This is a genomic window from Chryseobacterium aquifrigidense (assembly GCF_006716485.1).
GTDB classification, from domain to species: domain Bacteria; phylum Bacteroidota; class Bacteroidia; order Flavobacteriales; family Weeksellaceae; genus Chryseobacterium; species Chryseobacterium vietnamense.
The window spans coordinates 57,672-115,342 of record NZ_VFPD01000005.1; the positions used below are offsets into that span (position 1 = coordinate 57,672).

60 protein-coding genes and 1 tRNA gene (2 of these 61 cut by a window edge) are annotated in these 57,671 nt (G+C 35.5%); 46 read left to right on the forward strand and 15 right to left on the reverse strand.

Annotated features, from left to right (window positions below; translation table 11 throughout):
• From FB551_RS22235 to clpB, 3 genes are all read right to left on the reverse strand, one after another.
• A protein-coding gene (locus FB551_RS22235) for a hypothetical protein (RefSeq protein WP_047429148.1) crosses the window boundary here: on the reverse strand, positions 1-377 show its 5' portion. The gene continues 166 nt to the left of window position 1, outside the view; 377 of the gene's 543 nt are visible here — the first part of the coding sequence; its start codon is at positions 375-377; its stop codon lies beyond the left edge, outside the window.
• Between the two features lie 200 nt (positions 378-577).
• Positions 578-730, reverse strand: a complete 153-nt coding sequence (locus FB551_RS23425) for a hypothetical protein (RefSeq protein ID WP_156121378.1) — start codon at positions 728-730, stop codon at positions 578-580.
• Positions 731-868: 138 nt separating this feature from the next.
• Positions 869-3,463, reverse strand: coding sequence for an ATP-dependent chaperone ClpB (gene clpB / locus FB551_RS22240; protein ID WP_047429150.1), 2,595 nt, complete (start codon positions 3,461-3,463; stop codon positions 869-871).
• A gap of 372 nt (positions 3,464-3,835) precedes the next feature.
• On the opposite strand from clpB, the gene FB551_RS22245 reads away from it, so the two are divergent.
• From FB551_RS22245 to FB551_RS23430, 20 genes are all read left to right on the forward strand, one after another.
• Positions 3,836-4,414, forward strand: a complete 579-nt coding sequence (locus FB551_RS22245) for a TetR/AcrR family transcriptional regulator (RefSeq protein ID WP_047429151.1) — start codon at positions 3,836-3,838, stop codon at positions 4,412-4,414.
• A gap of 236 nt (positions 4,415-4,650) precedes the next feature.
• Positions 4,651-5,967, forward strand: coding sequence for a phenylacetate--CoA ligase family protein (locus tag FB551_RS22250; RefSeq protein WP_142018969.1), 1,317 nt, complete (start codon positions 4,651-4,653; stop codon positions 5,965-5,967).
• Positions 5,967-7,052 carry a 2Fe-2S iron-sulfur cluster-binding protein gene (locus FB551_RS22255; RefSeq protein WP_142018970.1) on the forward strand — a complete coding sequence of 362 codons (1,086 nt, stop codon included), beginning with the start codon at positions 5,967-5,969 and terminating at the stop codon, positions 7,050-7,052. Before FB551_RS22250 ends, FB551_RS22255 begins: the two co-directional genes overlap by 1 nt.
• Positions 7,053-7,165: 113 nt before the next feature.
• Positions 7,166-8,104, forward strand: a complete 939-nt coding sequence (gene paaA / locus FB551_RS22260) for a 1,2-phenylacetyl-CoA epoxidase subunit PaaA (RefSeq protein WP_034695794.1) — start codon at positions 7,166-7,168, stop codon at positions 8,102-8,104.
• A gap of 111 nt (positions 8,105-8,215) precedes the next feature.
• The gene (paaB, locus tag FB551_RS22265) at positions 8,216-8,497 is read left to right on the forward strand and encodes a 1,2-phenylacetyl-CoA epoxidase subunit PaaB (RefSeq protein ID WP_002981782.1); all 282 of its coding nucleotides are present in this window, start codon (positions 8,216-8,218) and stop codon (positions 8,495-8,497) included.
• 101 nt (positions 8,498-8,598) lie between these two features.
• Positions 8,599-9,348, forward strand: a complete 750-nt coding sequence (paaC, locus tag FB551_RS22270) for a 1,2-phenylacetyl-CoA epoxidase subunit PaaC (protein ID WP_047429158.1) — start codon at positions 8,599-8,601, stop codon at positions 9,346-9,348.
• A gap of 10 nt (positions 9,349-9,358) precedes the next feature.
• The gene (locus FB551_RS22275; protein WP_142018971.1) at positions 9,359-10,039 is read left to right on the forward strand and encodes a hypothetical protein; all 681 of its coding nucleotides are present in this window, start codon (positions 9,359-9,361) and stop codon (positions 10,037-10,039) included.
• Positions 10,036-10,500 (forward strand): 1,2-phenylacetyl-CoA epoxidase subunit PaaD, encoded by a 465-nt coding sequence (gene paaD, locus FB551_RS22280; protein WP_185150229.1) that lies wholly within the window; start codon positions 10,036-10,038, stop codon positions 10,498-10,500. Before FB551_RS22275 ends, paaD begins: the two co-directional genes overlap by 4 nt.
• A gap of 142 nt (positions 10,501-10,642) precedes the next feature.
• The gene (locus FB551_RS22285; RefSeq protein WP_047429165.1) at positions 10,643-11,443 is read left to right on the forward strand and encodes an enoyl-CoA hydratase/isomerase family protein; all 801 of its coding nucleotides are present in this window, start codon (positions 10,643-10,645) and stop codon (positions 11,441-11,443) included.
• 93 nt (positions 11,444-11,536) lie between these two features.
• A complete protein-coding gene (locus FB551_RS22290) occupies positions 11,537-12,667 on the forward strand; it encodes a 3-hydroxyacyl-CoA dehydrogenase NAD-binding domain-containing protein (protein WP_142018973.1) in 1,131 nt (376 codons plus the stop codon).
• Between the two features lie 83 nt (positions 12,668-12,750).
• Positions 12,751-13,059, forward strand: coding sequence for a hypothetical protein (locus FB551_RS22295; protein WP_047429172.1), 309 nt, complete (start codon positions 12,751-12,753; stop codon positions 13,057-13,059).
• Positions 13,060-13,068: 9 nt separating this feature from the next.
• Positions 13,069-13,482, forward strand: a complete 414-nt coding sequence (locus FB551_RS22300) for a PaaI family thioesterase (RefSeq protein WP_047429174.1) — start codon at positions 13,069-13,071, stop codon at positions 13,480-13,482.
• Positions 13,483-13,527: 45 nt separating this feature from the next.
• Positions 13,528-14,733 (forward strand): 3-oxoadipyl-CoA thiolase, encoded by a 1,206-nt coding sequence (gene pcaF, locus FB551_RS22305; protein ID WP_142018974.1) that lies wholly within the window; start codon positions 13,528-13,530, stop codon positions 14,731-14,733.
• Positions 14,734-14,828: 95 nt separating this feature from the next.
• Positions 14,829-15,422, forward strand: a complete 594-nt coding sequence (locus tag FB551_RS22310) for an acyltransferase (RefSeq protein WP_047429267.1) — start codon at positions 14,829-14,831, stop codon at positions 15,420-15,422.
• 96 nt (positions 15,423-15,518) lie between these two features.
• Complete coding sequence (locus tag FB551_RS22315; RefSeq protein WP_226798769.1) at positions 15,519-16,037, forward strand: transposase; 519 nt, start codon at positions 15,519-15,521, stop codon at positions 16,035-16,037.
• A 117-nt stretch (positions 16,038-16,154) separates the two neighbouring features.
• Positions 16,155-16,982 (forward strand): alpha/beta hydrolase, encoded by an 828-nt coding sequence (locus FB551_RS22320; protein WP_142018975.1) that lies wholly within the window; start codon positions 16,155-16,157, stop codon positions 16,980-16,982.
• A gap of 11 nt (positions 16,983-16,993) precedes the next feature.
• Positions 16,994-17,269 (forward strand): hypothetical protein, encoded by a 276-nt coding sequence (locus FB551_RS22325; protein WP_142018976.1) that lies wholly within the window; start codon positions 16,994-16,996, stop codon positions 17,267-17,269.
• Positions 17,270-17,277: 8 nt separating this feature from the next.
• Positions 17,278-19,773, forward strand: a complete 2,496-nt coding sequence (paaZ, locus tag FB551_RS22330) for a phenylacetic acid degradation bifunctional protein PaaZ (RefSeq protein WP_142018977.1) — start codon at positions 17,278-17,280, stop codon at positions 19,771-19,773.
• Between the two features lie 95 nt (positions 19,774-19,868).
• Complete coding sequence (locus FB551_RS22335) at positions 19,869-20,582, forward strand: XAC2610-related protein (protein WP_142018978.1); 714 nt, start codon at positions 19,869-19,871, stop codon at positions 20,580-20,582.
• A gap of 138 nt (positions 20,583-20,720) precedes the next feature.
• Positions 20,721-20,882 (forward strand): bacteriocin-like protein, encoded by a 162-nt coding sequence (locus FB551_RS23430; protein ID WP_167497914.1) that lies wholly within the window; start codon positions 20,721-20,723, stop codon positions 20,880-20,882.
• A gap of 59 nt (positions 20,883-20,941) precedes the next feature.
• Here FB551_RS23430 and FB551_RS22340 read toward each other — a convergent pair whose 3' ends face one another.
• The gene (locus tag FB551_RS22340) at positions 20,942-21,619 is read right to left on the reverse strand and encodes a CPBP family intramembrane glutamic endopeptidase (protein WP_142018979.1); all 678 of its coding nucleotides are present in this window, start codon (positions 21,617-21,619) and stop codon (positions 20,942-20,944) included.
• A 234-nt stretch (positions 21,620-21,853) separates the two neighbouring features.
• Here FB551_RS22340 and FB551_RS22345 point away from each other — a divergent pair, with 234 nt between their 5' ends.
• Positions 21,854-22,624, forward strand: coding sequence for a DUF4241 domain-containing protein (locus FB551_RS22345; RefSeq protein WP_142018980.1), 771 nt, complete (start codon positions 21,854-21,856; stop codon positions 22,622-22,624).
• A gap of 2 nt (positions 22,625-22,626) precedes the next feature.
• Positions 22,627-23,313 (forward strand): SMUG2 DNA glycosylase family protein, encoded by a 687-nt coding sequence (locus FB551_RS22350; protein ID WP_142018981.1) that lies wholly within the window; start codon positions 22,627-22,629, stop codon positions 23,311-23,313.
• An 82-nt stretch (positions 23,314-23,395) separates the two neighbouring features.
• On the opposite strand, the gene FB551_RS22355 is transcribed toward FB551_RS22350, so the two are convergent.
• Both FB551_RS22355 and FB551_RS22360 read right to left on the reverse strand, forming a co-directional pair.
• Positions 23,396-24,217: a T9SS type A sorting domain-containing protein gene (locus FB551_RS22355; RefSeq protein ID WP_142018982.1), complete on the reverse strand. Its 822-nt coding sequence runs from the start codon at positions 24,215-24,217 to the stop codon at positions 23,396-23,398.
• A 36-nt stretch (positions 24,218-24,253) separates the two neighbouring features.
• Positions 24,254-24,805 carry a phage tail protein gene (locus FB551_RS22360; protein WP_047429188.1) on the reverse strand — a complete coding sequence of 184 codons (552 nt, stop codon included), beginning with the start codon at positions 24,803-24,805 and terminating at the stop codon, positions 24,254-24,256.
• Positions 24,806-25,061: 256 nt separating this feature from the next.
• On the opposite strand from FB551_RS22360, the gene FB551_RS22365 reads away from it, so the two are divergent.
• The 14 genes from FB551_RS22365 (at position 25,062) to FB551_RS22430 (ending at position 37,328) form a co-directional block, all read left to right on the forward strand.
• Positions 25,062-25,826: an enoyl-CoA hydratase/isomerase family protein gene (locus FB551_RS22365; protein ID WP_047429191.1), complete on the forward strand. Its 765-nt coding sequence runs from the start codon at positions 25,062-25,064 to the stop codon at positions 25,824-25,826.
• Positions 25,827-26,272: 446 nt separating this feature from the next.
• Positions 26,273-29,215: a SusC/RagA family TonB-linked outer membrane protein gene (locus tag FB551_RS22370; RefSeq protein ID WP_226798770.1), complete on the forward strand. Its 2,943-nt coding sequence runs from the start codon at positions 26,273-26,275 to the stop codon at positions 29,213-29,215.
• A gap of 11 nt (positions 29,216-29,226) precedes the next feature.
• Positions 29,227-30,732 (forward strand): RagB/SusD family nutrient uptake outer membrane protein, encoded by a 1,506-nt coding sequence (locus FB551_RS22375; protein ID WP_142018984.1) that lies wholly within the window; start codon positions 29,227-29,229, stop codon positions 30,730-30,732.
• 172 nt (positions 30,733-30,904) lie between these two features.
• On the forward strand, positions 30,905-31,522 hold the full coding sequence (locus FB551_RS22380; protein WP_047429199.1) for a hypothetical protein: 618 nt from the start codon (positions 30,905-30,907) through the stop codon (positions 31,520-31,522).
• Positions 31,522-32,142: a hypothetical protein gene (locus FB551_RS22385; RefSeq protein WP_142018985.1), complete on the forward strand. Its 621-nt coding sequence runs from the start codon at positions 31,522-31,524 to the stop codon at positions 32,140-32,142. The genes FB551_RS22380 and FB551_RS22385 overlap by 1 nt, the downstream gene beginning before the upstream one ends.
• 93 nt (positions 32,143-32,235) lie before the next feature.
• Positions 32,236-32,526 (forward strand): winged helix-turn-helix domain-containing protein, encoded by a 291-nt coding sequence (locus tag FB551_RS22390; protein WP_047429204.1) that lies wholly within the window; start codon positions 32,236-32,238, stop codon positions 32,524-32,526.
• 65 nt (positions 32,527-32,591) lie between these two features.
• Positions 32,592-32,882: a hypothetical protein gene (locus tag FB551_RS22395; RefSeq protein ID WP_142018986.1), complete on the forward strand. Its 291-nt coding sequence runs from the start codon at positions 32,592-32,594 to the stop codon at positions 32,880-32,882.
• A 30-nt stretch (positions 32,883-32,912) separates the two neighbouring features.
• Complete coding sequence (locus FB551_RS22400; protein ID WP_142018987.1) at positions 32,913-33,212, forward strand: hypothetical protein; 300 nt, start codon at positions 32,913-32,915, stop codon at positions 33,210-33,212.
• Between the two features lie 34 nt (positions 33,213-33,246).
• A complete protein-coding gene (locus FB551_RS22405) occupies positions 33,247-33,732 on the forward strand; it encodes a Coq4 family protein (RefSeq protein WP_047429206.1) in 486 nt (161 codons plus the stop codon).
• Between the two features lie 11 nt (positions 33,733-33,743).
• Positions 33,744-34,037: a hypothetical protein gene (locus FB551_RS22410; protein WP_167497915.1), complete on the forward strand. Its 294-nt coding sequence runs from the start codon at positions 33,744-33,746 to the stop codon at positions 34,035-34,037.
• Positions 34,038-34,079: 42 nt separating this feature from the next.
• A complete protein-coding gene (locus FB551_RS22415) occupies positions 34,080-35,450 on the forward strand; it encodes a DUF4153 domain-containing protein (RefSeq protein ID WP_142018989.1) in 1,371 nt (456 codons plus the stop codon).
• Positions 35,451-35,456: 6 nt separating this feature from the next.
• Entirely contained in the window at positions 35,457-36,161 is a 705-nt protein-coding gene (locus FB551_RS22420; RefSeq protein ID WP_142018990.1) for a DUF1361 domain-containing protein, read from the forward strand.
• A gap of 54 nt (positions 36,162-36,215) precedes the next feature.
• The gene (locus FB551_RS22425; RefSeq protein ID WP_142018991.1) at positions 36,216-36,755 is read left to right on the forward strand and encodes a hypothetical protein; all 540 of its coding nucleotides are present in this window, start codon (positions 36,216-36,218) and stop codon (positions 36,753-36,755) included.
• 60 nt (positions 36,756-36,815) lie between these two features.
• Entirely contained in the window at positions 36,816-37,328 is a 513-nt protein-coding gene (locus FB551_RS22430) for a hypothetical protein (protein WP_142018992.1), read from the forward strand.
• Positions 37,329-37,415: 87 nt separating this feature from the next.
• On the opposite strand, the gene FB551_RS22435 is transcribed toward FB551_RS22430, so the two are convergent.
• Together FB551_RS22435 and dtd are read right to left on the reverse strand one after the other, a co-directional pair.
• On the reverse strand, positions 37,416-39,074 hold the full coding sequence (locus FB551_RS22435; RefSeq protein ID WP_142018993.1) for a S8 family peptidase: 1,659 nt from the start codon (positions 39,072-39,074) through the stop codon (positions 37,416-37,418).
• A gap of 268 nt (positions 39,075-39,342) precedes the next feature.
• Positions 39,343-39,792: a D-aminoacyl-tRNA deacylase gene (gene dtd, locus FB551_RS22440; RefSeq protein WP_142018994.1), complete on the reverse strand. Its 450-nt coding sequence runs from the start codon at positions 39,790-39,792 to the stop codon at positions 39,343-39,345.
• 251 nt (positions 39,793-40,043) lie between these two features.
• Here dtd and FB551_RS22445 point away from each other — a divergent pair, with 251 nt between their 5' ends.
• The gene (locus tag FB551_RS22445; RefSeq protein WP_142018995.1) at positions 40,044-41,729 is read left to right on the forward strand and encodes a hypothetical protein; all 1,686 of its coding nucleotides are present in this window, start codon (positions 40,044-40,046) and stop codon (positions 41,727-41,729) included.
• On the forward strand, positions 41,717-42,112 hold the full coding sequence (locus FB551_RS22450) for a hypothetical protein (RefSeq protein WP_047429220.1): 396 nt from the start codon (positions 41,717-41,719) through the stop codon (positions 42,110-42,112). Before FB551_RS22445 ends, FB551_RS22450 begins: the two co-directional genes overlap by 13 nt.
• A 186-nt stretch (positions 42,113-42,298) precedes the next feature.
• Here the strand turns inward: FB551_RS22450 and FB551_RS22455 are convergent, their stop codons facing one another.
• Positions 42,299-42,754: a hypothetical protein gene (locus FB551_RS22455; protein ID WP_047429222.1), complete on the reverse strand. Its 456-nt coding sequence runs from the start codon at positions 42,752-42,754 to the stop codon at positions 42,299-42,301.
• Between the two features lie 109 nt (positions 42,755-42,863).
• On the opposite strand from FB551_RS22455, the gene greA reads away from it, so the two are divergent.
• The 7 genes from greA (at position 42,864) to FB551_RS22490 (ending at position 48,787) form a co-directional block, all read left to right on the forward strand.
• Positions 42,864-43,334 carry a transcription elongation factor GreA gene (gene greA / locus FB551_RS22460; RefSeq protein WP_047429224.1) on the forward strand — a complete coding sequence of 157 codons (471 nt, stop codon included), beginning with the start codon at positions 42,864-42,866 and terminating at the stop codon, positions 43,332-43,334.
• A 56-nt stretch (positions 43,335-43,390) separates the two neighbouring features.
• Positions 43,391-43,780, forward strand: coding sequence for an HIT family protein (locus FB551_RS22465; RefSeq protein ID WP_047429226.1), 390 nt, complete (start codon positions 43,391-43,393; stop codon positions 43,778-43,780).
• A gap of 66 nt (positions 43,781-43,846) precedes the next feature.
• On the forward strand, positions 43,847-45,034 hold the full coding sequence (gene clpX, locus FB551_RS22470; protein WP_047429227.1) for an ATP-dependent Clp protease ATP-binding subunit ClpX: 1,188 nt from the start codon (positions 43,847-43,849) through the stop codon (positions 45,032-45,034).
• A gap of 74 nt (positions 45,035-45,108) precedes the next feature.
• The gene (locus FB551_RS22475) at positions 45,109-47,088 is read left to right on the forward strand and encodes a T9SS type A sorting domain-containing protein (protein WP_047429229.1); all 1,980 of its coding nucleotides are present in this window, start codon (positions 45,109-45,111) and stop codon (positions 47,086-47,088) included.
• A gap of 29 nt (positions 47,089-47,117) precedes the next feature.
• Complete coding sequence (locus tag FB551_RS22480; protein ID WP_226798771.1) at positions 47,118-47,315, forward strand: signal peptidase; 198 nt, start codon at positions 47,118-47,120, stop codon at positions 47,313-47,315.
• A 61-nt stretch (positions 47,316-47,376) separates the two neighbouring features.
• A complete protein-coding gene (locus tag FB551_RS22485) occupies positions 47,377-48,669 on the forward strand; it encodes a TlpA family protein disulfide reductase (RefSeq protein WP_142018996.1) in 1,293 nt (430 codons plus the stop codon).
• A 44-nt stretch (positions 48,670-48,713) separates the two neighbouring features.
• Positions 48,714-48,787, forward strand: a tRNA-Met gene (locus FB551_RS22490).
• A gap of 98 nt (positions 48,788-48,885) precedes the next feature.
• Here the strand turns inward: FB551_RS22490 and FB551_RS22495 are convergent.
• Positions 48,886-49,665 (reverse strand): GLPGLI family protein, encoded by a 780-nt coding sequence (locus FB551_RS22495; protein WP_052186904.1) that lies wholly within the window; start codon positions 49,663-49,665, stop codon positions 48,886-48,888.
• Positions 49,666-49,732: 67 nt separating this feature from the next.
• Entirely contained in the window at positions 49,733-49,948 is a 216-nt protein-coding gene (locus FB551_RS22500; RefSeq protein WP_047429233.1) for a hypothetical protein, read from the reverse strand.
• A 234-nt stretch (positions 49,949-50,182) separates the two neighbouring features.
• On the opposite strand from FB551_RS22500, the gene FB551_RS22505 reads away from it, so the two are divergent.
• Positions 50,183-50,617 carry a hypothetical protein gene (locus tag FB551_RS22505; protein WP_047429235.1) on the forward strand — a complete coding sequence of 145 codons (435 nt, stop codon included), beginning with the start codon at positions 50,183-50,185 and terminating at the stop codon, positions 50,615-50,617.
• A gap of 357 nt (positions 50,618-50,974) precedes the next feature.
• Here the strand turns inward: FB551_RS22505 and FB551_RS22510 are convergent, their stop codons facing one another.
• The 4 genes from FB551_RS22510 to FB551_RS22525 form a co-directional block, all read right to left on the reverse strand.
• A complete protein-coding gene (locus tag FB551_RS22510) occupies positions 50,975-52,273 on the reverse strand; it encodes an HlyD family secretion protein (protein ID WP_185097532.1) in 1,299 nt (432 codons plus the stop codon).
• A gap of 170 nt (positions 52,274-52,443) precedes the next feature.
• Positions 52,444-54,639, reverse strand: a complete 2,196-nt coding sequence (locus tag FB551_RS22515) for a peptidase domain-containing ABC transporter (RefSeq protein WP_047429236.1) — start codon at positions 54,637-54,639, stop codon at positions 52,444-52,446.
• 190 nt (positions 54,640-54,829) lie between these two features.
• Positions 54,830-56,344 (reverse strand): vitamin K epoxide reductase family protein, encoded by a 1,515-nt coding sequence (locus tag FB551_RS22520; RefSeq protein WP_142018997.1) that lies wholly within the window; start codon positions 56,342-56,344, stop codon positions 54,830-54,832.
• Between the two features lie 757 nt (positions 56,345-57,101).
• On the reverse strand, positions 57,102-57,671 hold the 3' portion of the coding sequence (locus FB551_RS22525; protein WP_310022354.1) for a DUF3810 domain-containing protein. Its footprint extends 387 nt past the window's final position; only the last 570 of its 957 coding nucleotides appear in the window; its start codon lies beyond the right edge, outside the window; it ends in the stop codon at positions 57,102-57,104.

Genomic DNA, 57,671 nt, shown 5'->3' on the forward strand with positions numbered 1-57,671 from the left:
TCAATAAGTTCTCCTCCTTCATTGGCTTTTTTCAATGTCGGGATCATTACCAGAGTGTGTTTTTCTGCATATTCTGTCGGAACAGGGTGAGAGTCCATAATAGACCAGTTTTCCTGTTTCGGATAGGAAGCGTAATAAAATCTGATTCCCAGATCTTCATCAGAAGCAGAAGGATTTACTTTCGCTGCTTCTTCTTCAATCTTGGCAATGAAATTTTTTAACTTCGGAAGGTCAAACCAAATGGAATGAGCGTCTTGTATTCCTAAAGCGGTATTGATAGCACTTAAATGATTTTGACGATAATTGTCGATCAGAGCCTGAATAAGACTGTTTGACATGGTCCCAGGCTGTAATGGATTGTTTGATTCTGTATTCATAGCTTAGTGTTTTACGGTAAAACTCAATTAATATGCAAATCTCGTGAAAAATATCCTAGAAAATGTATTCACGAATTGGGAATTACACTGTTATTTTTACCGTGTTTTTACGGATTGTATGTAAAAAATAACAAATTAAGACCATGTAAACTCACATTGTTCTATAAAAAACGGAGAAAATAGATTTCCCCGTTTTTCTTTTAAATACATGGATACTTTCTCCAGTCCCTGCAAATGTATCCTGATGTGCAGCATAAATTGGTGGGGCAGTTCATATTTTCATCACACATAATGATAGGAGCAATAAGACCGCCATCGATTTTCTTTAAATCGTTTCTTTTTAGCTTTTTCATACTGATTCTGTTTTAGTTATTAGCATAGTAAAGATAAGTTTATTTCACTTAATCAGGATAAAAAATGAAAAAAAATAAGTGCTGCAGGTTATCCTGCAGCACTTATTCACAAAAATAATGTATATGAAAAAAACTATTTTATTGTTCGGTAGGTCTGAAGACCAAACCAGTTTCTACGAAATAATCTAATGTAATTCTGTCTCCGTCATTTACATTTCCGGCAAGAATCTCTTTAGACAGCTTGTTTAATACTTCCTGCTGAATTACTCTTTTCAACGGTCTTGCTCCGAAGGCAGGATCATATCCTTTGTCCATCAGATAATCTACTGCATCCTGCGTGAAAGTCATAATGATGTTTCGTTTAGATAACATTTCATTGAACCCTCTCAGCTGATACTGTACGATTTTTCCGATTTCTTTTTTCTTTAAAGGCTGGAAAAGGACAATTTCATCAATTCTGTTCAGGAATTCCGGACGCAGCGTTTGTTTTAAAAGATCAAAAACTTCGTCTTTGGTTTTGTCCACAATTTCATCCTGGTTTTCCTCGGTGAGATTTTCAAAATTCTCCTGAATCAGGTGTGATCCTAAATTCGAGGTCATGATGATGATAGAATTTTTGAAATTCACCACCCTTCCCTTATTATCTGTCAGACGTCCGTCATCCAGCACCTGAAGCAATGTGTTGAAAACATCCGGGTGTGCTTTTTCAATTTCGTCTAAAAGTACCACGGAGTAAGGTCTTCTTCTAACCGCTTCAGTCAATTGTCCACCTTCATCATATCCTACATATCCCGGAGGCGCACCTACCAATCTTGAAACACTGTGACGTTCCTGATATTCACTCATATCAATTCTCGTCATATTGTTTTCATCATCGAATAAGAATTCTGCCAGTGCTTTTGCCAGCTCGGTTTTACCCACTCCGGTTGTTCCCAGGAATAAGAAAGATCCGATAGGTTTTTTATCATCACTCAATCCGGCTCTGTTTCTACGGATCGCATCCGCAACTGCCTGAATCGCTTCGTCCTGCCCAACCACTCGGTGATGCAGTTCAGACTCAAGATTCAATAACTTTTCTCTTTCAGATTGAAGTAATTTTGTAACAGGAATACCTGTCCATTTAGCAATTACTTCGGAAATGTTTTCAGCAGTTACCTCTTCTTTGATCAGCTCATTCTGATGATTCTGCATTTCAAGTTCAACCTTGGCAAGCTCTTCCTCCTTTTCACGAAGTTTTCCGTATTGGATTTCCGCTACTTTTGCATAATCTCCAGCTCTGGAAGCTCTTTCTGCTTCATGTTTCAGAGATTCTATATCTTTTTTGATCTGGGTAAGATCTTCACTTTTCTGTTTTTCTTTCAGCCATTTGGCATTGATTTCATTTCTCTGTTCGGAAATTTTAGCAATATCTTCCTTCAGATGATCAATTTTGGTCTGGTTGCCTTCTCTTGAGATAGCTGCCAGCTCAATTTCCATCTGCATCAGTTTTCTGTCCAGAACATCCAGTTCTTCCGGCTTGGAATTGATTTCCATTCTCAGTTTTGCAGAAGCTTCATCAATAAGGTCAATGGCTTTATCCGGTAAAAAACGGTCTGAAATATATCTTTGAGACATTTCCACAGCAGCAATAATTGCTTCATCTTTGATTCTTACTTTGTGGTGAGCTTCATATTTATCTTTAATACCACGAAGGATAGAAATTGCAGATTCAGTATCCGGTTCTTCCACCATCACTTTCTGGAAACGTCTTTCCAACGCTTTATCTTTTTCAAAATATTTTTGATATTCGTTCAGCGTAGTCGCACCAATGGCTCTTAATTCTCCTCTTGCCAAAGCAGGTTTTAAGATGTTGGCTGCATCCATTGCTCCTTCACCTCCTCCGGCACCAACCAGAGTGTGAATTTCGTCAATGAAAAGAATAATCTGCCCGTCTGATTTGATGACTTCATTCACTACAGATTTTAAACGCTCTTCAAATTCACCTTTATATTTGGCTCCGGCAATCAAAGCTCCCATATCCAGTGAGAATAATGTTTTATCCATCAGGTTTTCGGGAACGTCACCACTGATAATTCTATGAGCAATTCCCTCTGCAATGGCTGTTTTACCTACACCCGGTTCCCCGATAAGAATAGGATTGTTTTTAGTTCTTCTGGAAAGGATCTGTAAAACCCTTCTGATTTCTTCATCACGCCCGATTACGGGATCCAGTTTACCTTCTGCTGCCAACTCGTTGAAGTTTTTAGCATATTTATTTAAGGACTGATACGTCTCCTCCGAACTCGCAGAAGTGGCTTTGCTTCCTTTTCTTAATTCTTTAATAGCACCTTCCAAAAGATTTTTGGTTACTCCCATATCTTTCAGCATCTTCGATACTTCTGAAGAAGTTTCCAACAGAGATAACCATAAGTGCTCAATCGTTACATATTCGTCACCCATTTTCTTAGCGATATTAGGAGCGTCCAGCAAGACTTTGTTGGCAGATTGTGAAAGATAAATGTTTCCTCCCTGTACTTTTGGAAGTTTTTCTAAATTTTCACGGTTGCGCTCTCTTACTAAATTAGAATCTGCTTCAGATTTTTTCAGTAAGAAAGGCGATATATTTTCATCCACCTGGAAGATTCCTTCCAGGAGATGTTGAGGTTCAATACTTTGGTTGCCCAGTTCCATAGCAATCTGTTGTGCTGCCTGGATGGCTTCCTGTGATTTTACAGTATATTGGTTTAAGTTCATATTTTTATATATTTTTGGTAATGGTTTGTTTAAAGTTTAGTTTTTTAAAAACATCAAGAAACCAAATTCTGAGGCTTAGTTTCTTAATGCCATCAATTATTTAATCATTTATTCGATGACTGTATCGCAAAAACTGTTCAATTATTAAATTTACAAAAAAATAGGACAAATTTTCCGGATATTGTATTTTTAACGGAAATTTAACTTGACAAAATTTCCGATTTCGTAATTATTTCTTTGAAATCCATGACCAAATAGTCATACTGTGAGAAGAAACTTCTACGGGGCAATATGAAAATAGGAGAATTTACTTGATGTAAGTGTTAAAATTCAGCTTTTTATTTTAGAATAATTACTTTTGCATTTTACCAGATGGAACTAAAAGAAAAACAGAGAAAAATATTAGACGTAGCAGTAGAACTTTTCAAAGAGAAAGGCTATATGGGGAGTTCAGTAAGAGACCTGGCTACGAAACTCAATATCAAGGCCGCATCACTGTACGCACACATCCGCTCAAAGGAAGAAATTCTGGAATGGATTTGCTTTGGCATTGCTCAGGAGTTTTTCGATGAACTTCAGGAAGTAAAAAATACAGCTATTGTCCCAAAAGAAAAGCTGAATCTCCTGTTGGATAAACATCTTTCAGTTGTTCTTAAAAACCGTGATGTAACCCACATTTATTCCAATGAATGGAGACACCTTGAAGAAAGGCTTCCCGAATTTGTAGAATTAAGAAAAAACTATCAGCAGGAAGTTGAAAAACTCATTTCCGAGATCTACGAAGCTGAAAACTGGGAGCTGAAATCACCATCATTTACCACAAGATTTATCCTGCATACTTTAAACAATTCTTATTTCTGGTTCAAAAGAAGCAGCGATTCTACTGATGAGATTACCGAAGAAATAAGAGAGAAAATTCTTTTTGGCCTGCTTGGGAACCAAAGAAAGTAACCACATTGCTTGTCATTGACTACATCGAATCTTCGATTTCTGACGAAGGAAGAATTTCTAACAGATGGTCAGATAAAAGATTCCTCTCTACACTTTGTTCCGATCAGAATGACATTTGACCTGACTTTAACTATATTTCTTATTTAGAATCATTCAAAATATGACAAAAGTCATAAAAATTTTGCCAGCTTCTAAAATCTTTTTAAATTTACACCTAACAAATGTTAGTTAGTTTTATGGATTTTTCAGTTGAATATCTGGAGCTGGGTCAGTTGAGACAGCTTCAATCCGACCGGTTGATCAGCCTGATCAGCTATTTGGGGGAGAAGTCGGAATTTTATAAAAAGAAATTTGATGCATTGCAAATATCTCCAAAGGATATAAGGTCGATTGAAGATATCGCTAAACTTCCTATTACTTACAAACAGGATTTAAGAGATAACTATCCGTTCGGATTATTTACGGTTCCTAAAAGTGAACTTCAGCGTATTCACTGCTCAAGCGGAACTACAGGAAAACCAACTGTGGTAGGATATACCAAAGAAGATGTGGATCTTTTCAGTGAAGTGGTGGCAAGATCTTTACATGCTGCTGGTGCAAGACCGGGAATGCAGCTGCATAACGCGTATGGATATGGGATTTTTACCGGAGGATTGGGTCTTCATTATGGAGCTGAAATGTTGGGTATGAGTGTTCTTCCCATTTCTGGTGGGATGACGGCAAGACAGGTAGATCTGATTGTGGATTTTAAGCCGGAAGTGATCTGCTGTTCTCCTTCATATGCGCTTACCATTGCGGATGAATTTGCCAGGAGAGGAATTACTGCAGAGGAGATCAGTTTAAAGTATGCTGTGTTGGGTTCGGAGCCGTGGACGGAGATTATCAGAGGTCATATTGAAGAAAGATTAGGCGTTCATGCAACCAATATCTATGGATTAAGTGAAATTATCGGTCCTGGAGTTTCTATGGAGGATTTCGAGGAGAAAGGAGGAGCTTATATCTGGGAAGATCATTTTTATCCTGAGATTTTAGATCCGATTACCAAACAGCCGGTTCCTTTTGGAGAAGAAGGGGTTTTGGTAATTACTACTTTAACCAAAAAAGCAATGCCGCTTTTACGTTACTGGACGAATGATATCACCAGTCTTTATTACGATGAAAATGCCAGAAGAACAATGGTGAAAATGAAACCAATCGTAGGGAGAGCAGATGATATGCTGATCGTAAGAGGAGTCAATGTTTATCCAAGCCAGATTGAAGATGCTTTTTCTTATGTAAAGGGTGTGGTTCCTAACTACTATTTAACCCCTGTGGAGAAAGAACATATGTGCATCGCTTTGGATATTGATGTTGAAATAGATGATGAATTGGTAAAGTCTCAGAAAATGGAAGCCAATACCGATGATTATTTTAATTTTGTCGGAAACTTTGGAAAAAACATAGAAAACGAAATAAAAAAGAGGGTAGGAATTACAACGAAAGTGAAAGTTCATGCCCAGGACAGCCTGCCGAAGTGTGAGGGTGGAAAAATTAATAGAATACTAAAAAAATAATGAATTCATTTTATAAACTTAAAACAGTTAAGGTTCAGAAAGATACTTCCGAAGCAGTAAATGTGGCGGTAGAAATCCCTGAAGAACTGAAAGACAAGTTCAGGTTCAAACAAGGGCAGTATCTTAATTTCCGAATGATAATCAACGGAAATGAAGAAAGACGTTCTTACTCTATCTGTAATGCTCCCAGCGAAAAAGGAAATACACTGGAAGTATTGGTGAAGTTGCTTGAAGGCGGAAAAGTTTCAGGGTATTTCAACGAACATCTTCATATGGATGAAGTGCTGGAAGTAATGCCTCCAATGGGTGGTTTCAATACTTCTTATCACCCGACAAACGTAAAAACTTATGTAGGTCTGGCGGCAGGAAGCGGAATTACTCCTGTATTATCCAATATCAAAGAAAGCCTTTATCAGGAGCCGAATTCAAATGCTTATCTGTTCTACAGCAACAGAAGCATGAATCATGTTTTAAGAAAAGCAGAGATCGATAAACTGGTTGAGCAGTTCAACGGAAGACTTAAAGTGGTTTATTTAGTAAGCCGTGAGAAGCATGAAGATCCTGTTTTTGAAGGAAGAATTTCATCAGAAAAATTAGAGCAGCTGTTTGAAAGATATACAGATATTGATGTAAAAGAAGCTACTTATTTTATATGTGGTCCATCAGAAATGATCAAAGGGATCGCAGATTATCTGAAAAAAGATAAAAAAGTACCTGCTATTCAGGTATTATTTGAATATTTCACTGCTCCGGATGAAGAAAATACGGAGGAAATGAGTGATGAATTCAAGGCAATTGCCAATATTGAAAGTATGGTAACGGTAATCATTGATGATGATGAATATTCGTTCCACCTTAATTCTAAAAAAGAGAGTATCTTAGATAAAGCATTGAAAGATCAGCTTCCGGTTCCTTTCGCATGTAAGGGAGGCGTTTGCTGTACGTGTAAGGCGCAGGTTCTGGAAGGAGAGGTTTTCATGGAGAAAAACTATGCACTTACCGAAGAAGAAGTAGCCAGAGGCTTCGTTCTTACCTGCCAGTGTCACCCGACAACGAATGTGGTGATGCTAAATTATGATGTTTAAGACAATTTGAAAATGAGAAGATATGCTGATTTGAAAATGTAACTATAGCAGATTAATTTCCAAATTCTCAAATTCTCAAATATCAAATTATTTAATTTTCAAATTCAAAAAAGATGGACTTAGAAAAATTTGTTCAATACGTTCACGAAGAAAATAAAGTAGAACCTAAAGATGTAATGCCGGATGATTACAGAAAACTGTTGGTTCGTCAGATTTCACAGCACGCGCATTCCGAAATTGTAGGAATGCTGCCGGAAGCCAACTGGATTTCCAGAGCGCCTTCATTGAGAAGAAAAATGGCTCTTTTAGCAAAAGTTCAGGATGAAGCAGGTCACGGCTTATACCTTTACTCTGCCACTGAAACATTAGGAGACGGAAGCATCAGAGCAGACAGAGATGCTACCTATGATGATATGCTGGAAGGAAAAGCAAAATATTCAAGTATTTTCAACTATCCTACCTTAAGCTGGGCAGATATCGGTGCCATTGGCTGGTTGGTAGACGGCGCTGCTATTATGAACCAGGTAATGCTGATGGGGAACTCTTACGGTCCTTATTCAAGAGCGATGGTGAAAATCTGTAAAGAAGAATCTTTCCACCAAAGACAAGGGTATGAAATTTTGATGGCATTATGCCGTGGAACAAAACAACAGAAAGAAATGGCTCAGGCTTCATTAAACCGTTTCTGGTGGCCGGCTCTGATGATGTTCGGGCCTAATGATGACAGTTCACCAAACTCTAAAATCTCTATGAACTACAGAGTAAAAAGAGAAAGTAATGACAGTCTTCGTCAGAGATTTATTGACGTTACCGTTTCTCAGGCTGAATTCTTAGGATTAACCATTCCGGACAAAGATCTGAAATGGAACGAGGAAAGACAACATTACGATTTCGGAGAACTTCCCTGGGATGAATTCATGGAAATCTTAAAAGGAAACGGACCTTGCAACAAAAAGCGTATCGAAACGAAACGTAAGGCGCAAAGAGAAAATTCATGGGTAAAAGAAGCTGCAGCAGCTTTTGCAGAAAAACAACAAAAAGAAGTAATATAATAATGTAACAATATACCAATGTAGAAATGTAACAATCATTGTCATGCTGAGCTTGTCGAAGCATCTCATTATTAAACTGGTACATTGATGCATTGTTAAATTAATTTGACTATGGCAAATTTAGATATGTGGGAAGTGTTTATTCAAACTAAACCGGGATTATCTCACAAACACGTTGGAATTGTACAGGCACCAACAGCAGAAATGGCTTTGCAGAACGCAAGAGACGTTTATACAAGAAGAAAAGAAGGAACTTCTGTTTGGGTAGTTCCAAGTAAATATATTGTGACTTCAGAAGGTGTGGATAAAGAAGCTTTCTTCGATCCGGCTGATGATAAATTATACCGTCACCCAACATTCTACGAGATTCCAAACGACGTAAAAAATATGTAATAAGACTTTTGAGATAATAGACAGATAGATAAAAGACCTTAAGGTTTACTTGTCTGTTTTCTATCCATCTATCATCTATCCGTCTTTAAATTGATTAAACAATGAATCCATTATATAATTATTTATTAAAACTAGCAGACGACAGTTTCATTATGGGGCAGCGTTTGTCTGCGTGGTGCGGTGAAGGTCCTTACCTGGAGGAAGATATTGCATTAACGAATATTGCGTTGGATGAACTCGGTCAGGCTAATAACTTTTACGTTTACGCTTCAAGAGTGATTGACAACGGAAAAAGTGAAGATGATATCGCATTTTTAAGATACGAGCACGAATACGTCAACGCCCATTGGGTAGAACTTCCCAACGAAGATTATGCGCAGACTATTCTTAAAGTATATGTATTGTCTGTTTATCAGAAACTGATGTATGAGGCTTTATCAAATTCTGCTAATGAAGAATTGGCTGCCATTGCTCAAAAATCATTGAAAGAAGTAAGATATCATTATACTCATGCTGCATCCTGGATGAAAATCTTCGCTCAGGGAACAGAAGAAAGTAAGTCCCGTTTGGTAAAAGCAATTGAAAATATCTGGGAATATACAAAAGGTCTTTTTGCAAAAACAGAAGGTGAAGATGATCTTGTTGCCTTGAATATTGCTCCCAATACAGACGTTCTTTATGAAGAATTTCTTGCCATTACAAAGAAAGATTTTGCAGACTTCGGTTTAGAATATCCGGAAAATGCTTTTATGCAGCCCAAATCAAGAACAGGATATCATACAGAATACTTTGGATTTATTCTTTGTGAACTTCAGTATATGCAGAGAGCGTATCCTGGGTGTACGTGGTAATAAGAAACCCATGAAGAAGGGTATAATTTTTTTATTATTCAGTTTAATGCTTATATCTTGTTCAAAGGAGCGGGAAAAAACGAAAGTAATTAAAAATATCTCAGGTTTAAATGAACTGTTTCATTTAAAAAACTATAAGACTCAGGTTAGACTGAAAGTTAATGATTCTACAGATCATATAACGGCTCAATGGCATAATTTCACTTTAGCGGGCGACTTCGATACTAAAATGAATAACAGAACAGGAATCTGGATTTTGAAAAATAAATTGAATTCGAAGGAAGTTTTGATCGATTATATCATTTTTAGTAAAGATAATGTTTTTAAAAATCAAATTATTTTTAAAGAACACAATAAGATTGATTCTTCTAAAAGTAAGTTTTATATAGCAAAAGAAAAATCCTTTAAACATATATTATTAAAGTTTTTCTCACCTAAAATAGAAGAGGAGGTTTCAAAAGAAGCAAAGATTGGATATAGAATATTAAGGGGCTCAAAAGTTCTGAAAGATGATTCTTTAACTTATAAAAACAATAGGGAGGGAATTTATCTGACTAATATAAAATTTGACTTTCAAAAAGGAGATAAACTTGCAGGTGCTTTTAGTGAATTTGTAATGGCAAAAGATCCCAGAAGTAAGGATAGTCTTATAATGGGAAATAATTCAATATATTTTATAGAAAGATTTTGAAAGACCTTTTAGATTTATTAAAAACAATTCCCGATCCGGAAATTCCCGTGATTGATATCGTGGAATTAGGAATCGTAAGAGATGCACAGGTCACAGGTGAAAATACTTGTGAAGTGATCATTACGCCTACTTATTCTGCCTGTCCTGCAATGTTTACCATTGAAGAGGATATTATCAAAATGATGAAAGAAAACGGATGGGATGCAAAAGTAGTCACCAAGATGTTTCCGATCTGGACAACTGACTGGCTGACTGATGAAGCGAGAGAAAAACTTCGTGTTTATGGAATCACTCCTCCCGAAAAAGGAGCAGACGAACATCATATCGGTAAACCGAAAAAATGTCCGCGCTGTGGTTCTGAGCATACCAAGCAGATCAGCAGATTTGGGTCTACGCTGTGTAAGGCCTCTTATCAGTGTTTAGACTGCCTGGAGCCCTTTGATTATTTTAAATGTCATTGATGAGTGATCTGGCAATCTGCAATAAATTTTACGGCTATGCAAAGCATAACGAAGGAATTGTTAGATTGTTAAATTATTAGACGGTTACATTAATTTATATTGTTAAATTAGTGCGTTGTTAAATAATAAATTAATAAAAACTATGTATACACAACTTGATATTGAAACGCATTTTGACGGGAAGCTTAAAATTGCATATCTTAATCAACCGGAAACAATGAATGCTCTTACCAAGCCGGCTTTAGCAGATCTTAGGGATTTTGTTAAAGAATGCAGCGAAGATGAAACCGTAAGATGTGTGGCTATTTCCGGAAGAGGGAGAGCATTTTGCTCAGGTCAGAATCTGGATGAAGCTTTCGTGGTAGGCAAAGAACACCATGATCACGACATTATCAGAAAAATTGTGGTAGATTATTATAACCCTTTAGTGTTAGAGGTTACCCGTTGCAAAAAACCTGTTATTGCTTTAGTAAACGGTCCTGCAGTAGGAGCCGGAGCTATGCTGGCTTTAATCTCTGACTTCGTTTTAGCAAACGAGAAAGCATATTTTGCCCAAGCATTTTCAAATATCGGTTTGATTCCTGATACTGGAGGTACTTACTTCTTACCGAAACTTTTAGGTAGACAATTAGCCAATTATTTAGCATTCACCGGTAAAAAATTATCCGCAGAAGAATCTAAATCTTATGGTCTTGTAGCTGAAGTTTTCAGTGAAGAAGAATTCGTTCCAAAATCTATGGAAATTCTTGAAAGAATGGCAAACATGCCAACAGCAGCAATTAAGCTTACGAAAAAAGCATTCGCCAATTCTTATAACAACACATTGAAAGAACAGCTTGAGCTGGAAGGAGATCTTCAACAGGAAGCTGCAGGTACAGAAGACTTCATTGAAGGAGTAAATGCCTTTTTACAGAAAAGAAAACCTAATTATAAAGGAAGATAAATTTCGTATTAATGTATTCATGTAAAATGTATTAATGATTTTTAAAACGATTTACATGAATACATTTTACATTAATACATTGTACAAATAAAAATGAATATTGGAATTATCGGTGCCGGAACAATGGGAATCGGCATTGCACAAGTAGCCGCAACGAACGGATGCAAAGTATGGGTATATGATGCCAACGCAAAACAAGTAGAAACGGCAACGGTAGGTTTGGAAAAAACGCTCACCAGATTGGTGGATAAACAAAAAATTTCGGCAGAAAAAATGACTGAAATTTTAGCTAATATTTCCATTGCTACAGAATTGAAAGATTTCAAGGATTGTGAATTGATCATTGAAGCAATTGTTGAAAACAAAGACATTAAAACCAAGGTGTTTACAGAACTTGAAAATTATGTTTCAGAAAGCTGTATCATCAGTTCCAATACCTCATCTATTTCTATCACCTCTCTTGGTGCAGAACTAAAGAAGCCGGAGCGTTTCATCGGAATTCACTTTTTCAATCCCGCTCCATTGATGCCTTTAGTGGAAGTTATTCCATCCTTATTAACAGAAAAAACATTACCAGAAAAAATCTACAACCTCATGAAAGAATGGGGGAAAACTCCTGTTATTGCTAAAGATATTCCTGGATTTATTGTCAACAGAATTGCCAGACCTTACTATGGGGAAGGACTTAGACTTGTTGAAGAAAATATTGCTACCCCTGAACAGGTGGATGACGCCATGAAAACCCTGGGGAATTTCAAAATGGGCCCTTTCGAATTGATGGATCTTATCGGGGTTGATGTCAACTTTGCCGTAACAACAACAGTTTACAAAGATTATTTCTACGATCCGAAATATAAACCGTCTCTATTGCAGCAAAGAATGTCTGAAGCCAAACTTCACGGCAGAAAAACAGGAAAAGGCTTCTACGATTACAGCGAAGGAGCAGAAAATCCTGTAGCTCAGAAAGACGATGCTTTATACCAGCAGATCTTTTTAAGAATCATTTCAATGCTGATCAACGAAGCTGTTGAAGCTAAAAGATTGGGTGTTGCCAATGACGAAGATATTGAGCTGGCTATGCAGAAAGGAGTGAATTATCCGAAAGGATTATTAAGCTGGGGGAAAGAAATCGGATATGCAAAAATCTCCGAAACCTTGCAAAACCTTTACGAAGAATATCAGGAAGAAAGGTATAGACAAAGTCCTTTGCTGAGAAAACTATAAAAATATTTAAATCTGCTAGTGTATTGTCATGCTGAGCGAAGTCGAAGCATCTCTCAAGTAGATTATTATATCAAAAAAACTTCATGAATATAGATGAATTCAGGGCTGAGCTGGAAACCAGGCTTTTAATTGAGAAACAGTATTTATTGCAGGAAGCTTCCTCTGTCAATGCTGAGGAAAGGCTTGAGTTGTTAGGAAAGTTTAATGAGAAATATAAAGAAGTGATCAAAAGATTAGCTAACGAAAATGGAGTTGATTTAAATGAATCCTATCCCTCTGAAAACTCATCAGACTCTGAAAATCTTTCATACGAACAAATTATTCTGGGTAAAACAATGAGTGTTTACGACAGATTATCCGATGAGCTGTATGAAGAAATAACAAACATATAATTAATAGAAATGAATCCAAGACAAGTAGCAGATTATATGTTCAATCAGGATTATTTTTCCCAGTGGATGAATATCAAAATGATTGAAGTAAAAGAAAATTACTGTTTAATAGAAATGCCCATTAAGAAAGATATGATTAACGGGCTTAAAACAGTTCATGGTGGAGTTACCTTTGCTTTTGCAGACTCTGCGCTGGCATTTTCTTCCAACAATACAGGTGATGCTGCGGTCGCGCTGAACTGTATTATCAATTTTACCAAAGCCGGAAAGGAAGGAGATATTTTCAGAGCCGAAAGTATTTTGGTGAATGATACCAGAAAAACTGCGGTTTATGACATTCAGATTACCAATCAAAATCAGGAGTTGATTGCAAAGTTTGTAGGAACAGTTTACAAAATCGGAAAAAAAGTAACAGAATTATAAAGAGTTTTCAAATTCTCAAATTTGACTCATTTTCAAATTAAAATTATGAACAACGTATACATCATAGACTATGTCAGAACTCCCATCTCAAAATTACAGGGAGGATTATCAGAAGTAAGAGCAGATGATTTAGCCGCTATTGTGATCAAAGAAGTGGTTGCAAGAAATCCTGAAGTTCCTGTAGAGGAAATTGAAGACGTTATTTTCGGATGCGCTAACCAGGCAGGCGAAGATAACAGAAACGTTGCCAGAATGGGGCTTTTATTGGCTGGTCTTCCTTACAAAATTGGTGGAGAGACTGTCAACAGGCTATGTGCTTCAGGAATGTCTGCGGTAGCCAATGCATTCCGTTCTATTGCTGCAGGTGAAGGCGAAATTTATATTGCAGGAGGCGTTGAGCATATGACGCGTTCTCCTTATGTAATGTCAAAACCTAGCGCTGCTTTCGGAAGAGACAGCCAGATGTTTGATACTACTTTCGGATGGCGTTTCATTAACCCTAAAATGAAAGAATTATACGGGGTTGACGGAATGGGAGAAACTGCAGAAAATTTAGCAGATATCCACCAGATCAACAGAGAAGATCAGGATAAATTTGCCCTTTGGTCTCAGCAGAAAGCTACAAAAGCTCAGGAAAGCGGAAGACTGGCAGAAGAAATTGTAAAAGTGGAGATTCCTCAGAGAAAAGGCGATCCGATTGTTTTTGAAAAAGATGAATTCATTAAACCAACTTCCTCTATGGAAGGGTTGGCAAAACTTCGTCCTGCTTTCAGAAAAGAAGGAACGGTAACTGCAGGAAATGCTTCTGGAATGAATGACGGTGCCGCAGCTTTGATTTTAGCAAGCGAAGAAGCGGTGAAAAAATACGGTTTAAAACCAAAAGCGAAAATTCTGGGATCTTCCGTAGCCGGAGTAGAGCCAAGAATTATGGGAATCGGTCCGGTAGAAGCCACTCAAAAGCTATTGAAGAGATTAAATCTTTCTCTTGAAGATATGGACATCATTGAACTAAACGAAGCATTCGCGGCACAGGCACTTGCTGTGACAAGAAGTTTAGGATTAAAAGATGATGACTCAAGAATAAATCCTAATGGTGGTGCAATCGCAATTGGCCACCCACTGGGAGTTTCGGGAGCAAGAATCGTAGGTTCTGCAGCAATGGAACTTCAGAAACAGGATAAGAAATATGCATTGTGCACCCTTTGTATCGGCGTAGGACAAGGATATGCAATGGTAATCGAAAAAGTATAATTAATTTGAAAGTGAGTTGATTGGAGAATTTGAAAATGTCTAAAGACATTAGCAATTTTCAAATTAATTCATTCTCAGATTTTCAAATTAAAATTATGAACATCTACTCATACCATGGGATTCGTCCCATTATAAAGCCCTCTGCCTATATTCATCCGCAGGCAGTCATTATCGGGAATGTAGAAATAGGGGAGGAAGTATATATCGGTCCCAATGCGGTAATTCGTGGAGACTGGGGGAAAATTATCATTAAAGACGGAGCCAATGTACAGGAAAACTGTACCCTTCATGTTTTCCCGAATATAGAAACCATACTGGAAGAATCCGCACACATCGGACATGGCGCAATCATCCACTCAGGACACATCGGAAAAAACTGTCTGATCGGAATGAATTCCGTTGTGATGGACAAAGCATATATCGGTGACGAAAGTATTGTAGGAGCATTGGCTTTTGTACCGGCTAATTTCAGATGTGAACCAAGAAAGCTGGTTGTAGGAAGCCCTGCGAAAATTATCCGTGATGTTTCTGATGAAATGATTCACTGGAAAACAGAAGGAACAAAACTCTATCAGGAACTGGCAAGAGAAGGAAAAGAAGCTATTCTGCCTTGTGAGCCTTTTACAGAATATGTTCAGCAGATCCCAACAAAAATTGTGGATTACAGCATCTGGGATGATATAAAATAAAAGTATAACTTATTTTGAATAATTGCAGATAATTAAACGCAACGGGTTTTTAAAACCCGTTGCGTTTAACAAAATTAAATACCAGATTTAAAAAGAATGATTAATACAGAAAATTTTGAATTTGAAGGTACATATCACATTTTTTCTCATGTAAATGGGACTGAAGTTATTTTTCGTGAACCATCAAATTATCAGTTTTTTCTGGAAAAGATTGAAAAATATATTCTTCCGGTTGCTGATATTTATGCTTATTGTCTGTTACCTAATCATTTTCATTTGTTGTTAAGATTTAAGAATTTTGATGATGTGAATAGTGAAAATGAGCATCAGTTTTTAATGAAGCACTTTGGTAATTTATTGAATGCTTATGCTAAAGCTTACAACAAAAAATATAATAGAAATGGAGCTCTTTTTCTGAATGCGGTAAAACGAAAGAAAATGTCAGATGAAAAATATTTATTGAAAGTTTTACATTATATTCATAATAATCCGACTAATCACGGATTTGTAAATAAAATTGACCAATGGAAGCATTCTTCTTATAATTCATATTTAAATCCTGAAAAAGAAAGTAAATTGGATAGAAAGGGGATTATGCGGTATTTGTTTCGTTAGAAGTTTTTAGAAATTATCATCAATCTACTATTGAATATGATTTTTTAAATTTTGAATAATTGCTAATAATCAAACCTAACGGGTTTTTAAAACCCGTTAGGTTTAATAAAATTAAATATGATTAAAAAAATTGCACTTGCATGCAGCATAATGTTTGCGGTGGGCTGTACGCTATCAGCACAAACTGTTACAACAAAACCGCTTACAATCGGAGAAGTGAGGACCATTAAGTCCAAAACGTTAAATGAAGACAGAACGTTGAATATTTATCTTCCACAGGGCTATGATAAAACAAAATCATACCCGGTGATCTATCTGTTGGATGGAAGCATAAATGAAGATTTTATTCACGTTACAGGATTAGTACAATTCTTTAATCAAATGTATTCCATGCCGGAAACCATTGTGGTGGGAGTTGCTAATGTAGACAGGAAAAGGGATTTTACTTTTCATACGGATTTAAAAGACTTACAGAAAGATTATCCTACCACAGGACATTCTGATAAGTTTATTGCTTTCCTTGAAAAAGAATTAAAACCTTATGTTGAAAGTCAGTTTAAAACTACGGACAAATATTTGTTCGGGCAATCTTTGGGAGGTCTTCTGGCAGCAGAAATACTTCTGAAAAAGCCGGAGATGTTCAACAACTATTTTATTATCAGCCCAAGTTTGTGGTGGGATGATGAAAGCTTACTGAAACAGGCTGGAACATTACTTTCAAAATCTTCGGATACTAAAAAGTTTGTTTATGTTTCTGTAGGGAAAGGAGAACATCCGGTAATGGTAAAAGATGCCGAAGCTTTCTATGATGTTTTGAAAAAAGCAGGGAAGAAAAACTGGACATTAGAATATAAAATGATGGAAACAGACAATCATGCAACCATTCTTCACAGAAGTTTATATGAAGGACTGGTGAAAATGTTTCCCTATCAGGAACCGAAATAAATTACTTCCAAATGATGAATATTCTGAAGAAATACTGGATTGTAATATTGATATTTATAATCATTATGAATGTTCTAAGGCTTTATCTGGTAGAAGAATCAATAGGAATTTCAGATGCTTTGGAACATGTTGAATCAGATGAGCTAATTGCTAAGCTAGAGCGTAAAAATTATTTCTATGAGTTATTTGTTGAAATTGTCATCATTTTAAATGGCTGGCTGGCACTTTTTATCCCTTATTTGATTATTAGAAACTTTATCAAAAAGATTAATCTAAGCAAAAAGTAAAAAACTATATGGAAAAGTTAAAAAACTATATCTACGGACAATGGGTAGAAGGTACCGGAAACGGAGTTCCTTTGTATAATGCCGTTACAGGAGAGCAGGTGGCTGTTTCTGATACAGAAGGGCTTAATTTTGAACAGGCTCTTGACTACGGAAGAACCGTAGGATACAAAAACCTTTCTTCAATGACTTTCTACGACCGTGGAGAAATGTTGAAAAAAGTAGCCCTTTACCTGTTGGAAAGAAAGAAGAAATACTACGACTTATCATACAAAACGGGAGCTACGCACGTTGATTCTTGGGTGGATATTGAAGGAGGTTTCGGAACTTTCTTTACCTATTCCGGATTGGCAAAAAGAATGCTTCCCAATACTTCATTTTGGGTAGATGGAGATACTCAGAAGATTTCTGCTAACGGAACTTTCTTAGGAACCCATATTTTAACACCTAGTGAAGGAGTTTCTGTACAGATCAATGCTTATAACTTTCCGGTGTGGGGAATGTTGGAAAAACTATCCACTTCCTTATTGGCTGGAGTTCCTTCTATTGTAAAACCATCTCCTTTCGGATCTTACCTTACCAATGCGGTATTTCAGGATATGATTGAAAGTGGAGTGTTACCTGAAGGTGCCGTGCAGTTAGTATGTGGAGAGCCTGGAAATATTTTAGATTATGTACAGGATGGAGACTCTGTATTGTTTACTGGCTCTGCTCACACAGGTAGAAAGTTGAAATCTCTTCCTTCGGTTGCCGGAAATGCCGTTCGTTTCAATATGGAAGCAGATTCCCTGAACTGTTCTATCCTTGGATTGGAAGCAAAACCGGGAACTCCTGAATTTGATTTATTCATCAAAGAAGTTCGTAACGAAATGACGACAAAAGCAGGACAGAAATGTACAGCGATCAGAAGAATTATCGTTCCTGAACATTTGATCGGTGACGTTCAGAATGCTCTGTCTAAAGCTTTGGATCAGACTAAAATCGGAAACCCATTAAGCAGAGAAACTAAAATGGGATCTTTAGTGGGAAGACAGCAGTATGAAGAAGTTCTGAGAAAAGTAAACCTGTTAAAATCAGAAACAGAACTTGTTTATGACGGAAAACATGAACTTGTAGATGCCAACTATGAAAATGGTGCATTTATGAGTCCGAAATTATTCCTGAACGACAAGCCTTTCGAAAAAAATATATCTCACGATGTAGAAGCTTTCGGGCCAGTATCTACATTGATGCCGTATAAAGATGCTGAAGAAGCAGCTGCACTGGCAAAAAGAGGAAAAGGAAGTTTGGTAGGGTCTATCGTTTCTCGCGATGAGAACTTTATCGCAGAAACTTCATGGAAAATGGCTTCCCAGCACGGAAGAATCTTTGTATTAAACAGAGATAACGCTAAGGAAAGTACAGGTCATGGTTCACCGCTTCCTACATTAATGCACGGAGGTCCTGGTAGAGCAGGTGGCGGAGAGGAAATGGGCGGACTGAGCGGTCTTCATTTCTTCTTACAGAAAACAGCTATTCAGGGATCACCGGATGTATTGAAAGCAATTACCAAAATATATCAGCAGGGCGCAGAGAAAAAATTCTCGGACAAACATCCTTTTCAGAAATATTTTGAGGAAGTGGAAGTAGGAGACTCTTTAGAAACAGCAGGAAGAACGGTTACAGATGCTGATATCGTTAACTTTTCCAATGTTTCATGGGATCATTTCTATGCCCATACAGATGCTACAAGTTTAACAGGTACAATCTTTGATAAAACTGTTGCTCATGGATATTTCATTCTTTCAGCGGCAGCGGGATTGTTTGTTTCAGGCAAAAAAGGACCTGTAATTGCCAATTACGGATTGGAAGACTGCAGTTTCTTCAAACCTGTATATGCCGGAGATACGATCACTGTTTATCTGACAGCAAAAGAAAAAATAAACAGAGGAGTAAAAGGAAGAAACATTCCTTCAGGTGTTGTAAAATGGCTGGTTGAAGTTGTAAACCAAAGAGATGAGGTAGTTTGCGTGGCAACAATCTTAACATTGGTTGCAAAGCAATCCCCTTTCATTGATCTGAATGTAAAAAATATTCAGAAAATGTTGAATGGATTAACAGAAAGTACCCCTGCACTTTGGGGGAAAATGTCTCCACAGCAGATGTTAGAACATTTGGAACAGGCGGTATTGGTAAGTTTCGGAGAACCTGAAGCCGAAAAATGCTTCACTCCGGAAGAAAACCTTGAAAAATGGCAGGATTCTCTTTACAACCACAGAGCAATGCCAAAAGAATTTACAGCGCCATTCCTTCCACAGGACGGTTCGCTTCCGGAGCAAAAACACAAAAATTTGGAAGCTGCAAAACTGTCATTCATGAATAACCTGAAGAAATTTGTTATTTATTACAAAGAAAATCCACAGGCAGAACACATGAATTACGTTTTCGGAAAACTGAATAAAGAAATGTGGGAACTGATGCACAAAAAGCATTTTACGCACCATTTCCAGCAGTTTGGATTAATTTAATTCAAAATAATGATAAAATTTCCCCTTCAGAGTAGTACTGAAGGGGATTTTAATTTGGCGGAAAATACTTAAATTCATACATATTCTTTTAAATCATGAAATTTTTTAAAGTTTTCTTTTTAGCTCTACCATCTTTGCTCCTTTTTTCCTGTTCCAGAAATCCGAAACCTGATAAAGAAGGCTATTTTTCTGAAGAGAAATTTGTTGATAGCCTCAATGTGGGAAGAAAAGGTAAAACTAAAATTGAATTTGAAAAATTTAGGCATGGTAAGAATGGTGATGTATTTGTAACCTTGAATGTTTACGATCTAAAAGAGATCTGGGTGGAAACTAAAGGTTCAATATTTCATACCTGGGAATTAAAGAATAGTTTTAGATTTATCAAAGATGGAGTAACCGATTTAGATGTTCAGATAAGTGACTTTAATAATGATGGTTTCAACGATATCACTTATCAAAGTGGAATAGCCGGAAGAGGAGGAAATATAGTGATGACTTTGTTTGTATATAATCCAAAGAATAAAGATTTTATTCACATTAGAAATTCAGATAATTATCCCAACCTAAGTTTTAATTCAAAACTAAACTGTATCAATTCTTTAATTTTAACAGGTTCTACCACAACGGCATTTCTAAAAATTAAAAAAGATTCCCTAGATGAATTTGCACGAGTAGATGTTTCTGATAAAATAGTGGTGGAAGAAAAAGATTCTACAGGTAAGTTTAAAATTATTGAAAAAAAACTATTCAAAGGAAATGATGAAGACTTTTATAAGACTTTTAGAAATTACAAACCTTTAGAATATTAGTAAATTTTATTTATCATATAATTAGATAATATATGTTATTTCAATTAGTTATATTTTTTTTAAATTAAAAATGATTAACTTTAATAGGCGAAATCCGAAAAGCATATAGAGTAGGAGAGAATATCAAAACTGATTACAATGAAAAACTTAAAAAAACTTTCAAGACACGAGTTGAGATCTCTTAAAGGAGCCGGGCCAAACTGGTCTTGTGTCCTTAATCCTTGTCCTCCCGGAAGCTGTTGTCTCCCTGGAAGATGGCCTGATATTGCAAGGGCATGTTATATATGTGCCGATTCTTAGATTTTTTTTAACTTAAAACAATACATAAAGCTGCAATTCTCTGTGATTTGTAGCTTTTTTTATAATGTCTTTTTAAGCTTAAAATAGCCATACATTAAAAGAGGTAAAGCAAATATCTGAAACAAAAAAACAAGCAGTGACGGAATCCCTTCAAGGTGGGTTTCATTAGCTTTCATAAAGAGCTGTTTGCCTAGAGGTCCATTTGAGAATATAACAATATTAAACAAATTCCAGCCCAGATGGAGGCCTATAGGAAGGTACAGAGATCTGGTCTTAGCAAAAGAAACGGCAAGCATCCACCCAAAGATGGCGGTCATCACAAAAATAATTCCCATCTGAAAAGGATTTCCGAATGCATTATAAGAAAACCAGTGGTAAATTCCAAAGCAGAATGCAGATAAAAGACAGGCTTTTGTTGTTCCCCATTTTTCAATAGCAAGATACAGCAAAGCACCTCTGAAAAGTAATTCTTCAAACAATACAGACTTTACAACCCACCATGAGCTCATTAACGCTGCAGAAAATGTGAAGTGCTTATTCAGAATCCAGCTGTTATTGATAAATGCCGTTGTCATAATGTGGTAAAGACTGCAAATCGCTGCAGCCAAAAGAAAACCAATACTCCAATGAATTAATCTGGTTGGGTTAGGTTTAAATCCTAAAACAGAAAGATCCTTTTTTGCTATAAACTTCAGGAGAAGCCAGGAAATGATAAGCTCAATGATAATTCCAATCATGGGTTAAAAGTTTTAGTTGGATGAAATTTCTATTTCATTGAAAACGAATATAATAAAAAAATAAATATGAATTAAAACTTAAGAATGGGATTATAAAATATGATGATTCAGTATCTTTTTTATCAATAATCTATTGAAGTGAATGATGAATTTTTAACAGATTCTTAGTTTCAACTTCTTCTTTCTCTTGTAAAAAAGTACTACTTTTAAAATTCAATCATAAAATCAAGAGCAATGAACCAAAACTGGATGCAAAAGTGGGAAGAAGTGAAAAATATTTTGATTTGTCCTACAGATCTCGAAACGTATTTTACTTCTGATGAAATTCTGGGACAGAAAATGGAGACGATGGAAATCGGAAATGTTTCTCTTCCTTCAGGAAAAGTGGTGGTAAGAGATCCGTTGGTTTCTCTGAATGCCAATCAATCTCCTTATTTTATTCAGGCTCCGAAAGGAAATTTTCCTGTGACCATTGCTGTGGTAAAATCTGAAGATTGGGGAAAAAGATATGCTGTTGTAAAAGTTGAATTTACCAAAGAAAAACCTGTTGTTTACAGAGAAGCTTTAGTAGGAATTGAAGAATTGGAGGACGTAACTGAAGATGATTATTTTGGTTTCGCCGTGGATGCTGGCTTAGGATGTATTACGGATAAAGAGGTTCTTCCTTTTGTGGATCAATTTATAGATAAAATAGATGTCAACAATGTCTATGATGATTATTTCGCCGGGCTTTTTTCACAAAGCTACAAAGCTAACCCTACCAATCAGAGAGAAGCGGGAGACTGGATCAATTGGATGATTCCTGATACCAGCTATCACATTCCGATGTTTGCTAGCGGCTTTGGCGACGGTACTTACCCTGTGTACTTTGCTTATGATGCTAACGAAGAAATTTGCGGTTTATACATTCAATTTATTGATATTGAATTGGCTTTAAGTGAAGAAGATGAAGAGGACGACAGTGAAGACGATCAACCTGAACATTTTATTTTTTCTAAAAACTAAATATGGATAGAACTTTCGCAGACCATGTTATTGCGTTCAATGAAAACCTGAGCTATACAGGAAATTTACCTGAAGGTTTTGATGTTTTGAACCCCTATCTGGATAATCCCGAAACATTAACGGTAATGCAGAAGTTTTATCATAAATATTATAATGATTCGTCCAGAAGAAAATTTATCATAGGAATCAATCCGAGCCGTCATGGAGCTGGAGTAACCGGAGTTCCGTTTACCGATACAAAAAGACTGGAAAGTGTCTGCGGGATCAAAATGGAATCTGCCCATACCCATGAAATTTCTTCGGTATTCATGTATGATATGATTGAAGATTATGGGGGAGCTGATCTTTTTTATAAAGATATCTATATCAATTCTCCATTTCCGTTAGCTATCGTAAAGAAAACAAAAAACGGATGGCTTAATGCCAATTACTACGATGACAAAAGGCTTTTTGAAGCGGTAAAAGACTTTATGATTGAATCCTTGAAGAAACATATCAGCCTGAATCTGGATACCTCAGAAGTTTTTATTCTGGGTAAAAAGAATGCTGATTTTATTTCAAAATTAAATAACGAAGCAAAACTGTTCGATAGAATGACTGTTCTGGAGCATCCAAGATATATCCAACAGTACAAATTGAAAGAAAAACAGCTTTATATAGACAAGTATATTTTAGCTTTAAAAAAGTGACAAAATCCCTTCATCGAAAGGGATTTGTCATTCATGAATTAGAATCTTTATGGGAATATGAAATTTGTGAAAACTCTTGATATTAGTTTTTAATGACCTTGGTAGATTCTGTTGCTGTTTTAATAATATAAACTCCTTTTGGAAGCTCTGAAATATTGATTTCATTATTCCCCTTTTGAGTTTGAACAGTTTTCATCATTTTACCATCCAGGCTATAGATTTTAGCTTCACTGGCTTTTTCTGTAGTGATAGAAATTGGCCCATGGGTTGGATTAGGGTAAACAGTCAGGTCTTTTTTAATGCTTTTAGTTTCAGAAGTGGCCAATACCAGATTGCTGTCTTTTACCCAGGTAAAAGCATCCAAACCTACATATCGGAAAGCTCCGTTTGCAGTAACCTGCAGTTCATCAATCACGATATTTGAGTAGTTTTGGCCGTTTAAGTTGGTAAGATCAATCAAAGTATATCCGTTCGTACTACCTAAGCTTGTAGCAAATCCGTTCGTTTTTGTTTGGGTAAATTTTGTTACACCGCTTAGTTTTCCTGTTACCGTCAGAGTTCCTGAAACATTAAGGTCAAGATTCAATGCGGAAAGGTACATCCAGAATCTGTTTACTTTAAATAAATTTGAAGTTGTTTTAATACTGAATGACGGCGGAGACTGTGTGTCGTTGGAATTGTCAATGTATCTGTTATCATTCGCTGTTCCGCTCCAGCCTGTTCCCGGGAAATTCCCCTGAATGTCAAAAACACTTACATGTGAAATGATGTTGAAAATGACTCCATTGTCAGTGAAGCTTGTACTCCCGTGTGATTCCGTTTCAAATTGTTCTGTACTGGTCTGCCCGAATGAAAAAATTGAAATGAGCAGACTACAGATTGTTAAAAAAGTAGTGCTTTTCATGATGTTTGTTTTAAATGTTAGGTTATTTATATGAAATTAGTCCCTTGGTGGGTAAATACCTTCAACACAAATGATATAGTTTAAACCCAGATAAGGAGGCATATTATTCACTGGTAAATTTTGTCCTACAAAAGAAATACTTTGTCCGTTAATCACGGTGTCAGGATTAGAATCATTTATAAAGCTTGACACCACGTTGAAATCTCTTCCTACCTGCGTTCCTGAAATAGCAATAGATGATGTGGCGGTAGGGGTTGATGAGTTGGCATTTTTATTAGCTACTTTCAATTGAAAACCACCTCCGATGCTTGGAAGGTTTGAAGTTAAAAGGGTGTTCTGTGTAGTCCCTGATACTACTCCTAAAGGATAAAATTGGTTGGCATTTACGTTTCCTGCTCCCAAAGCCATACGCCCTTTTAAATTAGGCAGGGCAAAAGTAGTAATGCCGTCTCCGCCATAAGTTGTTCCTAAAATAGAGAATAGGGCAGAATTTCTTGAAATGCTTATTAGACTTCCGTCGCAAAACATCCAGCCTCTGGGTGCAAAATTTCCTGCAAATAATTTTACAATTCCAATGTACTCGTCCATGGTAATATGTTTTTTAGTTTTAGATTTCTTACTCTTTTTACAGGCTTTTCAGACTCCGCCTTTTGGTTATTAATTCTCAGTTCAAAGGAACAATTAATATCAGGCAGGTACTAGAGTAGAAAATACCAAATTAAAAACTCCGTATTTCTACGTAGTAATGTCCTGAAGTGTGCGGATTTAAAAAGAAAATTTATGCTTTAAGTTTCTCTGAACGAGCTGTATTTCGTATTTTTGTAAGAATCCAATAAAAATAAAAATGAGCGAATTTGTAGCATCAGAAATTAAAAATAATATTGCCGAAATCACTTTCGGTACACCCAAAAGTAATTCACTTCCGGGTGCAATTTTAGAAAAACTGGCAGAAACGATTCTTGAAGAAGGAGCAAAAGAAGAGGTGAAAGCTATTTTAGTAAAAAGTGCAGGAGAGAAAGCTTTCTGTGCAGGAGCAAGTTTTGATGAGCTTTTAGCCATTGAGGAACTGGAAGCTTCCACGAAATTTTTCGGAGGCTTTGCTAAAGTTTTAAATGCAATGAGAAACTGTGGGAAAATTGTAGTTGTAAGAGTTCAGGGGAAAACTACCGGAGGAGGAGTCGGAATTGCTTGCGGAGCAGATTATTGTTTTGCTACTAAGGATTCAGCTCTGGCGCTTACGGAAATTAATCTTGGAATCGGGCCTTTTGTAATTGGTCCTTATGTTGAAAGAAAAATCGGTAAATCACAATTCTCTGCGATGGCAATTGATGCAGACTTCAGATCTTCTGAATGGGCTGAACAGCATAATATTTATCATTCTGTTTCAGGTACTATTGAGGAAATGGATGAAAAGCTGGAGAAGTTTTTACAGACTTTAGCATCAAGAAGCAGCGATGCTTTGGCATTAATTAAAAAAGTTTCATGGGAAGGAACAGATCACTTCAATGAGCTAATGCCAGCAAGGATTCATATGAGTGCAAGTCTTATTCTGGAGGATTCAGCGAAGAAAAATATTGAATCCATCAAAGAAAAGTTAAGGGCAAAGTAACTTGCTTTTAATGATTCGAAAATAATTGGATTCCGATCCAAAATATTATCCGTAGAAATATTTGTTCTACGGATTTTTTTATGCTTTACTGTGGTTGTATGATGATAGTTTGATTTTTTTTAATAAGCGGAAACTATAGTATATTATACTTATGTCTTTGTATTGTGTTATCGTTACTTTATTTTACTTAATGTGATTTTTTATTTAAATAAATAGTGTTTTTTATGAGTTATTGATAGTATTTTAACTAATTTTAAATAAGTGTTTGATTTTTGTTTCACTCTTTTCTTTAAATTTTAACTTATTTTTTTAATTAATACATTATAATTAGTTAAAAATATTAACTAATTATGTTTATTTCAATTAAAGTTCTTTTTTATTGGCTTTTTATTATTTTTTATTACATATATTTGCGTTCATACTGTTAAAATGTGTTAAATATGAAAATGAAATTAATATTAAGTACTGCTGTACTGTTCTTTGTAGGAGGACATGTGGTAGAGGCCCAGAAGACAAAACGGGATACAATACCACAGGATACTAAGATTGATGAAATCGTTGTAGTAGCTTACGGAAGTCAGAAAAGAGAAACGATGGTTGGCTCCAATACTGAAGTAAAGGCGAAGCAGTTTGCTGATCGACCGATTACAAGCATCGGACAGGCTTTGGATGGAGCCAGTGCTGGTGTAAAAGTAAGTACCGGTACAGGACAGCCAGGAAGCTCACCGAGTATCCAGATTCGTGGGATAGGTTCATATGGAATTACAACAGCGCCGTTATATGTAGTTGATGGTACAATATATACCGGCTCTCTTGCGGCAATTAATCCCAATGATATTGCATCATTCAATATTCTGAAAGATGCTGCTTCTACTTCTTTGTATGGTTCTGCTGCAGCTAATGGTGTTGTTTTGATCACTACAAAATCCGGTAGAAAAGGAAAAGATGCCTTCAACTTTAGTATGAGTACCGGAGCAGTTGGAAGATCAATCCCGGAATATGACAGAGTGAATGTTTATCAATATTATCCTCTTATTTGGGAATCAATAAGAAATGGTAGAATGACTTCTGTACCCGGTACTACCGTAGCGGATGCTAACGCTTATGCTACCGCACAATTGATTTCAGGTGTTCTGAAAACCAATGTTTTTAATGTTCCGGATAATCAATTGGTTGTCAATGGAATTCTGAACTCAAACGCTCAGTTGAAATATACAGACCTGGATTGGCAAAAGCCTTTAATGAACACAGGTTTCAGACAAAACTATGAATTAAATTATAGCGGGGGAAGTAATACAACTACCTATTTTTCTTCAGTAGGATACACCAATGAAACAGGGTATCTTATTAAATCAGATTTTGAAAGATTTACGGCAAGATTAAAAGTAGATTCTCAGGTTAAAAGCTGGTTAAAGCTTGGATCAAGTATCAGTGGAGTATCTTCTAATGGGAATAACTCGGTAGAAGGTGTGGATAATAATTCTGCTTATATCAACCCATACAGATGGACAAGAACAATGGGGCCTATTTATAGTCCGTATGCTCATGATCCTAATACTTTTGCTACACTTTACGATAGTGCCGGGAATATCATGTATGATGCTGGAAGTGCCAGGGGTGCTGATGCAGCGGCTGGAAGAAACGTAATTCAGGAAACACTTTTAAATAAAGACCTTTCTAAAAACTATTATATCATTTCCAGAGCCTATGCTGAAATCAAAGTAGATCCCTATCTTACTTTATCTACAAACGTAGGGTACGATATCAGAAATAACAGAAGAAGTACCTATGGAAATAAAATTATCGGAGATGCAGCTCCGGGAGGTTCAGCGGAAAAATTTAGTTTTACGGAGCAAACCTTTACCTGGAACCAGCTCCTGAACTATAAAAGAAAATTCGGAGATCATAATTTTGAATTTCTTTTGGGACATGAAAACTATAAATTCATGTATGAATACCTATATGGATATAAAAAAGGTCAGATTGTAGATGATAATGATGAATTAGTCAACTTTGTGACTCCATCATCACTTACTTCACGTACAGACAACTACAGAAAAGAAGGAGTGTTTTCAAGATTGAATTATGATTACAAATCAAAATACTTACTATCAGGATCTATCCGTTGGGACGGTTCGTCCAGATTTGCTAAAGATGTAAGATGGGATTCATTCTGGTCGCTTGGTGCAGGATGGAGGCTAAAAGGAGAAGAGTTCTTAAGTAATTCTAATCTTATCAGTGAATTGAAATTGAGAGGATCATATGGTGAAGTAGGAAACGATAGAACAGACAGTTATTATATGTATAAAAGTACTTATACTTTAGGATATAATAATGCTCAGGAGCCTGGAATTCTATTTGGCTTTTTGGCTGATCCTACCATTACCTGGGAAGCCAACAAACAAACCGATGTAGGAATTGATTTCGGTTTTTTAAATAATAGAATTACAGGGTCTGTAGAATACTATAACAGAGTTACTGAAGATTTGATCTTCCCGGTTCCTGTTCCTGTTTCTTCAGGTGTTCCGGATAATACAATCAGCAGAAATGTAGGAACTATGTATAACCGTGGATTCGAATTCAGTATTAATGCAGACGTGATTAAAAATCAAAATTTCACATGGAATATTAATGCCAATGCTTCTACACTTAAAAATCAGATTACAGAGCTTTCTAATGGTATCACTGAAATTATTAACGGAACTAAAAAGATTTCTGTAGGTCACTCCGTGTACGATTATTGGTTAAGACAGTGGTATGGTGTAGATCCGGCTGACGGCTCTCCTTTATTCCTTGTAGCTGATACTTATGCTAATACAACAGCTGCTGATATCAGAACTGTGAATGGTCAAAAAGTTACTACCAATTTCAACAAAGCAAAATATGACTATTCCGGTACGGCAATTCCTGACTTGTTCGGAAGTTTCGGAACTACAATTACCTATAAACAATGGTCATTATCTGCAATGTTTACCTATCAGTTAGGGGGAAAAACATATGATTCCAACTATGCTGCTTTGATGTCCAGTTACTCACAGGGAGGAGCTTTAAGTACAGATATTCTGGATAGATGGACAACGCCTGGGCAAATCACAGATATTCCGGCATTGAACTCTTCAACATATACAAGTTCTAATGCTGCTTCATCAAGATGGCTGGTAAGTTCAGATTTTCTTACATTTAGACAAGCTACTTTAAGTTATAGCTTTGCTCCGGAAACGTTGTCTCAGCTAGGAGTTTCAGGATTAAGAATCCTTGTTTCCGGTGAAAATTTATGGAGCAAAACAGCAAGAAAAGGGTTGGAGCCAGCTCAGGCATTCAACGGTACGGCATCAAACAGATATACTCCGGCGAGAGTGGTAACAATAGGATTTAATGTATCTTTTTAAATAATTAAGTAATGAAAAATATCGCAAAACAATATATAAAATGGGCTGTTGTTCTTTCAGTCTTTACGGGGACGGTTTCATGTGAGAGTGATTATCTTGAAACAGATCCTACCACTGCGGCCTCTGAGGAAGCAGCTTATTCAAGTGCTGCCAATCTTATGGCTATTGTAAACGGGATGCATAGAGATATGTATTACAGACAAAATGATAACCAGGGACAAAATGGTCAGGGTGGAATTATGATCATGATGGATGCTCTTGCAGATGATCTTGTATTTCCTTCTACAGGAAACGGGTGGTATGTTTCAACCGTGAGATGGCAGGATCAGGTAAATGATAATGCTGCCAATGATTTTTATCCTTACCAGTTTTATTATGCACTAATCAGAAATGCCAATCTCGTTATTGCCAATGGTCCTTCAGTTCCTGCGCCTACTGCTGCTGATGCTACTACCATTAAAGCGGCTATTGGAGAGGCTTATGCATTCAGAGCTTTCTGTTATTATATGTTAGTTCAAATCTATGGTAAAAGATATGTGCCAGGTGCAAACAATACCCAGCTTGGAGTTCCAATCAGATTGGTGGCGAATGAAATTCCTTTGGCAAGAAATACAGTAGAAGAAGTATATACTCAGATCAATAAAGACCTTAATGAAGCATCCACAAGGCTTACAGGAATAACCAGAGCTACAAAATCGCATTTTAATGACAAAGTAGTTTTAGGATTAAAAGCCAGAATTGCATTAACGCAGGGGAATTATGCTGCTGCTGTAACAGCTGCTCAATCAGCACGTGTAGGATTTGCTCTGATGGATAATGCAACCTATACCGCAGGATTTAATAATCTAGCAGGTGTTTCTGAATGGATGTGGGGTGCTACTATTATAGCGGATCAGGGAGACACATTTTCGAATTTTGGAGCATATATGTCAAGAAACTTTAATTCTACCAATATTCGTCAGGCTCCTAAAGCGATTAATACTAAATTATTCCTTTCATTCCCATCTACTGATATAAGAACTAAGAATTTTGATCCAACGGGTGCACATACAGCACTTGCTTTACCATCAACATATGCTAAATTCCCGTATACAGGACAGAAGTTTCTTGCTGCAAGCCAGGCAGACAGTAGGGTAGATGTTCCTTATATGAGATCGGCAGAAATGTATCTTATTGAAGCCGAAGCTTTGGCCAGATCTGGAGACGAAGCTGGTTCTAAAGCTGTTTTCAATGTATTTGCAAAAAACAGAAACCCATCTTATGCAGGGGCTGCCACAACAGGGGCTGCCTATATTAACGAAATTCTAGATAGCAGAAGACTTGAATTCTGGGGTGAAGGTTTCAGATTCTTAGATCTTAAGAGATTGAATTTAGGCTTGGACAGAACAGGAGCTAATCATTCTTCAGTAGTGACTAATAACGTAATGACAGTTCCGAATACAGATCTACGCTGGGAATTCCTTATCCCAAGAACTGAAATCAATGCCAACCCATTGATTGTTCAGAATCCATTATAACACGTACAGATTTTAATATATGATTGAGAATCCTGCTTTAGCGGGGTTCTCTTTTTTTTACTACTGGGAGTAAATAAATGATGAGGTCTTCAGAAAAAAATATTTTAAAATTTAAAATAAAGCGTTGGCAGATTAAAAATTAATTTTAACTTTGTAATTCAAAGTTCTTTTTATGGATTCAAAAAACTATCACGAAGACTTATCCCATATCCGTTCCATGATGGAACGTTCTTCCAGATTTATTTCTCTAAGTGGATTATCAGGAGTTGTTGCGGGATTAACGGCCATTATTGGAGCTGTATATGTGTATTTCGTTTTTCAGCGGGAAGGAATCAGTTATTTTGATGGGGACAGAAATATTTTAGGCCCAGCCTTGGTAAAAGAACTTGTCCTGATCGGAATTGTTATTTTGGTTGTTGCAGTCCTTAGCGGTTATATTTTTACAGCCCATAAAAGCAAAAAGAAAGGTTTGAAGATCTGGGATGCCACTACAAAGCGACTTTTGATTACCTTTGCAGTGCCTTTGGTAGCAGGCGGTGTCTTTTGTCTCGCTCTGCTTTATCATCATCTTTTTGTTTTCATTGCTCCAGCTACTCTTATTTTTTATGGATTGGCTCTGGTAGCAGCAGAACGATATACATTAACGGATGTAAAGTATTTAGGATATCTGGAGATTATTTTAGGGCTTATTTCTTTGTTCTTTTTAGGATGGGGATTGCTGTTTTGGGCAATTGGTTTCGGTGTTTTACATATTGTGTACGGATTGATCATGCATAAGAAGTATAAATAATGGGAATTGGTTTTGTCATATTAATACACCTTTTTGCTATATCAGTCTTCAGTTTTATATGTGCTGTTATAGGTTGTTTACTTACTTATTTTATAAGTGGAAACGAAAGAAAAAGGAATAAAATGATATTGGCGTTTATTGGACCTTTTGTGGCATTTTATACGTTATATATTGTCGGAATTATTGGTTTGTCCATGGTGTCTGATAATAAAAAAGTAGATGTTGGAATTGGTGATGCCTGGTATGTCCCTTTGAAAAATGACCATCAGCTTTTATTTATTGATTTACCAGAACAGGCGAGTATTAATAATGGAAAAGGGTTAACGCTAGTTTCATATGTCACTAAAATTGAAGAGATGGGTGATCAGTTATTTGGTAAAACCTTTGATAACAAATATTTCCTCGTGGATCTAAAAAAAGAAGAGGTTAAAACTTTTCACACAGAAAAAGAATTAAGTGTTTTACATATAAATAAAAAACTCAATCTAGTAGATGCAACTGAATTTTATTCAGAAAGGAAAAATGATATTATGGGCTATTGGCCCTTGTTGATAATGTTTTTATCTCTTATTATTAGTATTGGAGCAGTGTACATATGGAAGTTAATATTAATTTTTTAATGGTAAAACTGCATCAGGCTGAAGTTATAGAGAAGTAAAAAAATGAAAGATAGTCAGATTTTGACTGTTTCAGAATAAATAAGAAAAAGTAAAATGATCAAAATAAGTCAGCTCAATAAAGAATTCGAAAGCCGTGTAAGATTGGGCATTATGTCTGTTCTTATGGTCAACGACTGGGTTGACTTTTCTGAAATGAAAAACCTGCTCGAAATTACAGACGGAAATCTGGCGAGTCACAGCAATGCCCTGGAAAAAGCAGAATATATCGAAGTGAAAAAAGAATTTGTAGGGAAGAAACCCAAAACATCTTATCGCGTTACACAACGTGGAAGACAGGCATTTAATGAGCATTTAGATGCTCTTGAGAAATTACTGGGACGATAGTCATATATTTTTTTTGAAAATTAACTTTGAATTACAAAGTACTTTATAATTAAAAATTAAATAAAATGATGACACACAAACAAACAACAATTGCAATTTATGCCCTTCCGTTGGCTTTACTCAGTATTCCATTGGTTGGAAATCTAGTGTCTAAAGAAGTTAACTGGTCAGGATCAGATTTCCTGATTGCAGGAGCTTTGCTTTTTACAACCGCTTTTCTGATCAACCTCGTTAGAAGCAGAATAAAGAAACAAAGTCAGAAAGTTCTCATCTCGTTTTTTATTCTGGCTGTTCTTGCATTGATCTGGATCGAACTGGCAGTAGGAATTTTCGGAAGTCCGTTTGCCGGAAGCTAAAATTTGATTTGTGATTAATCCTGAATAATAATGAAAGATTCAGAAATAATAGATCTGGGTAAGGCAGTATTCGGAGTGTTTTTTTCAATTGGAACTCTTTGTCTTTTAGGAGCTCTTATTACAAAAAATAACGGGTTTGCCGGAGCAGGGTATCTGCTAATCGTTTTCGGAGTACCAGTCAATTTATTATGTATACTGGGGTTTTTGACATATGGTTTTATAAATACATCAAAATTTAAAGAATGTATGATAGCCATACTTATTTTGACGGCCAATATTCCCATCGCATTTCTGTACGCTTTAATAGGTCTTAGCTTTTTCAATAATTAATATTCATAAATATCTAATTTTTAAATAATACGGCATGAAAAAAATACGTGTTCAGTTTCTGCTTTTTGTGTATGATAAAACTCAAAAATTATACAGAAAATATTTCAAAAAGAAAAAAAGACAGTGGCAGTTCAATGAAAAACAACTGTTGGAATTTCAGGAAGATTCTTTAGGCCGAAAATTGGGAGAGTTTTACAGGAAACACGGTTTTTCTATGATTCCCAAAATGGAAAATCATGATGTACACCATCTGATTACTGGTTGTGGAACCCACTTCGAAGATGAAATAGCCATGCAGTATCTGCTCCTTGGAAACGGCAAACTTAATGCACACCTTCTGGCAGCAATCGTATTGGGAACAATTATTCTCCCGGAATATGTGAAAATTTATATCAAAGCCTATAAAAAGGGACAAAATATGAGAGCCTTTCACCATTGGGATTTTGAAGAACTGCTGTGGCAGAATTATGAGCATGTAATGGATTTTATTCAACAAAAAGAAACGGTAGTTCTTCATTAAAACTAAAGATGATGAGAAAAATAAAATTCAGCCCGTTGGGAGAAAAAACATTTTTAATTTCCTTTTTGCTGGGCACATTCTTATTGATCTTATTTTGGATTACGGAGGCAGAATTTCTGATCATATTCGGATTTTATTACGTAGTGATTGCTGCTGTAACCAACCTGTTGATCACCTTATATGAACTGATGGAATATCTGAGTGATATTTCCGGAAAGAAGAGGAATGGAAATTCTGTTCTTCTTCTGTTGCTCAACATTCCTGTTACCTTACTCTACCTTACCATGTTTTTCAATTTTAGCTAAGCCTTAAACAGTTCATATTTCATCTTTTAAATAATAAACATCATGAAAACACATCATTATATATTTCTTACAGCTATTCTCTTTGTCATCGTTTTTTATGATCAGGAGGTAGGATTGAACCTTGGGATTCTGGGAATTTCCTACGCTGTATTAACGTTGTTTAGAACACCTGAAAAAAATAAAACAAGAACATTGTACGCTCTTTTTGCAACAAGCATTCTATCAAGCATTGCATTTGCATGGTTTGGAGATTTTCCATCCTTCATAGCGGTGGTGAGCTCACTCCTTTTAATGGGATATAAATCAAAGAACAGAAGGTTGAAGGTTCTCTTTTTAATTCCTGTTTTTATTGTGAATTGCTGCACATCATGCTGCCGTTTTTTTAGCTTTGACGAATGGCTTCCTAAAAAGAATGTTCCCGGGTTATGGCAAAAGACATTGGCTTTCATTTTGATTCCGCTGGTACTTGTTTCTGTTTTCTTTGGAATTTATTCTGCAGGAAGTAATCATTTTGCAGCCCTTTTCACAGATTATGAGTTGGATCTTAACATTTGGCAGATATTCTGTCTCTCGGTTTTAGGATTTTTTATTGCTTTTAATTACTGGAATTATGCGGTGGAAAAACTCATCTATAAAAATAATCATGTTTTGGATAACGATTTCAGCAAAGATTCCCGGGTTCCAAAGGCTACTTATTCTTTTCTTGACCTAGATGCAGAAAGAATGAGTGGAGTAATCTCTTTTGTCCTGTTGAATGTTTTATTGGTGTTCTTTATTATTACTTACAATTATGAACAGTTTTATGAAGCAGTAAAAACACCGGTTCAGCTTTCAGAAGAAACCCATGAAAGAGTAAATGCTGTGATTATGTCTATTGTTATGGCAATTCTGGTGATCATGTTCTATTTTAAATCCGGATTTAATTTTGATCCAAAAGCAGGTTTATTGAAAATCTTAGCCAAAATCTGGATATTCCTCAATGCTATTCTTGTAGTTTCTGCAGCACTTAAAAACTACGAGTATATTGTTAATTATGCATTTACCTATAAAAGGTTAGGGGTTTTTGCTTTTTTGTTGTTATCGCTTGTTGGCCTGGTCCTTACTTATATTAAAATCCAAAAACAGAAAAGAAACATTTTCCTTGTCAATACAATGATTTGGTTTTTTTATGGAACAGTTCTCGTATGCAGTTACTTCAACTGGGGTGGTTTTATTACTTCCCAGAATATGAAACGAAAAGATTTTGCAGTCAATTATCATTTAACTTCCATCAACTTCAGCGAAAAGGCACTCCTGAAATATGCAGATGAAAAAAATGATCAGAAACTTAGAAATACCTTACAGAATAAGGTGAAAAACGAAACTTCTAAAACTGTCTTTTCAAAGATTTTGTATTATCAGACTATAAAATAAAAGATCATGAAAACCTTTCTAGAATCCTCAAGATTTAAAATTAATGTATTGTTGATAATGATGACCATATTCTGCTTCAGCCTTTCTGCTTTCAGATACTATATCAGCGATACAAAAGTTTTTTTGTTTCTCAACTGGAATCTTTTTCTGGCATGGATTCCCTTATTACTAAGTTCTTTTATTTTTGCCTTTCGTATCAGAAGTAAAATTTCACTCATCTTTATCATCGTAGTCTGGATATTGTTCTTCCCCAATTCTCCCTACATTCTTACGGATCTTTTTCACCTCAGAGCAAGAAATGATATACCGGTCTGGTATGACCTTATTGTTATTCTTTCCTATGCCTGGACAGGGCTGATCTGTGGTTTCATAAGTCTTAATGATATTGAAAGACGGCTTTCTGACTATGGAAAAAGAAATATCATCAATGGAGTGATTGTATTTTTCCTGTTCATGAGCAGCTTTGGAGTTTATCTTGGCCGGTTTTTGAGATGGAACAGCTGGGATGTACTCAATAATCCTTTCGGTCTGTTCTCAGATATTGTGGTAAGATTCATCTATCCTATGGAATATACCAAAACATGGGGTGTTACGCTTTTGATGGGAATTATGCTCAACTTTATGTACTTTACATTTAAATGGGCTGGAACAAATGATGAAAAAGAATTGCAGGCAGAAAATAAATCATTAAACGAATTGGAACAATTTTAGCATTTAAATGAGCTCAGCATAATAAATGCTGATCCATTTTTTAAATTAATTATTATGAAAAAAAGCTTATTGTTAATTCCTTTGATTATTGTTGCCTGTAAAAAAGAACCTGCGGTGACAAACGCTCCGGAGAAAGATTCTACAGTAGTAACAGAAATGCCGGACTCTGTGGTGAAAACAGATTCTGTAGCACTGAGAAAAAAAGATTCAATTATTAACAATGCTCCGGCCACGAAGGAAGTATTACGCAAAGGGGTAATGAGAGATGAAAAAGATGGTCAGATCATAAGAACTGCAGACGCCAACCAGCTGCCTTTTACAATCGGAGAAGAATTTACAAAAGATGATCAGGATTTGATTTTAAAACTGACCCGTTACGACCGTCCCAATATCAAAGCGAAAATTTCAACAAAAGAGAAAGACTTTAATATTCGTTTCAATCAAATCAGGCTTCCCAATGGGAACTACGACGGACCTTTCGGAAGAGAAATCACTTATGATACTCCCGGAAATGGGGAAGTGTGGCTGATTATAGGAAAAAGTAACATGGCGTCGGGAAATACAAAAGGAAGTTTCACGGTAACTGTGGAATAATAATCAATCAATTTGGTACAATTTCTGCAAACTAAACACTAAAGTTTAAAATTTAACATTATGAAAAATATAGTTCTAACAGCAATGGCCGCCTCAGCCGTACTTGTAAGTTGCGGAACCGTACAGTCGCTGGTTCAGAATACATTTCCATACACAACGAATGTTCTGATTTCTACGGGAGTTCCTGCAGATAAGGAAGTGTCTTCCACTGCAACAGCTACCAATGTGCAGACCTGGTTCGGAGGAAATAACAATGCAAAAATTAAAGACGTAAGAATTTCAGATGCGAAAATCTCTGTGGCATCTCCTTCCGGAGGAAATCTGAGTGCATTCAAAACTGTAAAGATATACGTTTCATCTAACGGAACAGGAGAAAGATTGGTTGCATCACGTTCCAATATCTCCACCAATTCTTCCAGCTTGAACCTTGATCTTAATGATACCGGATTTCTGGATGAAATTGTAAAAAGTTCAGGATTAACTGTAAGAACAGTTTATGAACTGAAGAATCAGACCACTTCAGACATGAATATCAAGGTAGCGCTTAATTTCAGCAGCGTTCCTGCGAAATAATTATATAAAAAATACTATAAAAAACCCTCTTTCAGCCTTCTGAAAGAGGGTTTAATGTGAAATAAAATGTATAAAAATCTTTTGTTTTTAGAGTTTTGTCAGTTTCTCAACCACTCTTCTCTGGCCTTCATTGATGTTGATCATGTATTGACCAGTTGGTAGGTGTGAAATGTCAATTTTCTCATTCGGTAAAACCGAACTTTTGATAACAGTACGTCCCTGGAGATTAATAATCTCTACATCCAGTTTTTTATTTTCACTGCTTTGAATAGCAATGGAACTGCTGGAAGGATTAGGATAAATCTTAAACTCTAAGGCAGATAAAGTTTTAACAGGTGTTGCAAATTTGCTTTCCAGCTGAAGAATAGCATTCTTCACATTAGGAAGAGGCCCGATCTTTTGACCAGTTACCGTTCCTCCCTGAGGAATTCCCGTTGAAATTAAAAGGTTTTTCATTGCTGAAGGCGTTAAATATTGACCTGTAGTTTGACGATAGAAAGACTGGATCAAAATAGCCGCAGAAGAAACTACCGGTGTTGCAGAACTTGTACCGCTGAAATAATTATAAGTTCTGTTGTTGTCATTGTCATATTTCGCATAAGATCCATAACCCGCTGCCATCACACTGCTTCCCCAGCCCTGAACATCCACTCTGTTTCCAAAAGTACTGAAGCTTAATTTCGAATGGGTTGTATTAGGAGATCCCGCCCCTACAATAATAGCCCCGCTGTTTCCTCTTGCAAGATAGGTTGCATAAAACGGATCATCCAGGTTCTGGTTTCCATTCCCTGCTGCTGCAATGATGATAATTCCTGAATCGGTAGCAGCTTTTGTAAGATCCCAGATTACTTTATCATATTCCGCAGGGCAATACTGGCCGTCTTTTCCACCAGTCTGCATTTCATATAAAATAATATCTCCTGCCTGAGATGCATTAATAGATCTGCTCACTGCAGAAGCACGGTTGTACCCCACAGTAGTCCATTCCATATAACCCTTTATTTCAGAAGCACTGTAAGCAGCTCCGGTAAGTCCTGTATTATCTTTTATTGAACCTAAAATACTTACCACAGCAGTTCCGTGGTCACGGTAATTGTTATTGGCTAATCCGGCATTAGGAGAATAGCCTGGCTCAAGTTGTATTGAATTTTGGTTAGACAACATCTCATGAGTTTTATAGAAACCATATTCTACATCACGCACACGGATATTCTGTCCTGTGATACCTCTTGACCATGCATATTTGGCATTGATTCCCGGATTGTCATTCAGGTAAGTCTGCAGGCTTTCCAGATCAGGAGTCACTACAAAAGCATTTACTAATGGCGGTTCAATAGGTTCGGCGCTCATGACAGAAACGTATTCTATTTCAGGAAATCTCTCAAGAGCATGGATGATTTTTTCTGAGGCTTCTTTGTTTTGAAGAGGAATATCAGCCTTATAAATTCTTTTCAGTTTTTCCACAGACTCTCCGGAATTACCGATGGCTTTGCTGCTTCTGGCCATTTCGTCAAGTTTGTTGTCTGTGAAGTCCAGATCATACTTGAATGAGATGTGATTTTCCCGTGAAAATCTTTCCAGGTCTGCATTTCTGCTGAAAGCTGTTTTTTCTGAATTGATGCCTTTTGAAAAGCATACGTAAATAATTGAATTTTGATCATTAGCCATTTTGGGCTGGCTGTCCTGTCCGAAAGACAAAGTAGAACAGAACGCAAATAATGCGAAAAGGTTGATCCTTGATTTCATATAATTTTGTTAAATGGTTGTAAATCAGTTTTTATTTACACCAAAAATAATAATAAAATGAAAACAAATCACATTTTTGTGAATTTAATTTTAAATTTTTTACTCTTTTCTTTTGTATAAAGGATTTTTTTTGTTTTTGAATGATAACCTTGCTGGCTCTCAAAAACCAGTGAGGTCTAAGAGCGCAAATTTTATACTTACCCATCAAAAAAATACGCTTCATAAATTGAAGCGTATCAGTGTATTTTATACATTTGCCTTTCTCTGTTTAGCTTTTGGTAATAGAATCCATGACAATGGTAACTGGTCCGTCATTGACCAGAGAAATCTTCATGTCAGCTCCGAAGATTCCACTTTCGGTTCTTAATCCAGATTGGGCTATTTCTTCCTTAAAATAATCAAAAAGGGGTACTGCTTTATCCGGTTTTGCTGCCTTTATGAAAGAAGGTCTGTTTCCTTTTTTGTAATCTGCAATCAATGTAAACTGACTAATACAAAGGATTTCTCCCGAAATGTCTTTCACGGAAAGATTAAGCCTGTCATTTTCATCACCAAAGATTCTCAGGTTTAAAACCTTTTGTACAAGCCAGTCAGCATCTGTCTTTTCATCATTTTCATCTATGCCTACCAGCAGCATTAATCCTTTCCCGATTTCACCAACCGTTTTTCCATCTACTTTTACACTGGCTTCGGAGACTCTTTGTATAACTACCTTCATTACAAATTTTAGCTGTTTTTGGTTTTCCAGAATTCTAACTGTCCTTTTAGCTCTCTGATGCGTTCTTCATATAATTCAATTACTTTTTCAGAGAGTCGGTTGATTATATTTATTTATAACAAAAGTAACAAAAACTCTCTTTCCAATTCACAAAAATTCTTTCTCCCGAAAAAAGGGAGCAGATTCCCGAAAATAGAGCAGTAAAGTACTGGAATAAATTTTATATTTGAAACGTTAAATTAAATCAACACATGATGAAAAAAATTAAATTATTAATGCTCATGGCATTAGCACTCTTTCTGTTTGGGTGTAGAACAGAACTCTCAGATAGTTCTGAAACCAATATTTCCCAATCTGATTACAGAAAAACAGTTAAACTTAAAGAAGCTTTAGCCTTCAAAAACTATCTTACAGAAGCTAAAAGCAATCCCTCACAGGTTTACAGTAAAAATGCAGATTCCTTTTCTGCCTTATCTGATGAAAGTACAGTAACTGTTATTGTACAGAATAATGTCACCTCTTACAGTACTGTAATCAAACATTTGGACCGATCTTCAGATGTTTTGGTGTATAGTATTGATAATGAAAATAAAAGTATAGGATTTACTGCAAAATATACTCCTGAAGACAGAACTAAAAACTATCAGATTGATAATTTTACAGGAACAGTAGAATTTACATCAATGGATGGGAGGCCTATGGGAGTTAAAGAATTCTCTAATGGGGCACCGCTTGCTGATAAGGTTGCAATGTCAAAGAATTCTATGAATAAAGCGGGCTGCTCCTTTAGCATCAGACTTATTGAGGTAGAATGTAATGGTGAACATCACAGTCCCAGCCAAATAGCCCAATGTACAGCAAGTCAGAAACCTTATTATATTGTAGAAATTACAGAAGTATGCTCAGGAGGAGGGCAGCCTCCTAAAGGATTTCCCAATATGGGAACATATGACGGGGGAGGAAGTAGTACAGGAGGTGGCACTACCAATGAAATGTCAATTCAGGACAGTTTCAATTATATGTTAGGTGAAGCAGGTCTTCCAGAACTTACAGCTGATGAATATACATATATCCAGAATAATCAATATATTGGAGGACAGCTGCTCTCGTATTTTTATAATAATTTAAATCAAAATAATTCACAGTTTTTACATTGGAGCATTAATTATTTTAAAAATTATGCTGATCCCAATATATCACCTAATGCAGCTTATAAGCAATTTCAGAATTGGTTTTTAGAAGAACCAATAAGTGGGAGTTTACAGAATGAGCTTTTTGAAGATTGGGCAGATCCTACAAGAGTAAAACCAACAACTAAATTTAAAAACCATTCAAAACTTAATGGCATTTATAATAAAATTAAAACTGCATCAAATTTTAATCAGATTTTAAAAAATTTTATGCCAGAAGGGGCTGTGACTCATTTAATCTTTGATATTGATTCAGTTGTAAAGCCTGATTCGCAAGCAGAGACTTCAGAACCGGTTAATTATTGGATAAAAATTACATTTAATAAAAATAAAGATTGGGCGAATATTCCAAAAGTTGTAATTTCAGGAACATTTATGCATGAATTAATACATGCGGAAATTTTAAGACAACTATTAGTCGTTGCTAACACTAATGGTAGTATTAATGAAGCAACTCTACTAGACTATGCAAAAAATCATAAACATATAGAACTTTTCAATGCTTATGTAAAAGCTAAAACAAATGATTCAGACTTTCAACATCAATATATGGCTCAGAAATATGTTACAACAATTGCAGCGTTTTTAAAACAAGTTTATGGAAATAAGTATACAGATGTTGAATATAAAACAGTAGTTTGGATGAGTAGTCTTAAGGGAACAAAGGCATGGAACTTGTTACCTCAATCTGAAAAGGACTTATATATGAACACTTTTAATACAAATTATTGGTTATGGGAACTTTAATTAAATTAATATTTTTAATATTTATATTGCAAATAAAACTAGTTTTTTCTCAAGCATGTATTATTAAAATTAATGAACAAGATTCTATCAATTTAGAAAAACTGCAAAGAAATGAATACAGGCTTTCTTTTTTTAATAAAAAAAATATAGAATATAATAAATCGAAAGGCTTAAATTATAATAATTTTGTTCATGGTGTGAGATTTTGTGATGTTTGTAAAGAGGAAGTTGCTTATTTTTTACTGCAACCAATAAAAAAAAAGATAACTAGAAAAGATAGTATTTACAGTATCGAAAAAAGTTTTGAAAAAAAATGTTTGTCAAAAGAAATATTATTTCAAATTGACAATAAATTTTACAAGCATATAAAAACATTTGAATAAACACTTAAAAACACAATATTAATTGTGGGAATTAGAAAATATGAAAACAATAACTGATTTCAGTTTTGATTTATTTTTCTTACAGATTATAGTATTAGTTTTCTTGTCATAGTTTGCTTTTTTGTATACAATTTATAAGAAAGAAAAATAAAATAAACCGCAGAAAATCTCTGCGGTTTCTATTTTCTAATAATAAACATTTAAAGTTTTACTTGCAGCATCATAGCTGTAAGGATAAGTTTTAGGCGGCAGAGAAGTTTTAGCTCCGGACTCCGGCTGTCCCGTACTTAAGATCCATCTTGTATTATCCTGTGGACATATAATGGCAATATTGTCTTTTACCTCAAGTGTTGTATTGTTGTCAGGACATATATGTGGGGCATTCCTGTCGTAGACTTTAAATCCGTTTGCTGTTCGTACAATAATCAATCCTCTGGTTCCGGACTGTTGTTCATTTACATAAATCCAGCCATTAATATTGTTCAAAACGTAATAAGCAGGAAGGTTTAGGTTAAGCGATACATTGATAGGGACATTCGGGAAGCAGTTCACAGTATCTTCTCTGCTTCCACAAGAGTTTATGGTTAAATTGCTGAAAATCAACAGAATGAAAATGGATAAGATTGAAAAAGTTTTTTTCATTTCAATTTAAATTTTTATATATTTGTAAAAATTAAACGATTACAACACGAAAACATTGTCCGGCAAATGTCGGATTATTTTTTTATACTAAAACTAAATTTTGAAAATTATGGCAAGCTATGTAACTAAGGAGGGCCTAGAGAAAATGAAAGCTGAGCTGGAACAGTTGGAAACTGTGGAGAGACCAAAAATTACTCAGCAGATCGCAGAAGCAAGAGATAAAGGAGATTTATCGGAAAATGCAGAATACGATGCGGCTAAAGAGGCTCAGGGGATGCTTGAAATGAGAATTTCCAAGCTGAAAGACGTTATCTCTACTTCTAAAATTATAGACGAAAGCCAATTAGATACTTCAAAAGTTTCAATCTTAACAACAGTGAAACTTAAAAATAATGCTACCAAGCAAGAGCAGGTATTTACATTGGTACCGGATAACGAAAGCGACCTGAAGACAGGAAGGATTTCTGTAAACACACCTATCGCAAAAGGTCTGTTAGGAAAAGCTATTGGCGAAATTGCTGAAATTACTTTACCCAACGGAAACAAACTGTCTTTTGAAGTATTAGACATCTCTTTATAGTCTGATATTCCTTTCTATTTCTAAATTTCTATACATCTAACCCAAACTTCTGATAAATGAGCACTATATTCACAAAAATCATTAATGGCGAAATTCCCTCTTATAAGATTGCAGAAAATGAAAACTTTATTGCATTCTTAGACGCAATGCCTTTAGTGAAGGGTCATACTTTAGTAGTACCTAAAAAAGAAGTGGATTTGATTTTTGATCTTGAAAGTGAAGAATATAAAAACCTTTGGGGATTTGCCCAAGAGGTAGCCAAGAAGATCAAAACTGCAGTTCCATGTGTAAGAGTAGGAGTAGCAGTGGTAGGACTTGAAGTTCCTCATGCACACATCCATCTGATTCCTTTAAATAAGATGGAAGATATGAATTTCAGAAATGAAAGATTAAAATTAACGAACGAAGAATATACAGAGATTCAACACTCAATTATTAATTCTTAACAACCAGAAAATCGTAAAAAAGTAATTTTTTACGATTTTCTTTAACATATACATATATTATATCATATGAATTCCAACCAATGTTCTTTCTGTGGCAGAAAAAGAAATGAAGTACAGATGCTGATTTCTGGCCAGAATGGTTTTATTTGTGAAAATTGTATAGAGCAGGCCCATGCAATTGTAAAAGATGGTGCATCAAAAACAGGATATTCACCTGCAGACAGCATGGAAGACCTTAAAAAGCCGAAAGAGATCAAAGAATTCCTCGATCAGTACGTGATCGGACAGGATCAGGCAAAAAAACAACTTTCAATTGCTGTATATAATCATTATAAAAGATTGCTGCACGCCCAGGACGAAAACAGAGAAGTAGAACTGGAAAAGTCGAACATTATCATGATTGGTGAGACAGGAACCGGCAAAACGCTTCTGGCAAAAACGATCGCAAGAGAACTTAATGTTCCTTTCTGTATTGTAGATGCCACCATTTTAACTGAAGCAGGATATGTAGGAGAAGATGTTGAAAGTATCCTTTCAAGACTTCTGATGGTAGCCGATTATGATGTGGAAAAAGCTGAAAAAGGAATTGTTTTCATTGACGAGATTGATAAGATTGCCAGAAAATCAGACAATCCAAGCATTACAAGAGATGTTTCAGGAGAAGGAGTACAGCAGGGATTACTAAAACTGCTGGAAGGAAGTATTGTGAATGTTCCGCCACAAGGAGGAAGAAAACACCCGGATCAGAAATATATCCAGGTAAATACTCAGAATATTTTATTTATTGCAGGAGGAGCTTTTGATGGGATCAAAGAAATTATCGAAAGAAGAATGAACAAGCAGGCAATTGGTTTTAGTTCTGAAAAAATCAATAAAACCGACGAAGACGAATATATATTAACAAATATTAATGCAATCGATCTTCGTACTTTCGGATTAATTCCGGAACTTTTAGGGAGATTTCCAATCATTACTTATCTCGATAAACTCACGAAAGAGACGTTGGTAAGAATCATGAAGGAACCTAAAAACTCTATCGTAAATCAATTTGTGGAACTTTTTAAAATGGATGGCACAAATTTGGTTATTACAGACGGAGCAATTGAAAAAATCGTAGAGGAAACTATTGAAAAAGGACTAGGTGCAAGAGGCCTCAGAGGTACTACCGAAAAAGTTCTAGAAGACTATATGTTTTCAATAGGAGAGGAGAAAGATATCATCTTAACTGAAGATAATGTTTTGATTAATAGATAAAATATTTTTTTTTTAAGAAAAATAATAATACCTTTGCGGGTGAAGATTGTATTAACACACAAATAATTTATACAATGAGAAAAAGTTTATTTGCTATAGGTCTTTTAGCAATTAGTTACTCTGTTCAGGCGCAGATACTATGTCATGTTGACACTAATGCTAATATGTATGTGAGCGAAGGCACCCTAGTTTATAGCGGTGGAGGTGTACAAACAAAAGGTAATGGCCTTTTGGACGTGCATGGAAATATCATGGTTGTAGGATCTGGTACGGATCTCTTAAAAACAATTGATGCCGGTGGTGCTGATAAGACTGACGGCGGAAATATCATCTTAAGACTTAATACCCCTGCTTCTTTTGCTACTTCCACGTATGGCCAGCTGTACATCGATGGACTATCCCAGTCCAACATTACAGGTATTGTAACCAAAGAATACCGAACTACAAGTAATGGTAGTGGTAATTATTTCCAGCAAGTTGCTTTACCTTTCTTTGGTAAAGCATTAAGTTCATTATCTACTGAAGTTGGTAAGACTTTCAATACAGGTAGATATAGTAACCCAATCCTAAAGTGGGATAACGCTAATGCAGTTTCTGCACATTTTACCAATTTAGCATCTACTACAGCTGATGGTTCAGGGTATTATATGCTGAAGGTTTCCAATAATGACTGGAATCCGAGTGCTCCCGCAGGGGCAGCAACGGTTTACAATGTTAATGGAAAACCATATGCTCCGTTAGCTGGAGCTATATCATTGCAGAATGCAGGGAAATCTAACGTGGGAGCTTCCAATGTAGTATTCGGAAATGGTGGTAACGCTGTGAATTCTTACAATGAAAAGTACAATACTTATCTTGATGATTCCTTTGAATTTACTCTAAGCCCTTGGGCTGGAACATTTGGTCAAAACTTCTATCAATTCGGAAACCCTTTCCTTACCAATATAGATCTATCTAATATTGGATATACTGAAAGCGTTACAGGATCAGACGGAAATGCAGTGAAAAATATCTGGGGTATTGAATATAATCCGGGTACTGTTGTTACACTTCCTGGAGGTTCTACTTACGCTACAGGAGCTCAGGTAGTTACTTATGTAAATACAGGTGACGGAGTTGCTCCGGCAGTTGGAGATGTGAACCTGGATAAAATGGTTATCAAACCTATGCAGTCATTTAAAATAAAGTTAAGAGACAATACAGCTCAGACTTTAGACTTTAATCCACTGAGAAGATTCAAATCAACAGCAAGAACAGCAGGTACTCCTAATGGTGTAAATGCAGCTAGAATGGCTGGTAAGAATACAGCCAATACAGTGAAACAGCTTGGGGTAATTGGTCTTGATGCTAATGGTAATGAGATTTCCAGAACGTATTACGTGGTTTCTCCATCATTTACAACGGGACACCAGGTTTCTACAGCCACAACAGTTCAAAGTTCAGCAGGTACAAGAATCATTGGTACTTACGAAGAAGCATTGAATGGTGGGTATGATAATAATTATACTAACTATTGGTTATATATTAACGAAGCTAATGAGAGTAACTTCCAAGGTAAAAATGTTAAGTTAGTTAACTACAAGCTTGATCAGGTTAAATCTTATAAATTCGAGATCAGAGAAAATGCAGAACTTATTCCTGCTGGGACACACCAGTTATCTTCAGGAATTGGTTTCTATTATAAAGCAGAAAATGGAAATTTAGTACAGGCTAAACAGGGAGATGTTGTAGCTGTTACAAATGAAGAGGCTAACTTGTATTATGGTGAACCAAGTAATATTACTTTAGGTGTGGATAAAACAGCTCCTGGTATTTCCAGAACACTTGTTGTTTATGATCCATCTATTACAAATTACATTGTTAGATTCGATCCAAAATGGAAAAAAGCGGACATTCAAGTTTATGATATGAGCGGTAAACTGGTAATCTCTAAAAAAGCGGTTGAAACATCCAGAGATTTTGTAATCGAGCTTGATGGCTCAGTTAAAAATTCATATGTTGTAAAAATCGTTTCTGATAAGGGAGAAACTGTTAACACTAAAATCTTAAAATAAACCACATGAAAACTATTAATAAACTAGTCTTGGCATTTTTCCTATTTGCTATATCTCTAGCAAATGCTGCTCCACCACAACCAGCGATCCCAGGAGGAGGAGGAAATGGAGGAAATGGTACCGGGTCACCTGCCTCACCCATTGATATGTATGTATATGTACTTGGTATCGTAGCAATAGGATTTATTGTGTACTTTACAAAAAAGTACAAGAGCGTAAAAGCATAAAATTTTATTAAAATAATATTAAACTCTCTGATTAGTCAGGGAGTTTTTTTATTTTTACTTTATGAAAAAGATTTATACGCTATCAGCGGTTTTGGCTGCATTTGCTTTGCAGGCTCAATTTACAGTTACCATTCAGGCTCCGGCAGACTTTAAAGATCAGGATGCTATTCTATATACATTAAACGGATCAAAAGATATTATTGTTACTAAAGAACAGAGTAAGAATAGTACATGGACTTTTAAATATCCCAGCCATTATATGGGGATGATGAAAGTTTATTTTCCTGGTTCTAATAATACCGTAAGTTTCATTTCTGAAAATAAAAATGTCAGCTTTAAACTGGATATCCAGAATAGTAAAGTAAAGGATGTTACTTATCTGGATGAAGCCAATAATCTGATGAGTAAACAACAGGAAGGCTCACAGAAAAAAGAGCTTATTTTACCGGCTTTAGCCCAGATCAAAGAATATTACAAAGACAATACGGATTTTGGAAAAGCTCTGAAAACAGAAATTGACAGACTTTCTGGTGCTTCAAGTTCTATTGATGCGGCGCAGCATCCGTTTATAGCTTATTATAATACGAATTACAGCAAGTTTCTTTCCAACTCACCCGATTCAACAAAGAAAGCAGATCAGGGAGAAATAATCAACTTTCTGGACAAATCAAATGATATGCTTGAAAGCTCATCATTATTGAGGCCTGTACTGGTAGCTTATCTGAATTCCGGAGGGAATACAAATGTTACGGCTTCTGTTGATAAGTTACTGGATCGTTTAAAAGTTGAGACTCCAAGAGGACAGACTGTATTGTCTGAATTGATTGATATTTTTGATGTTTATCAGATGGATGAATATAAGAGCAAATATCTGTCTCTTGCCAAAAATCTTAAATGTACCATTACTGATAGGCTCGCTTCCACATTGAAATCCAATGCGAACATTGAAATGGGGGCTGTTTTCCCTAATTATAAGTTCCAGTCACCTGTTAATACTACTGCAAAATCATTACACGATATTAAAGCAGATAAAAAGGTAGTTGTATTCTGGTCATCTACATGCTCGCACTGCGAAAGTGAACTTCCAAAACTTCTGGAAAAATATAACGATCTGAAATCAAAAAATATTCAGATTGTAGGGCTGTCTTTAGATGTGGATAAGAATTCATATACCCAAAAAATTGCCGCATTTCCTTGGGTGAATGATTCCGAATTAAGAGGATGGAACAGTAGTTACACAGATTTGTATAATATTCATGCAACACCAACGTATTTTATTTTAGATGCTAACAATAAGATAATCAGCAAACCAGATCATGTTGGAGATGTTTTAGAATATTTTAAGGTAAAATAATTTTGGAGGTAAAGAAATATTTTCTATATTTGCACCACCAAAACGGCGAGGTAGCTCAGTTGGTTAGAGCGCAGGATTCATAACCCTGAGGTCACGGGTTCAATTCCCGTCTTCGCTACAAACCGCCCCTTATAAAGGGCGGTTTTTTTATTTAATCCCCGAAAACATCCCCCCATAATATTTTTAAGAATGAAAAACACCTAATAAAAGGTATTCTTAGTAAATACTTAATTCTATAGGATTGTAATCTTTTGCAGCAGTTTCTGCATTTCTTCTTATCATTTCAAGATCTTCCTTGTTTTCGATAAACTGTTCATGAACCTGCATTCTTCCAGCAACCTTATTTTTTAAAAGTTCCCAGATCTTCTCTTTTGTGGTGTGCTTGGCATTTGTAGCAACATTCGCAGATTTACAGGTGTATTTCCTTTTTCTGAAGGAGTACAAAGTATAATGATACTCATCTTTAGAATCATATATTTCTGTAATTAGTCCTGGTAATCCATTGAATTTATATGGTCCATATTGAAAAGGAATATCAGTTGTAAACCAAGCGGTCCAAGTTCTTCCATATTTGGTTGTTTCTGCTTTTTGGCATTTAAAACCAAGAACAGTTTTAAATTCGTTTTTAGTTTTCCAAACAATACTATTGGGCTCATCGTATGAATAATCTGCATAATTCACTTCAGTAGTCACATAAAGTTTTGCAGATGTTGTTCCAATGGTTTCTCTAAAATCAGTCACGTATTTCATCGATTCATTAAGAGGCAAATGTACCTTTTCAAATTCTAATGAATCCGCAATATATTTATTCATGTTCTTGAAAAAAGAAGCATCCTGATTGATAAGTAAAGCAAAAGTCGTTGTTTTCTTGTAAGTGCTTGATTTTGATAGTTTATAGTTTAACTTATAATCAGCTTCATAAACTACATCAAACTTTTTCTGACTAAAAAAAGATGTGACTATTAATAAATTGATTAGAAGGATAATTTTTTTCATATAGTTCCTTATTAAAAAAAAGACCGTCAAAGTTATGACGGTCATAATAGTGAATTTTTTAACTTTTTTAGTGGCTATAAATTACAGTTACAACTGTAGACCCTGCATGCTGTGGACATGTTTCACCATTAAGATCAGTAAGATAATTAGATAATTGATTGTCTGACATGTTATTTGCTATTGTTTGGCTAACCTGAAGAACCTTTCCGCAAGATGTTCTGAATGGAAAGGCACTAACTACACCTGCAACTAATAAACCAGCTACTAATAATGTTTTTTTCATAATTTTTTGTTTTGATGATTAATATATATTTAATTCAATCCAATCCAAATATAGAAAATAAATCTAACTATAGGAGAATTATTTTTTTTATGTTAAATAGCTTTGTTTCTTACAATTACATAGGTGCTAAAATAATTGTATGACAATTATGGGAATCTATAATGGTTAAATAAATATAAAAAAAATTAATGTAAAGTAATAAATTATAAATTTGATTGTATAAATGAAATTAGTATGGAAGATTTTATAAATAAGAAACTATCTGTAGAAATTGAGAAGGCTATCACACAACTTGAATATAGAATTGTAGAACTCAAAACAATGCAAATAGAACCTGATTTAAGCTATCTAAATTCTTTTTACAAGGAAAGAACAGAAGAAAATATTAATCGGCTTAATTCTCGCATTAAAATACCAAAGTTGAGCCTTTATATATGGATATCCTCTTTTGCAATGCTTATTTTTAGTTTTGTGGTTTTCTTCTTTGTCTTTTCCAAATTAGAAGAAACAAAAACAAAGTCCATAAAGGAATATAAAAATCAACTATCTAAAAATAGTGTGATCATGTCTAAACAAAATGCAGAACTTTTAAAAGATATGGACTTATGGTTTAAAAGCGATCCTCAATCAACAAGTAAGTTTATTCATTGGAGACAATCTCAAAGATAAATATTGTATTTTAATATTGAATGTCTGGTGATTACCTATAATTATGGAAACTCGTAATTTGGATAATGGCTTTTATGCAACTTGTAAAAAATAACAAATGAGAAAAAAATTACAGTCCGTTAAATGAAGTACCCCGAAAATAATGATTTACCATGATTTTGAATGAATAAAAACAAACCGTTTTAGGTCACTATGGTACTCGATAAATGATGAAAAAAACCTTTGTGGAACTAGTTTCAGCTTAAATAAGCTTTTTAAACAATCGGATTATTAGCGGCAGTTATCATCTTAAAAATAAACAATAAAAAAACCGTCTTACAAATCTGTAAAACGGTTTTGGTTTTTCATAAAAATTGATTAAACCTGATATCCAAGCAGCTTTCTGATCTGATAGAAGAATCTTTCAATCAGTCGCAGATCCTGTGTTACAATTTCTGCGCTCCCTCTAAGTTCTTTATCGAATGTCAGCGTTTTGTTATAGCTGGTTTTTAATCCTTTTGGTAAAATTACATCTACATAGTAATTTCCTTTTTCATCAGGAATGAGAGAGATGTTCTGCACTTTTCCTTCGATGATACCGTATTCCTGGAATCGGTAGTTGTCCAATTTAATCAATACTTTTTCACCTGGAGTTATTTTTCCTGAATTTGTTGTAGGAACAGACATTCTGCCCACTAATTGTTCTTTATTTTTAGGAAGAATGGAAAGGATGGGTTCACCTACCTTTACAAACTGATTCTCACCAAAGAACTGCTGGAAGCTGGCAACACCATCAGTGGATGAGATAACGAGATAGTTCAGTTCCCACTGTTTTAGAGATTTTCGCAGCTGTTCAAGAAGTTGTAAGGTTTGTGAAGAGTAGGTAATTCTGTCTTTTTCTGTATTAATGGCAGTTCCGCTTTTGGTTTTATTCAGGTTGGAAATCCCTTCATCCATTTGTGATATGGAGATTTTAATATTCTCTAGATTTTGTTGGGCCTGAAGGTACTTGATCTTTTCGTTTTCAAGTTCCATAGCTGAAATAACGCCCTGGTTGAATAGTTCCTGAGATCTGTTGAAGTTTTTCTTTGTCAGGTCATATTTTATAGATTCCAGGTTTTTTTGCTGTTTCAAAGTAGCAATTCGTATTCTGTATTCTGAAATACTCTGATTGGCGGCAAGATTTTCAGGAGCATAAGGCTGCAGTCTTGTAAAAAGAGCTTCATCCTGAAATGCTTTTGCAAAACTGTTATATTCACCCTGCAATTCACCCAGTTTAAATCTTGAAGCCTGAGCAATAGGGAAGGCGTATAATTTATCAGGGGTGATGGAGTCTACCATTTTTTTAAGCTCTAAAATATCCTTATAATTAGCTGCAGACTGCATCACCATCAGGACATCATTTTTTTTAACTTCCTGGTGGTCTTTTATGAATATTTTTTCAATTTTGGAACTGGTTCGGGCTTCTATTTTCTCAGGAGGATTCTGGGAGGTCACAATAATAGGAGCCGGTACAAATTCCGGATATTTTATAATGTAGCTCATGACAAGAATCAGCAGGAGGATAATAAATATCACTGTATTTCCCCAGCGGATCATCCAATGGGGTGGCTGGGTAAGAATATCCTGTACACTCTCTGAGCGGAGTTCAATATTGTCTAAAACGTCTTCTTTCATTGTTATGTAGTAAAATTTCCTCCCGTATTTCAGAGAGAACATCATTTAAATAATTGAAAAGTGGCCATCATACCAATTCCGGTGCTGGAGTATTTGCATCAGGAGGTATTTTGGATTTCTCATTATTAATATTAATTTTTAATCTAAACTTTCGAATTTTGCCTATACCTTTAGCTGCCTAATTCAAGCTGATTTCTTACAAGTCTGTAATATTCTCCCCTTAAATCTACCAGGTCCGCATGGCTTCCTTCTTCTACCACTTTTCCCTGATCCAGTACAATGATCTTATCGGCATGTCTTACCGTGGAAAGTCTGTGGGCAATCACTACTGCTGTTTTACCTTTAAAGAACTGTTCAAGATTTTCCATAATTACTTTCTCATTATTGGCATCCAGTGCAGAGGTAGCTTCATCAAATAAAATATATTCAGGAGATTTGTAAACAGCTCTTGCAATGAAAAGTCTCTGCTTCTGACCTCCACTTACTCCAACTCCTTCATTTCCGATCTTCGTATTGTAACTTAATGGAAGACTTTCAATAAAATCCTTGATATTGGCTATTTCTACAGCACGTCTCAGTTTTTGTTTGTCAATATGATCTTCCCCTACAGCAATATTATTGGCAATGGTATCATTAAATACATATCCTTCCTGCATTACCACCCCGCAATGATCTCTCCAGTATCTCGGTGAAATATTTTTCATATTGGTATTTCCGATTCTGATTTCACCCTGGTCAGGATCATAAAATTTCATCAACAGTTTCAATAAAGTTGTTTTTCCACTTCCGCTGGCTCCAACAATGGCTGTGGTCTGCTGATAAGGAATCGTAAGGCTTAAGTTTTCAAAAACCGGAACATCAGAACCAATATATCTGAACGACATATCTTTGATTTCGATATCTTGTTTGGGAACATCTGCTACGTACTGCTCATTTTTATCTTCCTCATCATCCTTATCATGGATTTCTCCTAATCTTTCAAGGGAAATTTTAGCATCCTGCGTCTGCTTGATAAAGTCGATAAGCTGAAGAAGCGGGCTGTTTAGCTGTCCAATAATATACTGAACAGAAAGCATCATCCCCAAAGTAAGATTTCCGCTTAAAACAAGTTTTGCAGAAAGGAAACTTACCAGAATATCTTTCATCTGATTGATAAAGTTTCCTCCAACAGATTGCCATTGTTCTAATGAAAGAGATTTTATCCGGATTTTAAAAAGTTTTACCTGTAAAAATTCCCAGTCCCATCGTTTTTGTTTTTCGGCGTTATGCATTTTAATTTCCTGCATACCGTTGATCAGCTCAATTACTTTACTCTGTTCCTGAGATACCTGAGAAAATCTTTTATAATCAAGCTCTTTTCTCTTTTTCAGGAAAAAACTGATCCAGCCGATATATAATACGGCTCCTACAAGATAGACAATGAAAAGTCTGTAATCATAGAATAATAATACAATACTGAAAATAATAAGATTGACCAGCGAGAATAATGTATTCAGTGAAGAGCTTGTGAGAAGCTGTTCAATTCTGTGGTGGTCATTAATTCTTTGCATAATATCCCCTGTCATCCTGGTATCAAAGAAACTTATCGGAAGTTTCATCAATTTGATAAAGAAATCGGAGATAATCGAAATATTGATTCTTGCCGAAAGGTGAAGAAGAATCCAGCTTCGAATCGTCTCAATTCCCATTCTTCCCAGAAATAACATGATTTGTGCAAGTAAAACGACATAGATAAAATTAATATCCTGATTCTGAATCCCGACGTCTACAATACTTTGGGTAAGGAACGGGAATATCAGGGAAAGTAAGCTGCCTCCTAAAAGCCCAATGGCCAGTTGTATAACAAGTGTTTTATACTTCAGAAGATATTTGGATAAAAATGTAAAGCTTGCCTTACTTTCTTCAGCATCAAACTCTGTCTGGAAAAATGCGGGAGTTGTTTCAAGAATCAGGACAATTCCTTCTTCTGTATTCTCGTTGGCATTTTCCCCGATCCAGGACTTGATGAATTCCTCTCGGGTATAAGTGATCAGTCCATAGCTGGGATCTGAAATATATACTTTGTTGTTTTTGTCGATTTTGTATACAACAACAAAATGATTTTTATTCCAGTGTGCTACACATGGGAAAGGAACTTCTTCTGTGAGGGTATTGAAATCGATTTGAACTCCCATTGACCGGAAGCCAAGATTTTCTGCGGCATCACTCAGACCCAGAAGGCTGCTTCCTTCACGTGTTGTTTCGGAAAGGTTACGAATCTGTTGCAGGGATATACTTTTACCATAATACTTACTGACAATTCTAAGGCATGTAGGGCCACAGTCTTTGGTATCTGGTTGCTTATAAAAAGGAAACTTTTTTTTCAAAACTACTACTCATTATAAAATGCCGTCAATAAATGACGACATTTTTGCTTTAATTCAATTATAATTCAATGAAATGGTAAACTGGAAATAGTCCCATTGGTCACCGTTTTTCTACGCTTTTACATCTTTTCAGATGGTTATTTTGTTTTTCCTAAGATAGTGAAATTTTCAAATGAAGAAGATTTATTTACTAAATCTCATCATCTTCTATTAATTCATCAATAAAGAATAAAATATCTTCACGATCATATTTGTCAGGAAACTGATATCCATTGATAATAAAGATTGGGGTAAAGCTTAATCCCGCATTACTGTTTTCTATGGACATCTCTACTAACGGATTCAGATTTTCCGACGTTACGTTTCCTCCTGAAAGTGCATTGATTTTGCTTTCATCTTTAGTTTCAAACCACTCTTCTACAGCATGTAAAAATTCTTTTTCAGGCTTGTGATGGTAAATATGAGTTAAATCTGAAATAAGCTGTGTGTATTTTTCGGGAGCTCTGTCCGGGCTGTAATTGAATCTCATCTGAAGTGAAATATCGTCAGGGTATTTCTCCAAAAGACCTTCCACCAATTTATGTGCATCTTTACAGAAACCGCAATATGGATTGGAAACGATAGAAATACGCAGCTTGGCATCTCTTTTTCCAACTGCAAAAGTTTCTGTATCCTGGAATTCTATTTTTGGGTTTTGCTCCATCTGGTTTTTGAAAAGTTCATAGTTTCTCTTGAATCTGAGATTTTTTGCATTCGACTTTTGAAGCGCTTCTTTTTGTTCAAGAAGAGTGTTGAAATAAATAACTGCAGAAAATACAAGAGCCCATAGAATGACAGTCAATAAAAGAGTTCCCGCACTGAAAGACAGATTCTCAAAAAATAAACTGCTTATTACAATTTGTCCCGCAAGGATTGAAATAATTAAAAGACATACCCTACAGAATGTTTTTTCTACAAATGCCTGGATGTATAGAGAGTACCCGATGGCAAGTACAGAAACAAATGTAAAGCCTTTTACGATATACGCTGTCGCAGGTAAGAAAAGACCCAATACCGCTAGTCCTGCAAAATAGATCAGAGAAAAGTCTGCAAATTTTAATCCTAGAATACTGGTTTTATCCTGTTTTATAATCTTATCACATGAATTGACGGTCTGGCTTGCAGCGGCACCTCCACCACCACAAATACTTCCAATGACAGTAGAGGTATTTCCGAATTTCTGGTTGAAAATTTCCAGGGAAATATAAACTCCTGCTAATGAAAGAATATTGAATATAGCTTCGTAAATGGTTTGGCTCATAAAAGAATAAGCAAGAACAGCTGCAAAAATGATATAAAGAACCGGTTTGAAATTGAAAGCGAGCTTGTTTTCTGCATTTTCTGTTTTCTCAAACAGAAGTACGAAATCTGTTGACTTATTATAAAGTTCTTCTTTACCGAAAGTCTTTGCTTTTTCCGAATATACTGAATAATTGCTTCCTGACTTTTTTACGAGGGAGAATGAGTTCTCAACAATGGCAATAAATTCTTCCGGAAGTTCGTCCCAATATTCTTTGTCAAGCTCGTAAGCGTCATTTTTTACGCCCATAAAGTTCAGAGTGTCACTAAATGCCAGTGCAGATGGGTAATTGGGATGGGAATTGAACTGGAAAATAAATTCCTGTTTATCGAGTTTTAGGTGGTTAATTAGTTTGTCAAAAATCATATTAATATTTTTATCTAAAATACACAGATGTTTTAAATATACAAAAAAAATTTTCCTTTATTAGTGAGATATAAACGGGTGTTGGTAGATTTTATTTGATCCTCAGTATTTTATTACATAGGATTTGGAGTTTTATGGTGTTGTATGTATTGATATTAATAAAGCACTGTTATTCATCTCTCAGGTATGAGTTTATTTGTATTATTACGATCTGAACACTTTTAAAGAAAGATTTCAAGAGTCTGTTTTTAAAAGTTTCCGGATGAAGTGTAAATTTAGCTTTCTTGTGTGGATAAAATACCCTTATTTTTGAATAGAAGAGAGATGTAATAATAGCTAAAAGAATGAGGAAGATATTTTAATTTTTTGAATATAAAATGTTAGAAATATCTTATATAATAAAAGAGATAACTCTAATTTTTAAAATAGTAAAAACAAGATAAAATCGAAATGTTTTTTGTCTAAGCAAATGTCTTTTTTTTTTAATTTTTTATAGCTTATAAGGCTTTCACCCATGTTTTGGATGAGTGTTGTCGCTATTCTGTATGATTTGTGACAAAAGTAAATGAACTCAAAAAAACTTAAAAAATCATAAAGTTTTCATAAAGTTTTAAAAAAGGATAGAAATGTTTTTGTATTTATAAAATATGTCGTACTTTTACATCGCCTTGAATGAGGGAACAAGTCAAGGTAATAAATTTTTTTTCATCATTTGTGTTTTTAGAATCGTATCGCCTGATACGATTCTTTTTTTTATTTATGATTCGTAATTTAAGAGCAGATCAATAAAGTAAGAATAGGTAACGGAACCTTCCTGCTGATTGCTTTTCAGAAACAGGTTGTTAGTAAATCCAAAGAATTCATCAAGCCACCCCTGATGCTGGAGAACAAAACTTTTTTCATAAGCACGGTCTCTTTTCATAGCAGGAGAATATTGATTAAGAATATTCCTTACAAACTGAGGATCTTCCTCCACAATAAATCTTAAAAGACTTTTTAAAGTAAAAAATTCAGTACTGTATCTCAACTCCATATTACTGGAATGAATACCTAATAAATATCCTACAAAATTAGCCTCCTGCTCTCTGGCAAAACCCAATTGATGAGAGCTTTCATGGGCGGTCGTGAAAGGAATGAAACTATGAGGCAGTTCAGAATTATACTGAGCTTCAGCTGTAAAAGGATTATAATATCCCAGGATTCCTGTAAAACTCATCACATTTTTGAATAAACTTGGTTTAATGTCCAGGATCTGAGGAGCTCTTTTATCCGAAATATAAGAAGGGAGTTGGGTCTGCTGATACAGAATCTCCTTTTGTATTGAGGA

Coding starts and splice junctions, on each gene's coding strand:
- FB551_RS23425 (WP_156121378.1), bottom strand. CDS start 730: ATGAAAAAGCTAAAAAGAAACGATTTAAAGAAAATCGATGGCGGTCTT.
- clpB (WP_047429150.1), bottom strand. CDS start 3,463: ATGAACTTAAACCAATATACTGTAAAATCACAGGAAGCCATCCAGGCA.
- FB551_RS22245 (WP_047429151.1), top strand. CDS start 3,836: ATGGAACTAAAAGAAAAACAGAGAAAAATATTAGACGTAGCAGTAGAA.
- FB551_RS22250 (WP_142018969.1), top strand. CDS start 4,651: ATGGATTTTTCAGTTGAATATCTGGAGCTGGGTCAGTTGAGACAGCTT.
- FB551_RS22255 (WP_142018970.1), top strand. CDS start 5,967: ATGAATTCATTTTATAAACTTAAAACAGTTAAGGTTCAGAAAGATACT.
- paaA (WP_034695794.1), top strand. CDS start 7,166: ATGGACTTAGAAAAATTTGTTCAATACGTTCACGAAGAAAATAAAGTA.
- paaB (WP_002981782.1), top strand. CDS start 8,216: ATGGCAAATTTAGATATGTGGGAAGTGTTTATTCAAACTAAACCGGGA.
- paaC (WP_047429158.1), top strand. CDS start 8,599: ATGAATCCATTATATAATTATTTATTAAAACTAGCAGACGACAGTTTC.
- FB551_RS22275 (WP_142018971.1), top strand. CDS start 9,359: ATGAAGAAGGGTATAATTTTTTTATTATTCAGTTTAATGCTTATATCT.
- FB551_RS22285 (WP_047429165.1), top strand. CDS start 10,643: ATGTATACACAACTTGATATTGAAACGCATTTTGACGGGAAGCTTAAA.
- FB551_RS22290 (WP_142018973.1), top strand. CDS start 11,537: ATGAATATTGGAATTATCGGTGCCGGAACAATGGGAATCGGCATTGCA.
- FB551_RS22295 (WP_047429172.1), top strand. CDS start 12,751: ATGAATATAGATGAATTCAGGGCTGAGCTGGAAACCAGGCTTTTAATT.
- FB551_RS22300 (WP_047429174.1), top strand. CDS start 13,069: ATGAATCCAAGACAAGTAGCAGATTATATGTTCAATCAGGATTATTTT.
- pcaF (WP_142018974.1), top strand. CDS start 13,528: ATGAACAACGTATACATCATAGACTATGTCAGAACTCCCATCTCAAAA.
- FB551_RS22310 (WP_047429267.1), top strand. CDS start 14,829: ATGAACATCTACTCATACCATGGGATTCGTCCCATTATAAAGCCCTCT.
- FB551_RS22315 (WP_226798769.1), top strand. CDS start 15,519: ATGATTAATACAGAAAATTTTGAATTTGAAGGTACATATCACATTTTT.
- FB551_RS22320 (WP_142018975.1), top strand. CDS start 16,155: ATGATTAAAAAAATTGCACTTGCATGCAGCATAATGTTTGCGGTGGGC.
- FB551_RS22325 (WP_142018976.1), top strand. CDS start 16,994: ATGATGAATATTCTGAAGAAATACTGGATTGTAATATTGATATTTATA.
- paaZ (WP_142018977.1), top strand. CDS start 17,278: ATGGAAAAGTTAAAAAACTATATCTACGGACAATGGGTAGAAGGTACC.
- FB551_RS22335 (WP_142018978.1), top strand. CDS start 19,869: ATGAAATTTTTTAAAGTTTTCTTTTTAGCTCTACCATCTTTGCTCCTT.
- FB551_RS23430 (WP_167497914.1), top strand. CDS start 20,721: ATGAAAAACTTAAAAAAACTTTCAAGACACGAGTTGAGATCTCTTAAA.
- FB551_RS22340 (WP_142018979.1), bottom strand. CDS start 21,619: ATGATTGGAATTATCATTGAGCTTATCATTTCCTGGCTTCTCCTGAAG.
- FB551_RS22345 (WP_142018980.1), top strand. CDS start 21,854: ATGAACCAAAACTGGATGCAAAAGTGGGAAGAAGTGAAAAATATTTTG.
- FB551_RS22350 (WP_142018981.1), top strand. CDS start 22,627: ATGGATAGAACTTTCGCAGACCATGTTATTGCGTTCAATGAAAACCTG.
- FB551_RS22355 (WP_142018982.1), bottom strand. CDS start 24,217: ATGAAAAGCACTACTTTTTTAACAATCTGTAGTCTGCTCATTTCAATT.
- FB551_RS22360 (WP_047429188.1), bottom strand. CDS start 24,805: ATGGACGAGTACATTGGAATTGTAAAATTATTTGCAGGAAATTTTGCA.
- FB551_RS22365 (WP_047429191.1), top strand. CDS start 25,062: ATGAGCGAATTTGTAGCATCAGAAATTAAAAATAATATTGCCGAAATC.
- FB551_RS22370 (WP_226798770.1), top strand. CDS start 26,273: ATGAAATTAATATTAAGTACTGCTGTACTGTTCTTTGTAGGAGGACAT.
- FB551_RS22375 (WP_142018984.1), top strand. CDS start 29,227: ATGAAAAATATCGCAAAACAATATATAAAATGGGCTGTTGTTCTTTCA.
- FB551_RS22380 (WP_047429199.1), top strand. CDS start 30,905: ATGGATTCAAAAAACTATCACGAAGACTTATCCCATATCCGTTCCATG.
- FB551_RS22385 (WP_142018985.1), top strand. CDS start 31,522: ATGGGAATTGGTTTTGTCATATTAATACACCTTTTTGCTATATCAGTC.
- FB551_RS22390 (WP_047429204.1), top strand. CDS start 32,236: ATGATCAAAATAAGTCAGCTCAATAAAGAATTCGAAAGCCGTGTAAGA.
- FB551_RS22395 (WP_142018986.1), top strand. CDS start 32,592: ATGATGACACACAAACAAACAACAATTGCAATTTATGCCCTTCCGTTG.
- FB551_RS22400 (WP_142018987.1), top strand. CDS start 32,913: ATGAAAGATTCAGAAATAATAGATCTGGGTAAGGCAGTATTCGGAGTG.
- FB551_RS22405 (WP_047429206.1), top strand. CDS start 33,247: ATGAAAAAAATACGTGTTCAGTTTCTGCTTTTTGTGTATGATAAAACT.
- FB551_RS22410 (WP_167497915.1), top strand. CDS start 33,744: ATGAGAAAAATAAAATTCAGCCCGTTGGGAGAAAAAACATTTTTAATT.
- FB551_RS22415 (WP_142018989.1), top strand. CDS start 34,080: ATGAAAACACATCATTATATATTTCTTACAGCTATTCTCTTTGTCATC.
- FB551_RS22420 (WP_142018990.1), top strand. CDS start 35,457: ATGAAAACCTTTCTAGAATCCTCAAGATTTAAAATTAATGTATTGTTG.
- FB551_RS22425 (WP_142018991.1), top strand. CDS start 36,216: ATGAAAAAAAGCTTATTGTTAATTCCTTTGATTATTGTTGCCTGTAAA.
- FB551_RS22430 (WP_142018992.1), top strand. CDS start 36,816: ATGAAAAATATAGTTCTAACAGCAATGGCCGCCTCAGCCGTACTTGTA.
- FB551_RS22435 (WP_142018993.1), bottom strand. CDS start 39,074: ATGAAATCAAGGATCAACCTTTTCGCATTATTTGCGTTCTGTTCTACT.
- dtd (WP_142018994.1), bottom strand. CDS start 39,792: ATGAAGGTAGTTATACAAAGAGTCTCCGAAGCCAGTGTAAAAGTAGAT.
- FB551_RS22445 (WP_142018995.1), top strand. CDS start 40,044: ATGATGAAAAAAATTAAATTATTAATGCTCATGGCATTAGCACTCTTT.
- FB551_RS22450 (WP_047429220.1), top strand. CDS start 41,717: ATGGGAACTTTAATTAAATTAATATTTTTAATATTTATATTGCAAATA.
- FB551_RS22455 (WP_047429222.1), bottom strand. CDS start 42,754: ATGAAAAAAACTTTTTCAATCTTATCCATTTTCATTCTGTTGATTTTC.
- greA (WP_047429224.1), top strand. CDS start 42,864: ATGGCAAGCTATGTAACTAAGGAGGGCCTAGAGAAAATGAAAGCTGAG.
- FB551_RS22465 (WP_047429226.1), top strand. CDS start 43,391: ATGAGCACTATATTCACAAAAATCATTAATGGCGAAATTCCCTCTTAT.
- clpX (WP_047429227.1), top strand. CDS start 43,847: ATGAATTCCAACCAATGTTCTTTCTGTGGCAGAAAAAGAAATGAAGTA.
- FB551_RS22475 (WP_047429229.1), top strand. CDS start 45,109: ATGAGAAAAAGTTTATTTGCTATAGGTCTTTTAGCAATTAGTTACTCT.
- FB551_RS22485 (WP_142018996.1), top strand. CDS start 47,377: ATGAAAAAGATTTATACGCTATCAGCGGTTTTGGCTGCATTTGCTTTG.
- FB551_RS22495 (WP_052186904.1), bottom strand. CDS start 49,665: ATGAAAAAAATTATCCTTCTAATCAATTTATTAATAGTCACATCTTTT.
- FB551_RS22500 (WP_047429233.1), bottom strand. CDS start 49,948: ATGAAAAAAACATTATTAGTAGCTGGTTTATTAGTTGCAGGTGTAGTT.
- FB551_RS22505 (WP_047429235.1), top strand. CDS start 50,183: ATGGAAGATTTTATAAATAAGAAACTATCTGTAGAAATTGAGAAGGCT.
- FB551_RS22510 (WP_185097532.1), bottom strand. CDS start 52,273: ATGAAAGAAGACGTTTTAGACAATATTGAACTCCGCTCAGAGAGTGTA.
- FB551_RS22520 (WP_142018997.1), bottom strand. CDS start 56,344: ATGATTTTTGACAAACTAATTAACCACCTAAAACTCGATAAACAGGAA.